We start from the raw sequence: 55711 nt of genomic DNA on the forward strand, positions 1-55711 counted from the left end.
TCGGCTTTCATCGACCGGCATGGTTTTGTCGAGGTCGAATTCCCGGTTCCGCAATCCGAAGGCCAATCGATCGACCCGTTCTTCAACATCAACATGCCTGACGATCTTGTTCAGGCCGAGCGTCTGTTGCAAAGCATGAAGCCATGAACATCTTCGGCATCACCGGCTGGAAGAACTCCGGCAAGACGACACTGACCGAGAAGCTGGTCACCGAACTTGTCCGGCGCGGCTGGAAAGTGTCGACGGTGAAACACGCCCATCATGATTTCGACATCGACAAGCCGGGCGCCGACAGCTTTCGACACCGGCAGGCCGGCGCCACCGAAGTCGCGATCGTGTCCGGCAATCGCTGGGCGTTGATGCACGAACTGCGCGGCGAGCAAGAGCCGACGCTGGAAGCGATTCTGTCACGGCTGGCACCTTGCGATCTGGTGCTGGTCGAAGGCTACAAGCGCGAATCGCATCGCAAGATCGAAACCCGGCGGCTGGAGGCGAAGGACCGCACGCCGCTTTCGGCGGGTGATCCGAACATCGTCGCCGTCGCCGCCGATTTTGCGGCCGAAGGCGAGCACCTGCCGGTGTTCGATCTCAACGATGCAAAGTCGATAGCCGACTTCATCGAGCGCGCCACCGGGCTCGTTGCTTGAGAGCTGACCCAGCGGCAGAATAGCCTTGCCCATTTTTGTGGTTTTGCAGTTGCTTTTTTCTTGGAAAGAGTGGGAGTATCGCTCCAGCGGGCGGTCAAAAGCACCGCCCCACAGAGCCGTTTGGAACGACGGCCGGGACCATAAAGAGAGGACTATCATGCGTATTGCACTGCGTATCGCGCTTGCCGCATCGGCTGCGCTGCTGACGCTCGGCGTAGCCCAGGCCCAGGAAAAGACCCTGAGGATTGGCACCGAGGGCGCCTACCCGCCCTTCAACAACCTCACCGCCGATGGCCAGCTCGTCGGCTTCGACATCGACATCGCCAAGGCGCTTTGTGATCAGATGAAGGTCAAGTGCACCTTCGTCGCCCAGGATTGGGACGGCATCATTCCAGCCCTCCAGGCCGGCAAGTTCGACGCCATCGTCGCTTCGATGTCGATCACGCCAGAGCGGATGCAAAAGGTCGACTTCTCGCACAAATACTACAACACACCGTCGGCCCTAGCCGCGCCGAAGGACACCACGCTGAAGGGCGTGACCAAGGAAGATCTCGCCGGCAAGACTGTCGGCGTCGCCACCACGACGACGCATTTCAATTATGCCTCGAAGACCTTCACCGACAGCACGGTCAAGGGTTATCCGAGCAGCCCGGAGGAACAAGCCGATCTCGCCAACGGCCGGCTTGACGCCATCGAGGATGACATTGTCGTGCTGAGCCAATGGCTGGCCACACCGGACGGTGCCTGCTGCAAGATTCTCGGCACCCCCTCGCCGCAGCCGGTCGAAATCTTCGGACCGGGCGCCGGCATTGCGGTGCGCAAGGGCGAGACGGATCTGGTCAATCAGCTCAACGCGGCCATCGACGCCATCCGCGCCAACGGAAAATACAAGGAAATCAACGACAAGTACTTCAAGTTCGACGTCTTCGGCAGCGGCACCTGATAGGCAGAGGTTAAGGCGGCAGGGGCATTCCCTGCCGCCTTTGCATTCGTTTTCAGGAATGTCGAGGAGATAAGTCTAGTCAATGCAAGGCCCGACCATATGGACGCTTCTCAGCTGGGGACCTGATGGCTGGTCGGACGACATCGCCTATGGGGCGATGGTCACCATCGCACTCGCGCTGGCAACGCTTCCCATCGGTCTGACGATTGGTTTTTTTATAGCGCTGGCCAAACAGTCCGAAGAACCATCGCTGCGTCTTGCCGCCAACATCTACACCACGGTCTTCCGCGGCCTGCCGGAACTGGTGACCCTCTTCCTATTCTTCTTCGGCATGCCAATTCTGCTGCAGCATCTGATCCGATATTTCCGGCCCGATGCGACCATCGACGTCAACAGCTTCGTCGCCGGCATGATCGTGCTGGCACTGATCTTCTCGTCCTATGCCAGCGAGGTTTTCCTGTCGGCCTTCCGCGCCATACCAAAGGGCCAGTATGAGGGTGGCTATTCCATTGGGCTTTCGAACTGGCAGACCATGCGCAAGGTAATCTTGCCGCAGCTGCTTCGTATCGCATTTCCCGGCCTGGAAAACTGCTGGCTCAGCCTGCTCAAAGACACGTCGCTCGTGTCGGTCGTCGGTCTCGCCGAGACGTTGCGCAATGCCGGTGTGGCCGCTCGCGTCACCAAGCATTCGTTCCTGTTTTACAGTTTGGCGGCCCTGGTCTTTCTCGGCCTGGCAATCGTGTCGTCCTTCGCCACCAGTGCGATCCTGCGCTCGCTCGGCAAGCGGGAGGCGCAACGATGAGCGCCTCAGCCACCATGGTCGAACGGCCACCGCCCCGGGCGCGGGGCTGGCCGCGTCCCCGCATTGCCGGCTATGCGCTCGTCTGCCTGTGGATAGCCTTCGGGCTGGGCATCGTTGCCTATCTGGTTCTTGCCTGGAATGCCGCCTTCTTTGCCAAATATGCGCCGGCCTATCTGAAAGGCCTCGGGGTCACCCTGTCGCTGGTCACTATTGCGATGGTGCTTGGTGCGATACTGTCGGTCCCCGTCGCTTACGGCCGCATGTCCAGGAACCGGATCCTGTCCGGCCTCGCCTATTGCTATGTCTACTTTTTCCGCGGCACGCCGCTGCTGGTCCAGACTTTTCTTGTCTATTACGGCGTTGGCTCTTTCCGGCCTGAACTCAGCGAGTTCGGTATTTACCTTCCGGTCATCAGCGATGGGCTGACCTTCGCCCGGTTCACGCTTTGGGATTTTTTCAAGGACGCGTTCAACTGCGGCGTTTTTGCCTTTGCGCTCAACACCGCCGCCTACCAGGCCGAAATCCTGCGTGGCGCCATCGAGAGTGTGCCCAGGGGCCAATGGGAAGGTGCTGCTTCCCTTGGCCTGCACAAAATGCAGACGCTGCGCAAGATCATCCTGCCGCAAGCCTTGATTGTCGCCTTGCGGCCCTATGGCAACGAACTCATCCTGATGATCAAGGCTTCGGCCATTGTCGCCATCATCACCGTCTACGACCTGATGGGCAATGCAAAGCTCGCCTTCGCCAACTCCTTCGACATTCAGGCCTATATCTGGGTCGCCGTCGTCTACCTTGTCATGGTCGAGATATTGCGCCATGGCATCGAATGGATCGAGCGCCGGATCACCATCCACCTGAAACGCTGACAAACTCTGGAATCGAATACAGGCCCAACTGGCTGGCGGCGCGAGCATCTTGACGAATCCGCCGCAGGGCCTAGACCCTCGGCAGCAAATTTCGTTTCGGTCTGAAGGGCAAGCTCATGGCATCTGTGGCATTTCTCGGTCTTGGCGTGATGGGCTATCCGATGGCCGGCCACCTCAGGAACAAGGGTGGCCACGACGTCACCGTCTACAACCGCACCAAGGCCAAGGCCGAACACTGGGTTGGCCAGCATGGCGGCGGCCTCGCGGTGACGCCGGCGCAAGCCGCCAAGGACAAGGATTTCGTCTTCTCTTGCGTTGGCAATGATGACGATTTGCGTTCGGTGACGACAGGTCCGGAAGGCGCCTTCAAATCGATGAAGAAAGGTTCGGTCTTCATCGACAACACCACGGCCTCGGCCGAGGTCGCGCGCGAACTGGCCGCGGAAGCGGAAGCGGGCGGGTTTTCGTTCCTCGATGCGCCGGTCTCCGGCGGCCAGGCCGGCGCCGAGAATGGCCTACTCACCGTAATGGTCGGCGGCGAGCAGGAAGCCTTCGACAAGGCGAGGCCTGTCATCGACGCCTATGCCCGCATGGTCGGCCTGATGGGTCCGGCCGGTGCTGGCCAGCTCACCAAGATGATCAACCAGATCACCATCGCCGGCCTCGTCCAGGGTCTGGCCGAAGGCATCCATTTCGGCAAGAAGGCCGGGCTCGACATCGAGAAGGTCATCGAGGTCATCTCCAAGGGCGCTGCCGGCTCCTGGCAGATGGAGAACCGGCACAAGACCATGAATGCCGGCAAATATGATTTCGGCTTCGCCGTCGATTGGATGCGCAAGGACCTTGGCATTTGCCTGGCCGAAGCCGACCGCAACGGCGCCAGGCTGCCGGTTACCGCACTTGTCGACCAGTTCTACAAGGATGTGCAGGCGATGGGCGGCAAGCGCTGGGACACGTCCTCACTGCTGGCGCGCCTCGAAAAATAGGGGTTCGCGATGGCCGAGCTTTCGCCCCAATCCAGTGCCGGCGAAATCGTCGCGCATCTGCGATCGGTCGGCTCGGAGGAAAATCGCCTTGGCATGCTGCGCTACGGCATCAAGATCGACCGTGCGCTTGGCATCCCGCATGGCGTGCAGCGGCAGATTGCCAAAAAGATCAAGCGCAACCACGAGCGCGCCTTTGAGCTGTGGGCGACTGACATCATGGAGGCGCAGTTCATCGCTTCCGTCACGGCCGACCCGAAGCGGTTTTCTGCCGCGGATGCAAGGCAATGGGCGTCGAGCTTCGACTCCTGGGATATCGTCGATGGCGTTTCTGATCTTTTCGTCGACACGGACGCCTGGAAAGAACTGATTGACGAGTTCGCGGCCGATGAAAGGGAATTCGTTCGACGCACGGCTTTTGCCATGATGGCCTGGTCTGTCGTCCACCGGAAGAATGAGCCGGAGGCAACCTTTCTCGCCTTCCTGCCGATCATCGAAGCGCATGCCACCGACGGCCGCAACTTCGTGAAGAAGGGCGTGAACTGGGCTCTTCGTTCGATCGGCAAACGATCGATGGATATGCACGGTGCTGTCCTTGCTGTCGCCGAAAGGCTCGCGCAATCGACGGACAAGACCGCGCGCTGGATCGGCAAGGATGCGGTGAAGGAACTATCGGATGCCAAGACGATCGAGCGCCTCGCCGCCAGGAAAGGCTGACGGAAGCAAAGTCCGCTTCACGGAAGTGACGCGCTCGACACGCGTCGATTTCGAAAACCTGTTCGAACAGCCGGGCGCACCGAAATATTGCTGGTGCATGGCCTGGCGTCCTCTGCCCAGCCGCGAGCATGTCCAGAACGTCGAGAAAAAGCAGGCCATGATGGCACTTGTCGACTCCGGCACACCGGTCGGGATCCTCGCCCATATTGACGGCAAGACCGTCGGTTGGTGCTCGGTCGCGCCACGCCAGACCTATCGCCGGCTTTCAAGCCAACAGGACGACAGCGAGACCGATATCTGGTCGATTGTTTGTTTTTATGTGCCAAGGGCTCTGCGTGGCGGCGGGCTGGCGTCCGCGCTGCTCGACGCGGCCATTGATCACGCCTTCGCCAAGGGGGCCAAGGCTATCGAGGCTTACCCGGTCGACCAGGCGTCGCCGAGCTACCGTTTCATGGGCTTTCGCGACATGTTTGCGGCATGTGGGTTCCATGAGACCGGCATGGCCGGTTCTCGCCGACATCTGATGCGGCTCGATCGTTGACGCTGGAGTGAGACGCGCTCGAATTGAAAGCGCATCCGCCCCATTCGTCTATCTCCGCGGCCACAAGTGACCGGTGGCTGGGGAATACTTCAGGCCTGTGCATTATAGGGCCGCTACCGTAGCATGGTTGTTATTGGCGTAAGTCGCGAAGGCCGAGTTCTTTCCACATCCATTCGAAGCTATAGGTGGCCATGGGATGGGTAGGATCTGGCTGTTTAGCCGTCTGGTTTTCGAGATATTTTAGCCAATCGGCGGCCTTTTGGCGGCCGGCCGGAGTCTTGGCGGCTTGACGCGGTGTTTTATTCCCCAACATTGCGACCGGTTGGTCGAGAGTATCCAGATAATGGCGATCCAAGAACTCGTGAATGGTCTCTTCGGCGATTTCCGGCGGAATGCTCGATGATGGCGTTTGTGTATGTTTTCCCGGCCGCTCGGCCATCATCTGTTCGACCGTGCGGATTTCGGTAAGGGGCGTCCGCACAAGATCGCCGAGGGCCTGGCGGATCAGGTCCGTCCCATTTTTCGCGCGCGCTGCGGAATTGGCGGACAGGTGCAGCAAGCGGTCCTTCAGTTCGGCATTGCCTATCACGCGCCAACCGCTGTCCATCAGCGTGTCGAGTGTGGTTGCCTCCGCCGTTTTTGGCTTGTCGCTGCCTTGCGGGACCTCCTCCATCCAGTTCCAGAATTTCGCGTTTTCCTGAACCATGCCTGGAATGCTGTTCAACCGGGCAGCGATATCTCGCTGCGCCACACCGGATGCCAAGGGAAAGCGGACATCGTGGAAAACGATATCGTCGCCATCGCTGTTTTGCAGCAATGGCCTTCCCATCGCCCTATCGAGGGTGTCAAACAACCATGACAGAGTGAACATGGATGCCACCGCCTGTAACTCTTCATCCTTCAAGGCAGGTAGCTTCCTTGCATTCCTTTTGCCGAACGTGCCCCGCAGCCCATCGAACAATGTCTCTGTAGCCTGCGGGGTGAACGGCAAAAGGCCGCCCGCAAGGACGTTCTTCCCCATGACAGGTACGATCCGTGCAGCGATCCTGTCCCACTGCTTCAACGTCTTCGTGGCAGTGCCCTCGCTAACCGTGATCGGCTCACCTCCGCGAATAAGATCGCGCGCCATGAGGGATTGTCCTGGCGCTACGTTGCTTACCTCATACAAGCTCATGATGGAGGTGCGCAGCGCCATCATATAGGCTTTGGATTGCGCGGTTTCCTTCCAACCCCGGCGCTTGACATAGTCATCGACGATGTTGCTGGCTTGGCCCTCGAAGTCCTGGGTCAGGAAATCCTCGAAGGCGCAGCCCCAGAGGGTCATTGCCCAATCGTGGCCGAGGGTTTCGGAAAGGTCGTCGAACTCCATGCCGCAGGCATCGAGAGCCGGGCCGAAATGATCGTCGAACACTTCCTCGAAACATCCTCGCCATTCGTCACGGCCAAGGAATTTCATCAGCCCTGTGAGATCATGGCCGGTTGGCATGGTGCTTCTCCAAGTTCTGGCGATGGCGACGACGGACGCGGTCGGTTCGCAGGCATCGTATTGCCGGTCTATTTTCTGCTCCGCTGTTGTGACCGGGCAAGACACTTTCGGCGATTTCCCAGCGTTTGTTCGTATCAAGATTCCCACAAGGATCGCGCCCATTCGACCTGTCGGCGCGAAGCCTGGGTAGTGCACCACCCAATCCGCCGCTCGAATTGCGTGCAAGAGCGAAGATGTGCATTCACGGCACGACATATTCTGACATCAAATGCTAGAATTACGACGAGTTTGACTCGATCCCGGCGACAGATTGGCCAAGAATGGAGCCCATGAGCAATAGCTTCAAATCAGGTGCGATCCTGGCTGCGGCATTTGGCATTTTCGTCGGCCATGCCTCTGCCGAGACCGCGCACATATTCTGGAAGGATCTGCGCCCGGCGACCCAGGCCGCCGCCGAAGGCGCCGGACTGCCGATGATCGCGGCAAAAATGCCCGACCACGGCGAGACGCTGTCCCTCAATCTGCAGGATAAAACGATTCAGTTAGCCGGCTATGCACTTCCGGTCGACCGCGACGGCGACCTTGTCTATCAGTTCCTGTTGGTGCCGTGGACGGGCGCCTGCAGCCACATGCCGACGCCGCCGCCCAACCAGATCGTGCTGGTCACGCCGACCCACCCTTACAAGCTTTCGGAAGCCTACCAGCCGGTCTTGGTTACCGGGGCGCTGAAGCCGGACATGGAAAAGAGCCAGCTCTTCATTCTCGACGGCATCAGCGTCATCCAGTCCGGTTACATCGTACGCAAGGCCGAGGTGGTGAGCGTCGACAGCGTGCCGGACACGATCACGCTGCCGGTGAACTCACCCTGGAGTTTCCTCAACAAGAAGAAGAAGAACTGAGCGGCCCCGTTAGAGTGGTTCATCGTTTCACGGAAACGCAGAACCGCTCTACCTCTTTGGTTTTGACGCAATTCCGGACGGAAAACCGCTACCCACTTTTCCTGGAATTGCTCTAGCTCAAGCGGCGTTGGCGCCCGATTCCTTGTCCAGCACCATGTAGTCGAGCGGAATCTCGGTCGTGTACTTGATCTGCTCCATGGCGAACGACGACGACACGTCACGAATCTCGATCTTGGCGATCAGCCGTTTGTAGAAGGCATCGTAGGCGGCGATGTCGGGCACGACGACGCGCAAGAGATAGTCGACATCGCCGCTCATGCGGTAGAATTCGACCACTTCCGGAAACTCCTGGATGACCTCGGAAAACCGCCGCAGCCATTCATGGCTGTGCGAATTGGTGCGGATCGAGACGAAGACGGTGACCCGCACATTGACCTTCTCATGGTCGAGAATGGCGACACGCCGCTTGATGACGCCCTCTTCCTCGAGCTTCTGGATGCGCCGCCAGCAAGGTGTCGTCGACAGTCCGACTTTCTTGGCAACGTCGGCGACCGCGAGTGTCGCGTCCTCCTGCAAAAGGCGGAGAATTTTTCTATCAAGGCGGTCCATTTTTTGCTCCTGATGCATGTCGCCGGGGTAACGACATGCGGAAAACAAGAATTCAAAGCGCGTCACGGCTTCCCTTCAGTCGCGGCGCGCTATGGGGAATAGATTGGCTATATTCCGCCTTATCAGGGCCTTTCACAAGAAAGAAATTCTGCCGATCGGGCGAAAAGCGAGTGTTTTCTTGCTGAAAGGTCAGTCGAGACGATAGCGAATTTCCGATCTCAGGAATGGCAGCAAATCCATTTCAAACCATGGATTCTTCTTCAGCCAGCCGGTGTTGCGCCACGACGGATGTGGCAGCGGCAGCACCTTTTGACTGCCGGGCGCGTCCCAGATGGCGCGCCAATCCATCACCGTTTCCGTCAGCGAGGGCCGGCGCGCCGTACCCATGTGCCAGGACTGCGCATAGATGCCGATCGTCAGCACCAGATCGATCCGTGGCATCAGGGCCATCAAAGGCGCGCGCCAGGCCGGCGCGCATTCGCGCCGTGGCGGCAGGTCGCCGCCCTTGGCATCCTGGCCGGGAAAGCAAAAGCCCATCGGCACGATGGCGAATTTTTCGATGTCGTAGAATTCGTCGCTTGTCACCCCGAGCCAGCTGCGCAAGCGGTCGCCGGAGGCGTCGGTGAACGGCATGCCTGACAGATGCACCTTGGTCCCCGGCGCCTGGCTGGCGATCAGGATGCGGGCGCTGGACGAGGGGCGCAGCACCGGCCGCGGTTCGTGCGGCAACGGCCGTCCGATCGGATTTTCGACGCAAATGCGGCAAGCCCGAACCGTCGCGGCAAAACTATCGAGTTCCGCGGTCATTCTCAGGCCGCTGCACTCGGCCGGCTCGAAACCGTTTGATACCAACGCAGCACATTTTCGCACTCTTCCGGCACTTTGATGCGCGCCGGTTTCATGAAGTCGATGGCGATCATCCCGGTGATGTCGGCGATCGAATAGGCGTCGCCGGCGGCGAAGTCCCGGTTCGCCAGCTCATCGTCGAGGAGTTTCAGGAATTCGACCGCCTTCGATTTGTTGGCTTCGCCCCATTCGGCGATCTGCGGGATTTCCCACTCCTTCATGGCCGGATGGATGTGACGAAAGGCCTGCGCGACGCAACTGAGCAGGTTGAATTCCATCCGTCTCTGCCACATCTCGACCTGCGCCTTGCCGAGCGCGCCACGCCCGAACAAGGACGGCTCGGGATGCAACTCCTCGAAATAGCGGCAGATGGCGACGGATTCGGTGATGATCGTGCCATCGTCGAGTTCCAGCACCGGCAGGCGCTGCAGGGGGTTGCGCGAACTCACCGCCTGTTGTCTGTGCTCCAGCGCGCCCATGTCGACGGACACCAAGGGTATAGCGATGCCTTTCTCGGCAAGGAAAACCCGGACCCGCCGTGGATTGGGCGCCCGGCCACCGTCGAAGAGCTTCATTCCATCCTCCCTTTTCGTTTCTCGACTCAGTTCCAAGATGCGCCTCACCAGAAGCGAAAGACCTCGCGCATGGCATCGCCGATCGATGCCAATGTGCCGTGCTTTCTCTCGACGACTTCGCCGTGATGGCTGTCGCGCCAGTCCTGCGGCTGGTCGAATGTACCCGCCCAGATGCCGGCCTTTCCCGCGCGGGCGATAGCTTCCTCGCTGTCGAAGTCGCCATAGGCAACCGCCCAGCCCGCTTCGACCTGGGCACGGTTGAGATCCTTGCCGCCGGCGGTGCAGTCACCAAGCAACCGGCCGTAGCGGTCTCGCTGCCAACCGGTGCAGGAAACCGGTTTACCGGCGATCAGCCGCACCAGCGACTGGCGTGCAAGTGTGCCACAGGGGTAGTCGGCGCCATTCCTGCGGCAGGTCTGCGAATATTCCGGAGCGTCGATGCCGCGCATGCGGATGCGCTCGGCGCCAAGCGTGATCGAATCGCCATCGTTGACGATCGCCGCACCTTCCGTCTTGCGCGTCTCCACCCGGTCGAGGCGGGCTGCGAGCAGGATCAGCAGTCCAAGAATGATGACGGCAAGCCCATAATCCGCCAGCCGGCGCCACAGGCTTCGGGGCGGCGCGGCGTATCGCCGGCGCGGCCTTGGGCCCCATGAACGGCTCATATGGCAAACGGTTGGTTAATCATTCGAACGTAGCTTAACACTTGGAAACCGCTGCTCGCATAAATTGAAGTTTTGATGCCCTTGCAACGCTCGAACACAGCGGACAAGTTCATTGTGGACCGCAGGAAACGTCATCGCAACAGTGATGTCGCGCGTGCGGTGCGCAAGACGCGCGACCGTCTTTCGCAGCAGGCCGGTAATCCCGATTTCGATCGCGAACTGCTAAAACTCCACGCCCGCGCGATGACCAGCGGCGCCATCGCCATCCCGCTGCTCGTCCTGGCGATCGCGGCAGCCGGCCGGCTTGCCGGCGTCGACAATGAGATCGGCCTCTGGGCACTGTTCACGCTCACCTGCTACACCATCGTCGCCTTCATGGCGCGGCGCATTGAGCGAACTGAAGCTTCCGCGCTCAACCCTTTGCAAACACGAAGAGAATTCCTGGTCGGCCATTTCCTGTGCGGTCTCGGCTGGGGCTGGTTCGTCTGGCTCGGTTGCGGCGCCTGTCAGGTCGACCAGTTCCAGACGGTCAAGGCTGCGGTGCTGCTGTTGGCCATGGCGGCGACCGCGGTGATGACCTCATCGTTGCGCGGCGCCTTGCTGGTTACCTTTGCCGTTCCGGTGGCGCTCTACGCCTATGCCGGGGCCAAGCTTTGGATGCCTGTCGAGGCGGTCATGGCCGGGCTGCTGGTCGTATCGCTGCCCTTCTTCGCCTATGTCGCCCGTCACCTCAACCGCGCGTCCCTGATGCTGTTGTCGTTCCGCTCGGAGAAGGATGCGCTGATCGCTGAGCTGGAGACGGCGAAATCGATGTCGGACGAGGCACGGCGGCGGGCCGAAGACGCCAATCTGGCGAAGTCGCGGTTCCTCGCTTCGATGAGCCACGAATTGCGCACGCCGCTCAACGCCATTCTCGGCTTCTCCGAGGTGATGTCGAACGAGGTGCTAGGCCCGATGAGCAATCCCACCTATCGCGACTACGCCCATGACGTGCATGAATCCGGCCAGCATCTGCTCGACCTGATCAACGAGATCCTCGACCTGTCGCGCATCGAGGCCGGCCGCTACCAGCTCAATGAAGAGCCGGTGATGCTGCTCGGCATCGTCGAGGATTGCTGCCACATGATGGAATTGAAGGCGCGCAACAAGGATATCCGCGTCGTCCAGGATTTCGAGCATGAGCTGCCGCGCCTGTTCGCCGACGAGCGGGCGGTGCGGCAGATCACGCTCAACCTTCTGTCGAATGCCATCAAATTCACCGCCACCGGCGGCGAAATCCGCGTCCGCGTCGGCTGGACGGCGGGCGGTGGCCAATACATTTCGATCAAGGACAATGGGCCGGGCATACCCGAAGACGAAATCCCGATTGTGCTCTCGGCCTTCGGCCAGGGCTCGATTGCCATCAAGAGTGCCGAGCAAGGCACCGGGCTTGGCCTGCCGATCGTGCAAGGGCTGCTGGCCATGCATGGTGGCGAGTTCGAACTTCACTCCAAACTGCGCGAAGGCACCGAGGCGATCGCCATCTTCCCGCTGAGCCGGGTGATGGAGGAATTGCCCGCGCTGCCGACCGCGGCGGTGGCGGCGCGACGGCGATAGATCCTCATCCTTGCTTCCTGATGTCTTACGCCGACACGCAAGACCCGACTGACGCTCGCCCGGCTTCCCCGTTTGACGGCTTCTTCGGTTTGCTCGGTAGTCCGGTCCAGAACTGCCAAGATAAAAGTGCACTATCCCGTAATCCAACTGCGTGGCCGGCTTAAAGTTTGATCCCGCAAATCACGCAGTAACATGTCGAGTACAGCGGCCAGGTGAGACTGTCGCGACGCGGAGGATGACGGTCCGAACCCGACACGCTCATATACATACGACACGGGAATTGGCCTGCATCCGACACTCCACCGCTGAACAGTAAAAGCGACAGGAGCAGTGCAGAGAACGCAGCGACGAGTACGAGAGGATCCTTCATCGGCATCTATTTACTTCGTTGCCGTGTTGCATTCAACGCAATGCCGCAGAATTGATTAACAGAGCTGACTCAAAAACAGCACCAACGGCCGTAGCGAGCAAGATTACGATGACGCTATTTCTTCGCGTTTGCTGGACTAGCCACGCACCGCCGCCGCCATGCCTGAACTGGTCAGCGCCGCCGCCTTGACCAGACCCGCGGCAAGAGCGGCCCCTGCCCCTTCGCCGTGGCCGATGCCGAAATCAAGCAGTGGGCGAAGACCGAGGCGCTCAGTGGCCCGGGCGTGCGCGGGCTCCGGCGACAGGCTGGCAAGAAGACAATGGTCGAGTGCCGTGGGGTTGGCGGCATGCAGCACCGCTGCGGCAGCCGTTGCGGCAAATCCGTCGAGCAGCACCGGTATCTTCTGCATCCGTGCGGCGAGGATGGCGCCGGCAATCGCCGCGAACTCACGGCCGCCGACCCGGCGCAATGCCTCTAGCGGGTCGCCGAGATGGCCGCCATGAAAGGCCAGCGCCGCATCGACCACGTCAGCCTTGCGGGCCTGCATCGCCCCATCGGCGCCGGATCCAGGCCCGACCCAGTCGGCACCCCTGCCCCCGAACAGTGCCGCAAACAGAGCGGCTGCGACGGTGGAGTTGCCGACACCGAGATCGCCGAGGCAAAGCAGATCGGTGCCGCCGGCGATCGCTTCCATGCCGAAGGCCATGGTGGCTGCGCAGCCGCGCTCGTCGAGCGCTGCATCCTCTGATATGTCGGCGGTCGGGATGTGCAGGGCAAGATCGAAAACCTTCAGCCCAAGATCGTTGGCGATGCAGATCTGGTTGATCGCGGCCCCGCCGGCGGCGCAAAGCTCGACCGCATTGGCGGTCGCCGCCACCGGCCGTGGCGAAATCCCCTGCCTGATGACACCGTGATTGCCGGCAAAGACCGCCATCAACGGCCTTGTCACGGCTGGTGGAGCCCGCCCGCTCCAGGCGGCCAGCCAGGCAGCGATGTCTTCGATGCGGCCAAGTGAATTGCCGGGCTTGTCGGCCTTGGCGAACAGCGTACGCACGCGCGTCTCGGCTGTCGTGTCGGCCGCCGGCAAATTGGCCAGGAGGTTGCGAAAATCATCGAAAGGCAGTGCGCTGGTCATGTCGTCGGCGATCATTCCCTGGAGTTGGGGAGCGGCATAGCCGCCTTGCAAGGTCGGCACAACCTCCCGGGTCGTCCTCCACCATTACCGCGAAGGCGGCAACGGAGGGCGCAATTGCGAGGGCTTGCATTGGCTTTGCGGTTGCACCATGTGGAGATGAAATAGGGAAACCCTCAAGAGAAAGTCGTGACGGCCATCGAATCCCCCTGCATCCTGGTTTGTTCGATCGACATGAAAACCGGCTTCTGCTTCGGTTGCGGTCGCACGCGCGAGGAAATCGGCGCCTGGATGGGAATGACGCCGGAAACGCGCCGCTCCATCATGGCTGAATTGCCTGCCCGGTTGGACACTGTCGAACGCCGGCCGCGCCGGGAAACGCGCCGCACCCGCATGGCGCGCGAACGCGACGTGCTGTCGTGAGGTGCGGATGAGCCGGCTGTTCTGGGTACTGATTGGCGTGATCGGGGTGGGAGTGGTCCTGCTCATGCTCAACGATTCCGCCGGCAGCACGCTCGGCGTCGAGAATTACGATTTCAGCCGGCTGATCTGGCTTGGCGCCTTCGGCGCCCTGATCGGCGCCGGCCTGCTTCGCTCGGGCCGGCCGCTGGGTGCCATGGCCCGCAACCTCGGCGCCTGGGCGGCCATCGTGCTGGTGCTGATCGCCGGCTACCAGTATCGTTACGAATTGCAGGATATCGCCAGCCGGGTGACCGCGGGCCTTGTTCCTGGCAGCCCGCTGGCGCTGGGCGTCGAGGACGGTCACGCCACGGTGACGCTCGACAAGGCGGACAATGGCCATTTCGAAGCCCGCATCCTGGTCAACGGCAACCCGGTGCGGGCCGTGGTCGACACCGGCGCGACCAGCACCGTGCTGACGTCCGAGGACGCGCAAGCCGCCGGCTTCAATCCAGCCGCGCTCAACTACACCATACCGGTTTCAACCGCCAACGGCATGGCGCGCGCCGCGGCCGTGAGGACCGATCAACTGGCGATCGGCGGCATCGTGCGCAAGGACATGTCGGTGATGGTCGCAGCACCCGGCATGCTCAGCCAGAGCCTGCTCGGCATGAATTTCATCGGCTCGCTGTCGGGCTTCGACGTGCGCGGCGACCGCATGATCCTCAGGGACTGAAGCTAGATCAGGCCGCTTCGGCGGCTGTTCCACCAAATTCGACGGCCGCGAAAGCCGTCTTCAGCACGTCCGGTCCGGCGCCAGGCCGGGTCGCCTCGGTGGACAGGATCTGGCGGTAGCGGCGCGCGCCAGGCAAGCCATGGAACAGCCCGACCATATGGCGGGTGACATGACCAAGCCTCCCGCCCTGCTCGATATGGCGTGCCGCGTACCCGGCCATGGCGTCGATCAGCGCGGTGAAATCGAACGCTTCCGACCTGGCGCCATGGAAGGCGGCGTCAACGCCGGCCAGAATGCCTGGTGTGTGGTAGGCGGCGCGGCCAAGCATGGCGCCGTCGACGTGATCGAGATGCGCGCGCGCCTCTTCGATCGATTGAATACCGCCATTGATACCGATGAATTCGTTCTGTTTTCTGGCCTTCAGCCGATAGACGCGGCCATAGTCGAGTGGCGGGATGTCGCGGTTTTCCTTGGGGCTCAGCCCTTCCAGCCATGCCTTGCGCGCATGCACCCACAGCGCGTCGGCACCGGCATCGAAAACACCGTCCGCCACCGCATCGAGCGCCGGCTCTGGATCCTGCTCGTCGACGCCGATGCGGCATTTGACGGTGACGGGAATTTTCACCGCCGCTTTCATCGCCGCGACGCAGCCGGCGACGAGATCAGGCACTTTCATCAGGCAGGCGCCAAAGGTGCCCGACTGGACGCGGTCGGACGGACAGCCGACATTGAGGTTGATCTCGTCATAGCCAAAGGCCTCGCCGATCCGCGCCGCCTCGGCCAACTTGCGAGGATCGGAGCCACCAAGCTGCAGGGCGACCGGATGCTCGGCCTGATCGAAGCCGAGCAGCCTTTCGCGTGCGCCATGAATGACCGCGTCGGCCACCACCATCTCGGTGTAGAGCAGCGCACGGCTCGTCAGCTGGCGATGGAAGAACAGGCAATGCCGGTCCGTCCAGTCCATCATGGGCGCCACGGCCACTCTATGATCTTGATTTTTCAGCATTTTTTCTTTAACATCAAATCGTTAGAACCTGCCGAGTGCACACGAATTTACGCCAGAATACGACCCTTTTCGCCACATTTCGATCTCTCAGTGCACATGGAGCGCACACGAAAAATGGCCACCTACACAAAGCTCTCCAGGTCCGTCGCAGAGGTCGCTATGTCAGCGTTCCTGCGCCGAGACGACGCACGGCACAGGGCGACCGAAACCGAGCGCCAAGTCGATCGGGGTGAGACGCCAACTAAGTCCCGTATAGCGCGCCTAAAAACTTTCGGCGAACTCATCGACCTTCATATCGACGACATGTGCGATGTAGGCAAGTCCCCTCGCCGCTCCAAGGCCGCAGCCCTCGATATGCTCCAAAGACATCTGGGGAAGTGCAGCATCGCGGCTCTCGATCGCGAACGGCTCATTCGTTTTGGTCGCGACCGGGCCGCCCAAGGTGCCGGACCGATGACTCTCGGCATCGACATCGGCTTTGTAAAACTTATCCTGTCTCATGCTGCCGCCGTTCACGGTCTACCTGTCAAGGTCGATTTGGCAGAGGTGTATTCGCGCTGAGGAAGACCTAACACTTGATCGAATGGCGGAGCCAAATCGGGATCATTGGTCCAGTGGCATCAATAGGTTACGGTGACGATAATGGTGTCGCTGTACACGCCAGGCGAGGGCGTAGTCTGGGGCGGCACGCGACCATAGACGGTAACGTTCTGTGCCGCTCCGCTGCCTGTGCCTGATACCGTGCTGCCCGGCGTCGAGGGATCGCCCCAAGGTTGGGTTCGGTTGGTGTCCTTGTATAATCCGTAGGTAACTGACTCGCCGCCCAGCGTCATGAGCCGGCCCGTTGGGCCTGTACCTGTGAGCCCATTGCTCAAAGCCACGGTATAGGCATTCCCCGGTGTGCATGTGATCGAAACCGTGCCGGTCGCGTCAACATTGGCGCTCAGGACGCCTTGGGGGCCAAAGTCGATATTCTGGGTCGCAACCAAACAATTCGCCGGAACAGTGGCCGTGACGTTGAAGCTCGGCCGCGCGATGGTGCCCACGCCGGTGTTGCAAGTACTTCCGCTGGAGTACTGATAGCGGAACTCGACATCGCTACCAGAAAATGCCGACAGGTAGCTGCCTGGCGGCGCTGTGGCCTGACTGCCGAGGACGGCACCATAGACTGTTGCACTTCCAGAGCCGGAACCTAGCACGCCCAGTGTCAGAGCAATTGCAGGAGCCCGAGCCGGGAATGCCCACGCATAGGAACCCCAGACGACGGATCGCGCCGCGTCCGAAAAAAGCTGGTAGTTGAGACTATTTGCACCGCTCAGCATCTGTCGGGCAGCGGCCGTCGCGCCGCCAGTCCCATTGCCGATATTGGGGCAGATCAGGATGCGCTGAAGCAATATGCCGGTGCAATTGTAGCTTACCGTCGCAGTTGAGTTCGCCTGGGCTCCGGACAGCGTGTCGACGTTCCCGAAACTCAACGCGGAAACTCCGAAGCTACAACTTTGGCCCCAGCCCAGCGTCGGCCAGAGCGACATCAACACCAGCGGGAGAAGTCGAAGCGTCTTCCAGGAAGGCATCATTGGCACACCACGTTTCCGATCTGAACCTGTTGGCCGGGAGCTGGATCATAGGCAAACTGGGCCGCGCACGTGCTCCCGTCGGCGCGTTCGATCACAATGGCATTTTGCCGTTCAAGGCCATGAATATAGGCCTCGCCGTCATAGCCAACGACAAAGGTCTCAAGACTGTTCTCCAGCCTGCCACTCACCCCAGCTTCAAGCGGGGCACCCCCTTTATCGATGAACGAAACCAGTGCTGCCTTGGGCTTGTTCGACACTCCGAACCGAATCACGACGCCGCTGCGGTCGGCTGGGACCACAATGTCTTTGGTAGACGGTACATCGGCATCGACGGGCAGGTTGCTCGGATCGATCGAGACGGTGTTCGGTTCGTAGGACTTTAGCCCTGGTATGAGGATGAGGCCTCGGCTGTTGGTCCTACCGATTGGCCGGTTCTGGTACTGCACCGCTACCCCGGGGACGCCAGCGTCAACGACCGCAAAGGCGTCATCGATGCGATTGGTGGCAAACACGCTGCCTCCGGCCAGAGCGATCGCGCCGTCCACCTCCGCCGTTGCTCGAAAGTCATTACCGTACTGCTGGACGCCGGCTTCGACGCGGGCGACCGGCGCACGGTAGCTGACGTCGGCCGAACGGTTCGGCGTGTTCCCCTCGGATGTTGATAGCCGCCAGCCGACGCTGCCGTCTTCCGGACGTTCTGACTTGCTTACATCGGCGACGACATTGGTGGCGGGGTCCACTTTGGCCACTTGCGCTTGTACTGGATTTTCGCGCGCCCACCCCAGGCGAAGCCATCGCGTCCGATACCGACTCCATACCGGATGGCGCGACCGTTTTCTTGGACGAGGTAAAGAAAGCGCTTTGGGGTATCGACGACGATCGTCCCCGGCTTCTCGCCGGTTGGATCTTTCACAGCCTGCCGATAATACTTGGGATCGATCAAATCGATCCGTGCCGCTGGCACGGGAAACTTTTCGCCGGGGATGGCGGCGTACATCATTGCAGGGTCCGGCATCGCTGGTCGTGTGTCGGCGACAAACGCGGCCGGCGGTGTCGTCGTGCATCCTGCCACAGCGGCAGCTGCCAGCCCGGTGGCGCCAAACAGAAACTGCCTGCGCCCCATCAAGAGTTGGGTTTTCATAGTTCAACCTTTCGAACAGCCTCGAGGGCGCTCGCAATGTTCATTGAAAGAGGGTTTGGCGCGGTACCAATATTCGTAGGGGCGCCTTTGAAAGTCAGATCGCGGGAAGAAGTCTCGGCGGCCTAAGCTGTGCTTCGGCAGGAATGGCCTTCATCGGGGCCGGCCTGAAGTAAGGCCGCGACGATGCGATCGCGACAGGCAATCCGATCTGTGGCGCGCCGGACAAGCTGAGTTGCGGAAAACATGGCACCGAGGCTGTTTTGACCGTGTTGAAACACGGCCTGAAAGACGACCGCTCAACCGTGTTGGAAGGGCTCCCGACTGTCACCTCAACACGTCCCAGCGGGGCGTCAAGGGAGGATGCCAAAGCCATGGCAGGCCAAATCCCAGCCGCCGTGGAAACGACGCAAAAAATCATCGCCAGAAATGTGGTCCGAACACGCATCGCGGACGTTATATACGATCAACCATATGATGAACCATGGGATTATCGCGCTGACGCAATCGTGATTGCTGACGCAATCGCGATCTCTGCTCACTGGCCCGTTCACCCGATCGAGCAGCAGCAGCAGGAAGATATCACTGCCAGCCCATCACTCTTTAGCTCGCGCCAATGCTCCTGGAAGCCTCGAAGAATGACTTACCGTCCGACACGGTTCAGCCAAGGACGAAGCCGGCCAAAAGGACCGCAAGAACAAGCGAGAGGGGTACCGCAAGAAGCCAGCGAGCCTCCAGAATGCTGTTGTGCTGATTATCCACGACGGGACCCTAGTACCAGCGTCCACGACCGTAAAAACCGCCACCGCCCAGCACAATAACAATAAGAACTATGACCAGAATTGTGGTGATATCCATATGCACCTCCTGAGCGCGCCGGCCGGGTTCGCCGTTCGCCGCTCTTGCCCCTGTGGGGCATCGATTGTTCCTGTCACTTGACATCCACCAACGTTCCGCACGGCATCCTTGTTCCAATGGACCTATCAGGCATGACCAGCCCAACGGAACCGCTGGCCTCGCACCCCTGCTGGAAAGGTTTCAGAAACCATGTCCGGGTTCACCAGGGAACCAACTGGCCTGACGATTTCTTTAGCTGCATGAAAAAACCTGACACGCTCGGTACGGAAGATCACGACCACACCGGTTCGGTCCGTACGCCGCCCGAATTGCCATCCCAACATCAAGATGCTGAAGGAGATTTCGGCGGTCGATTTGGCTATGGGCATCCCGCTCACAAGCCGGATCCTTTTGCCACATATACGTTTTCGGCCGGGGCTGTTCGTCCTCTGCCGGTCGACAACAAGAAAAGATGGCGCTAACCGCTGTGCAAAAGCCCTATGAAACAGCCTATTTTGCCAGAAAGCACGGGATCACACAGGCCCAGGCACGGCGGATCACCAAGGACTTCGGCCCTTTACGTGTCAGGTGCGACATTGCCGCCCAGAATCTGAACTTGGCCCTGACAGGCTCATCGCCCTTGCATGAGCGTCGGCCAGCATCTGTGTCTTCGACACCGAAGAAATAACTGATTTCTGGACGCACACGGCCAAAGCCGATGCATTGGTCTGGCACAATCAACGAATCCACTTCCTGAACCTCGCGGCTTTATTCCGCACGAATGCAGCAGCTGCCGCATCACACGTCCTTCGCGATGGTCCATTCGCGGCGATGATGAACTTGGCGTCTCTCAGCGTGAGACCGTACTTCTTTGAAAAGTAGATTGCTCCATAAGGCTCGTCTTGGGGTATGTCCCCGTTCGTGTGGGCCATTTGTGCCTCGCATGACGAATAGTCCGGTTCGACTTCGGCCTCTTCCGCGCGCCCGGTCTGGTACATCAACCTTCGACGACAGGTGTAGGTTCCGATCAGAGGTGGAACCTCCGACCGCAGCCAAGGTTTAGCACCTTGATGTTCGAAGGCTTTCGACTTGAGACAATCCAGCTGCCCGAGGCGACGCTTCGGGTCAGGCATGGCGGTACAGGACCACCGGTCCTGCTTCTGCACGGCCATCCTCGCACGCATGCCACCTGGCACCGTGTTGCGCCGCTTCTCGCCAAAAACCATACGGTGGTTTGTCCTGATCTCCGCGGTTTCGGGCAGTCATCGATCCCCGAGGACAGTCACGATCATGCGGGTTCATCCAAGCGCGCGAAAGCAAGGGACTGTATCGCGCTGATGCGCCATCTGGGCTTTGACCGCTTTGCCGTCGCCGGTCACGATCGCGGAAGCTATACCGCTTTCCGGATGGCAATGGATCATCCGACCGCAGCAACGCATCTCATCATTCTGGACGGCGTTCCCATCCTGGAAGCACTCGAGCGATGCGACGCCCGCTTCGCTACGGAGTGGTGGCACTGGTTCTTCTTTGCCCAGCCCAACAAGCCGGAACAGGCGATCACGGTCAACCCCGAAGCGTGGTATGGCGGCTCAGCCGATCAGATGGGCGCGGAGGCGTTTGCGGACTACAAAGCGGCAATTCTCGACGCTCGTGTCATCCATGGCATGATCGAGGACTATCGGGCCGGCCTCTCACTTGACCATCTGCACGACGCAGATGACCGGAGGGCCGGCCGACGGGTCCAATGTCCCACCATGGTTCTATGGTCGATGCAAGATGATCTGGAACGGCTTTATGGCGATGTTCTCGGCGTATGGGGTCCGTGGACAACAAGCTTGCAGGGGAAAGGCATCGCCTGTGGGCACCATATGGCTGAAGAGGCGCCAGAGGCGCTCGCGACGGAAATCCTGGCTTTCTTGCGTCCGATCTAGAGCCGACATTCGGGGCCGCCCGCCAGGTGCGATGATCAGCCGGCTAGACAAGAGAGTCTTATTCTCTCGATCAGGTAGAAAACAGGCCTTCGAGTTTGCTGGTCAGTTCATCAAAGCTGAACGGTTTGCGAAGGACGGCACGGTTGCTGAAGCCTTCGCGCATATCGCGGTCGGTGTTGCCAGTCGAATAGATGAACGGCACGCCGCGCTCGGCAAGCGCGTCGGCCACGGTGTTGCTGTCGTAGCCATCCAGATTCATGTCCAGCATGACGGCATCGAACGTCTGCGCTTCGATCAGGGCAATCGCCTTTTCGATCGTGGCGGCTGAGGTCACTGATTGGCATCCAAGATCGCTCAGCATGTCCTCGATCATCATCAGGACCAGAATTTCATCCTCGACAACGAGCACGCGCCGACCAGAAAGCAGTTTATCCATCGCGAATTCCTGGTACCGGAATGTTCATCGTGCAGATCAACCCGTCCGGGCGATAGTCAAGTTGCACGGTGCCTTCGAGCTCGTGGGTCAGGCCGCGCTCGATCACGCGCGAGCCGAACCCCTTTCGCAATGGCGGCGTAACCGGCGGTCCGCCCTTCTCTTGCCAGGTCAGGATCAGTCGGAGGCCCTCCGCCGTCGGCTCGATTGTCCAGTCGATCCGGATCGAGCCCTTGTCGTTGGAAAACGCACCGTATTTCACCGCATTGGTCGCGAGTTCGTTGAAGGCGATGCCAAGCGCCAGGGCCGCTCTTGTGGAAAGGCGGATGTTCTCGCCTGATATCAACAGGCGCTCTGCCCGCCCGTCGGTGACGCCGAACGGTTCGAGGGCATCGTGGAGCACATCGAGCAGCCCGGCGCTGTGCCAATTTTCACGGGTCAGCAAATTGTGCGACCGGGAGAGCGCAAACAGCCGAGACTCGACGGCTTCGCGGATCGCCCGTGGATCGGAATTCGCTCGCGATGCCTGCCAGACGATCGACTGTACCGTTGCCAGTGTGTTCTTCACGCGGTGGTTCAGTTCGTCGATGAGCATTTTGGATTGTGCCTGCTCCTCCTTGTGTTTGGTCAGATCGACCAAGGAGGCAAAATACTGGACGATGGCACCGCTCTTGTCCTGGACAGGATTGGCGAAAAGGCCTGCCCAAAATTCGCTGCCATCCTTGCGCCTGTAAAGGATTTCCGTACCCGCCTCTACATTGGCTTCGAACTCGATCTTGATGCGTTTCAGCGCCCTGGTGTCGGCGCCGTCGGCCATCAGGAAATTGAAGGGCTGACCGAGGACTTCTTCCCTGGCGTATCCGGTCAGGGCGAGGAGGGCGTCATTGGCAAAAATGATGGGGTTGCCGAGTTCTTTTGCATCGGTGAAAACCATGGCCATTCGGGTTGTCTCGGCGGCAACAACAAACGGGCCAAGGTCGTCATGAAAGCCCTCGACTTCGGCTTCGGCGTCCTGCTGCGCTTCGGACTTGGCGACTACGCTGGACATGTCGTTAACCGGTCGGTGTCCGCTATGCCGTTGACCGCCATTGCGCTTCTCCCGTGGTTAAGGGGCGAAAGCGGATCGACTCCTTCAATCGCCAGCGCCCACTGGCGACCCTTGCTTTGTACGCTTCCGACACTCTATTGGCGAGTCGTTCCACGCGCCCGTTGAATTGGCCGCCGCCACACAAATCCTCTGGGGCGATCGTCGCGCTCACGGCGCTGAACCAGAAAATTCCTTGAGCTGTCACGCGTACGAGAGAATATTCTACGATAGGTTTTCTTCCGGAAGATTGGGAGGCCAGCATGAACGATCCAGCCGGGAGAAAACCTGTCTACGATCCCCAGCAACTGGAACCCCTGCTGGTATCGCGGCAGCATGTCGGCGATGTCGATGGCATGACGGCTTTGTTCGAACCCGATGCGGTGATCGACTGTGGTGGCGGACGTTTGCTGCGCGGCAGGGAGGCTATTCGCGGTTACTATCTCGAAATCGCGGCGTCAGGGCGAAAATTTGCTGTGGGCGACCAGCGGCCAGCTCTCATTTGCGGCGACCTTGCTCTCACATCGACCCGACTTCCCGACGGCGACGTGACCAGCGAGGTTGCCCGGCGGCAAGGCGATGGCACCTGGCTGTGGGTGATCGACCGTTATTCCGTCACTTGAGGGCTGACCCTGACGAATTTCGACGCGCGTCATTTCACAGCGCATCGCAAACACAACCCGCGCCGCCGCGGCGCGGGTTCTTGCAAGGTCGTCAAGACAACAGCCGCCTACCGCCGTAGCGCGTAAACGCTTGCCATGCTTTCGCCGGCCACCGGCAACGCCATGTCGTCGTCGAGCAGGCGCGTGATGCGGGCAAAGCCTGTAAACGCTTTCCTTGCTTCCTCGGCCGACATCTGGCCCGACAGAGCGGCCGAGCAGCAATTCAGCGCGCACTGATAAACCGGACCGCGCCGTCCCGTCGGCCATTTCCGCAAGAACACCATGGCCTCGGCAACGCTATCGACTTCTTCAACAGGATGTCCCTGCCCGCGCGAAATTCGCACGGGCGAAAAGAAATGCAGATAATCCATCGTTTCCTCCCGGTCGACCGCGATGCGCCCGATCGAACCATATGAAACGCACCCTCACCCAGTTGGTTCCACGCAAAAAAAGAATCTTTAAGCAATTCGCAAGGTCGAATTCGGTCATCCATGCGTTGACGAACATGGTCGGCTATACCGCCGGGAAGTGGCAGGCCACTTTGCGACCGGGTCGATATTCCCTGACCTCTGGCCGCTCCGAACGGCATCGTTCCACTGCAATCGGACATCGAGGGTGGAAACGGCACCCGGATGGAGGTTTGAGCGGGCTCGGCACGTCCCCGGTCAGGATGATGCGCTTGCGTGTCCCGCTAGGTGTTGTCTCCACGACAGGAACCGCCGAGATCAGCGCCTGGCTATAGGGATGGGCTGGTGTTGCAAACACCTCTTCCGCCGGACCTTCTTCGACGATCGAGCCGAGATACATGACCGCGATACGGGTCGAGACCTGGCGCACCACCGACAGGTCGTGGGCGATGAAAATATAGGTGAGTTTCAGCTTCTCCTGGAGATCGGCGAGCAGGTTGACGATCTGCGCCTGCACCGACACGTCGAGCGCCGAGACGGGTTCATCCAACACGACGAGATCGGGGTTGAGGGCGATAGCCCGCGCGATGCCAACACGCTGGCGCTGTCCGCCGGAGAACTCGTGCGGATACCGCATCACATGGTCCGGCTGCAGCCCCACGAGCTCAAATAGTTCCGCGACGCGCCTGGTGATCTCTCTGGACGAAAGCCTGGTATGGATGCGCAACGGTTCTGCCACCAGGTCGCCGACGCGCCGGCGCGGATTGAGCGAGGCTGATGGGTCCTGGAAGACCATTTGCAGGCGGCGCCGGAGCGGCCTGAGTTCGGACAGCGACTTCGAGGTGATGTCGTCACCTTCGAAAAGGAGCTGACCGTCTGATATGTCGTAGAGTCTCACAAGGCAGCGCGCCAGCGTGGACTTGCCGCATCCGGATTCCCCGACCAGCCCGACAGTCTCGCCGCGCCGAACTGTCAGGGAAACATTGTCGACCGCGTGGACTGTTCGCTTGCCTTCGGCGGAAAAGCGGGTGCCAATCGAGAAACGCTTACCGAGCGAACGCGTTTCGAGGATTGGCCGGTCCGTATCGTTCATCTGTCCGCTCATGCCTGCGCCACCCGGAAGCATGCCGCGGCGTGAGTGCCGACGCCAAGATCAGGCTTGTCGGTCACGCAGGGCTCGTAATGAACCGGGCACCGCGGACCGAAGGCGCAGCCTTGCGGCAATCGCAGCAGCGACGGCGGTGCGCCGGGAATGGCCGGCAGGCGGCGCGGTTTTTCACCGGTCAGCGGCGGAATCGAACCCAGCAGCGCGCGCGTATAGGGGTGTCGCGGGTCGGAAAACAGCTCCATGCGGCTGCCGCGTTCCACAACGCGGCCTGCATACATGACCATGACCCGGTCTGCGAGTTCGGAGACCACCCCCATGTCATGCGTTATGAAGACCACCGCCGAATTGTATGTCGCGCGCAGCTTGCGTACGAGATCGAGAATGCCGGCCTGCACCGTGACGTCGAGCGCCGTGGTCGGCTCGTCGGCCACCAGCAGTGTCGGATTGCAGGACAAAGCCATTGCAATCACCGCCCGCTGGCGCATGCCGCCGGAAAGCTGGTGCGGGTAGCGCGACATCGCCTCGTGCGGATTGGGAAAATTCACTTCGGCCAGCAGTTCCTCCACGCGCTCCATTGCCTTGGACTTGCTGATGGTGCGATGCGCACGGATCTGTTCGGCGATCTGCCAGCCGATCGTGTAGACCGGCGTCAGCGCCGTCATTGGATCCTGGAAGATCATCGCGATCTCGTTGCCGCGCAGGCGCCTGAGCTCGCGCGCGGGCAGTCCCACCAGTTCGCGACCCTTGTAGCGGATCGAGCCTTCGATGGCTGCGTTGGGATCGGTGATCAGGCCCATGACCGCCAGCAGCGACACGGTCTTTCCAGAGCCGGATTCGCCGACGACGCCGAGGATCTCACCTTCTTCGAGATCGAAGGAAACGCCATCGATGGCCCGCACCAGGCCGTCATTGGTACGGAAGGATACCCTGAGGTCACGCACCGACAGTATCATGATGTCCTCAGGCGCGGATCGAGCAGGATGTAGACGAAGTCGACCACCGCGTTGGCGATGACCACGAACATGGAAGCGTACATGACTGTCGCCATGATCATCGGCAGATCAAGGTTCTGCAGCGCGTCATAGGTGAGCTTGCCAATGCCATGCAGCCCGAACACCACCTCCGTCAACAGGGCGGAGCCTCCCACCAGGGCGCCGAAATCCAGGCCGAACAAGGTGATGAAGGCGATGAGCGACGTGCGCAGGGCATGGCGCAGCAGGATGCGGGTCTCCGACAGCCCCTTGGCGCGCGCCGTGCGGATATAGTCTTCCTGCAGGGATTCGATGATTGCCGCTCGCAAGACGCGCCCGTAGATGCCGATGTAGAGAATGGCCAGCGTGATCCACGGAATGACCAAGGTCAGGAACCAGCCCTTTGGATCGTCGGAAAAATTCTTGTAGCCGAGCGGCGGCACCCAGGAGAACAGCCAGCTGTCGTGATAGCGGCTCTGGGTGATCAGGTTCATCACCTCGCCCAGCCAGTAGACCGGCATGGAAATGCCGAGCAACCCCAGCGCCATGAGAATCTTGTCCAGCCAGCTGTCGCGGGTCGCGGCGGCGACGATGCCGATGATGATGGACACAACCACCCACAGGATCGCCGCCCCGAACACCAGCGACAGCGTGACCGGGATCGAATCCAGCACCGCCGGCACCACCTTCCAGCCGCGATTGACGAAGGAGGTCAGATCGCCGGTGACGAAGATCTTCTCCATCATCTTTGCATACTGCACGTAAAGTGGCCGGTCGAAGCCGAAGTTGTGGCGCACCGCTTCCAGCACTTCGGGCGATGCGTTGCGGCCGGCGATGCGCGCCGCGGGATCGGCGCCCGGCGTCGCGAAAAAGATCAGGAAGACGATGACAGAGATGCCGAACATTACGAACAGCATCTGACCGAACCGGCGCAGGATTGCGTAGATCATCAGTCGCGCCCCAGCCGAACCTTGGAGCGCGGGTCAAGCGCGTCGCGCAGGCCGTCACCAAAGACATTGAGCGCCATGACGGAAATGGCGATCGCCAGGCCCGGCGCCAGCGCCACCAGCGGCCGTGTGTAGAGCAATGCCTGTCCGTCCTGGATGATGGTGCCCCAGCTCGCCGCGGGCGGTTGCACGCCGATCGACAGGAAGGAGAGTGCCGATTCCGTGAGCATGTTCAGCGCCATCATCAGCGGCACGAAGACGATCAGCGTCGTGGTGATGTTGGGCAGGATGTCGCGCCACAGGATGCGCCATCCCGGTACGCCCAGATTGATCGCGGCGAGCACGAATTCGCTGTGGCGCAGCGACAGAACCTGCCCGCGTATGGGACGCGCCACATAAGGCACGTAGACGATGCCGATGATGATGACCGGCAGCCACAGGCTGCCGGATTCGATCTCGATCGGCCCGATCGAGATGCCTTGCGCGATGGTGACGATGGAAAGCGAAATCGCCAGCAGATAGATCGGAAACGCCCACAGGACATCCAGCAAGCGCGACAGCACCGTGTCGGTGACGCCGCCGAAATAGCCGGCGACCAGTCCGGCCGCCGTACCCAGGATCAGCGTGAAGATCGTGGCTGCCCCGGAGATCAACAGCGAGCTGAGACCGCCATAGAGCATCCTGGCCATGACGTCGCGCCCCTGGCTGTCGGCGCCAAGGAAATAATTGCCGAGCCGCCAGGTCGGACCGAGCGGCGTGTAGCCAAGCCCAAGCCCCTCCGTGGACTGCTCCATCACGGGAACGTCGGCGCCGTCGATCTGTATGACGGCGTCGAGCGTCGAGGCGAATGGGTCCACACCAGCCCATTTCGCATAGAGAGGCGCACTCAGACAGGCGAGAACGATGAGGAGGAACACGGCCAGGGATGCCATGGCAGCCCTGTCCCTTGCCAGCTTCGCAAACGCGACGGCCCAGGGCCCTCGCGTCTTGCGCGGCATGGCGGTAGCTTGGTTCGACACGGGCGTGCCCCTCCGCAGTTCGTTACTGCACCCAGGACTGGGTGATCATCCAGTTGAACTGCCGGTTGAACCTGAAATTGCCGACGCGTTTGCTGACGAAGTCGAGCCGCTTCGGCGTGAAGAGGCCGACGGCCGGTGCCTTGTCCGTGACTTGCTTGTCGACTTCGGCCCACAATTTGTCGGCGGCTTTCTGATCGGTCACGCCGAGATCCAACGCCTTTTGCATCTTGGCGTCGATATCCTTGTCGCAGAAGCCGGCTATGTTGATCGAAGCGTCCGAACCTTCGCGGAAGGATGCGCAGCTGAACAGGATGTTCAGGAAGTCCGAAGCCGCGGGATAGTCCTTGTACCACTGGGTGACCGACATCTGCACTTTGTTGTTGGTGTTCTGGATGTAGGTGAACTGAATGTTGGACGAGATCGGCTTGACGTCGGCGACATAGCCGATGCTGGTCAGCACGCTCTGCAGATAGACGCCAATGGACCGTGAAACGGCGGTATCCTCGACGATGATGGTCACCTTCTGGCCCTTGGTGCCGGATTCCTCGACGAGCTGTTTTGCTTTGTCGAGATCGGGCGCCGACCATTTGGCTCCGGGGTTCTTGGTGAAGGGGCAATAGTCTTCATGGCCGGGGAAGTCCGGAGGCAAGACCTGGCAGACCGGCGAGGCCAGCACCTTGCCGCCGAACAGCTTGACCAGTGTGTTGCGGTCGATCGCGTAGGCAACAGCCTGGCGGGCCTTTTCGTTGTCGAACGGAGCGAGACGGTTGTTCAGCGGCGCATACCACCATGCCGAAAGCGGCGAAATGTGCAACTGGTCCATGGACTTGCTGCCAAGTTCGCCCAGGCGGTCGCTCGGCAGAGCGTCGAACATCCAGTCCGCTTCGCCGTTCTGGATCGCGGTGACGGCCGCTTCCTCGGACAGGCCGAAATCATATTGGACGACATCTGGATAGCCGTCCGGCTGCGCTTCCTCGCTCCACTGCTTGAAATTGGGATTGCGCGAAACCGTCATGCCCTTGTTGGGATCGAAGGTGGAGATCATGTACGGGCCGGTGCTGGGAATGGGCTTGGAACCCATGTCTTCCACGGGCGTGTCCGCCGGCAGGACCACGGCATGGGGCAAGGCAAGCTTGTACAGCAGCTCGGCATCCGGCTTGGTGATGTTGATGGTGATGGTGCCGGCCGCATCGTCGCCGACAATGCCGCCTTCCAGCGTGCAGCTCTTGGTGTCGGCCAGGCATTTGTCGGCGCCGACGATGCCGGCATAGAAGGTACCGGAAGTCGGCCCGGAAACCTTGAAGATGCGCTGGAAGGAGGCGACAACGTCCTTTACGCCAAGATCCTGGCCGCTGGAGAACTTGATGCCCTTGCGCAGCTTGAAGGTGAAGGTCTTGCCGTCATTGCTGACCTGCGGCAGCGCCTCGGCCAGATCGGGAACGATGGTGAAGCCGTCCATGCCTTCGGCTTTGCGGAACGCGACCAGGCCGTCATAGATCGGCTGGTAGAACTGCCAGCCCTGGTCGGTATAATTGATGTGCGGATCGAGTGTTCCCGCCGCTGAGCGGGCCAGCAAGCGAATGGTGCCGCCGCGGTGTCCCTTGAGATATTCGGCCTGCGCCGGAGCCAGCCACGTGCCCGCCAGCAATGCCGCGGCTGACGCCGCCAGAAGCAGTTTCTTCATGTCTTGATTCCCCTTTTCTCAGTTGTCGTTGTGGTCCAGGAAGTCTCCCACCACCCGCATGCACTCATCCTGCTCTTCGACATGCGGCATGTGGCTGGAATGCTCGAATATCTCCCAGCGCGATCCCTTGATGCCGTCCTTGTAGGGCTGCACGGTCGCGGGCGTGGCTTCGTCGTAACGTCCGGAAATGATCAGCGTGGGAACATCCACCGCCGGCAGACGGTCGACGATGCTCCAGGTCTTCAGCGTTCCGATGACATGGAACTCGTTCGGCCCATTCATCACATTGTAGACGGTTGGATTGCGTGCGACCTGGGCGAAACTCTCCGACACTTCGGGCGGGAAAGGCACGACGCGGCAGACATGGCGTTCGTAGAACGCCATCGTTGCCTGTTGATAGGCCGCATCGTCCGTCGTCCCGGCCTGTTCGTGCCGGGTCAGTGTCTCCCGCACGTCCCTGGGCAGGTCGCCGCGCAACCGGTTTGCCTCTTCCACCCACAGCTTCATGGAAGCCGGCGAGTTGGCGATGACCAGCGACTTCAAACCCCTCGGCCGCGTCACGGCATATTCGGCGCCCAGCATGCCACCCCAGCTCTGGCCGAGGATATGGAAGCCCGCGCGAATGCCGAGATGGTCGACCAGGTTTTCGAGCTCGTCGATGAAAAGCCGGGGCGTCCAGAAGTCGGCGCCTTTCTCGGGCAGCAATGTGGACTTGCCGCACCCCAACTGGTCGTAGTGGATGACGGCGCGATCTCTTCGGGCAAGAAGCTTGTAGGCATCGACATAGTTGTGCGCGACGCCCGGACCGCCATGCAGGATCACCACCGGGGCCTTGTCGGCATCGAGTTCGCCGCTGATGCGATACCAGGTTTCGTAGCTGCCGAATGCGGCCCGACCTTCCTTGCCGATGATCTCCGACGACATTCCAGTTCCCTGTGCGTTTGAAGGCATCTCGTTGTTGTCCGTAGGCGCCTAGTTCACCCCGCAGCTGGCCTGCACCCACTCTTCCAGCATCTGCACGCCAAATGCCGTGGCACCTTGCCTGCCCAGGGGCCGATCGGTGTCGGTGAGTTCCTTGCTCGCGATATCGAGATGCACCCAGGGCCGGTCTTGCGTGAAATGGCGCAGGAAGGCCGCTGCATAGGGAGCGTCGCCATCTTCCATGTCCTTGGCGTGGTGCCGGAGGTCGGCAAACGGTGATTGCAGCCCTTCATCGTAGGCCCGATCGAGCGGCAACCGCCAGAACCGCTCGCCGACCGATTCTCCGGCTGCGATCATCTGTGACGCGATGGCATCGTCGGTGCTGAACAGGCCGGCGAATATCGATCCCAGGCCGCGCGTCACCGAATAGGTCAGCGTAGCCAGATCGACGATCACCGACGGGTTGAAGCGCGTGGCCGCATAGTGGAGGCAGTCCGCCAGGAGCAGGCGTCCTTCCGCATCCGTATCGAACACTTCCACGGTCTGTCCCGAGGCTGTCGTGATGATGTCGCGCGGCTTGAGCGCGGTGCCGGACGGCATGTTCTCGGCGATGCCAAGCACGCCGACGGCGTGTACCGGGCTGCCTTGCCGGGCAAGCGCTATCAGCAGACCGACCACCGCCGCCGCCCCACCCATGTCGGCCTTCATGTCGAACATCTGCGCCCCGCCCTTGATGCAGAGGCCGCCGGAATCAAAACAGACGCCCTTGCCGACGAAAGCGAGCGGTTGCGCGGGGGCACCTTTGCCGCGATAGCGCAGGACAGCGACTCGTGGCGGCCGCGCCGAGCCCGACCCGACGGCCAGAAGCGCGTTCATGCCGAGCTCTTTCAGTTGCGCGGCATCGAGCATTTCAATGTCGATGCCGGCTTCACGCAACGGCTCCAGATGATCGTGGAAATTGTCGGGGTGGAGATGGTTCGGCGGCAGATTGACCAGGGTCCTCGCGTATTCGACGCCATCGGCAATGGCATTGGTCCGTGCCAGCGCCGAGGTCACGTCCGCGCGGTTTGCCCCAACCAGTTGCACGCGCAAGGTTCGATCCGCTCCCGCACCTTGCCGTTGGTTGCGCATGTCGAAACGATAGCGCCGCAGCCGCATGCCAAGCGCGACGCGCGCCAGGATGTCCGCAGCCGGCAGATCGACGCCGGCGATGGGGTCGAGGACAAGCGTGGCCGCGCATTCGCACTTGCTTTCCAGATGCGCGGCAAGCAAACCGCCGGCCCGCGCCAATGAGCGCGCGGTTACAGCTTCCGCTTTGCCCAATGCCAGCACGATCACGCGCCGGACCGATACCGCCTGGGGCGCGATGACATCGATGCAAGTGCCGGATTCGGCCAAGGCGGCCGGGTCGGAGCACGCACGGGACAGAATACCGCTCATTTCAGCGTCCAGTGCCGCTGCCCGAGGGCCAAATCCTTTTTGAGCAGTTTGCAAAATCACGACGACAGAGGTTTCCGCGGAAACCTCGTCCGCCGTTTCGAAGACCGGCACTGGCGATTGAGGCATAAGCTGGCGTTCTCTCCAATTGCGGCGATACCGGCCTGGGGGCGGCTAGCGGCATGCCCTTGCTTCGCAACGCGGCTCTTGCCGCGCGATCCGAAGTTCCGATGTCACGCGCCCAAAAGCCGCCCGTCATCGGTGGAAACGGGTCAAGCCGGTCTCAGCCGCTGGTGGAATGGTGCCGGAGTCCCCAAATAATCGTTTTCTTTTGACGACTTAGTTGCTCTTGCCTTTCGGTATCCCTGAACGGGGCGGGCGATCAACCGTCAATTTCGTCCATGTGGATTGACAAAAACTCAACTGACAATTCATGATCGGACAATGGCCTTACCTTCACTCAATGGCATGCGCGCTTTCGAGGCCGCCGCACGTCTCGGCAGTGTCAAGGATGCAGCGGAAGAGCTGCATCTGACGCCCTCGGCCGTCAGCCGCCACATTCGCGCGCTCGAAAGGAATCTCGGCCAGGATCTGTTCGAGCGCGGCTTTCGCCAGATAACGCCAACCACGAGAGGCTCTTACTATGCGCGCAGCCTCTCCGAAGCGTTCGAGGCCATCTGGCGCGCCACCGACGATGTCAACCTCTCCGACGGCCCGCGCCGCAGCAGCACCCAGCGTGTCAGGGTCCTGTGCGTGCCGACCGTTCTGAACCTCTGGCTAGCGGACCGGTTGCCGAATTTTCGGCGACTGCATCCGTCCGTGGATCTGGAGATCTCGACTTTGGGCAAGCGGGCCAACTTCGATTTGGCCATCGTGGACGAGTTCGTCTACAAAGCCGGCCCGGCTTTGACGATGATGATCCCGCTCCTGCTGACACCGGTCTGTGCTCCTTCGCTTCTGGAAGGTCCGGTGGCGTTGCGATCGCCGGCGGATCTGGTCAATCACCACCTGCTCCACGAATGCGAGACCATGAGATGGAAGCGTTGGCTGGAGCAAGAAGGCGTTTTGGGTACGACTCCGAAGTCGGGCACAATCCTCGATGATTGCACGCTGATCATGCGCGAGGCGATCAATGGCGCCGGCATCGCGCTTGCCGACACGATGATGGCACAAGATCTTCTGGAGCAAGGAAAACTTGTCGCCCCGTTTCAGGCCCGCCACACCTATCCGGCCGGCATCTATCTGCATCAGCGTCGCAGCATCGGCAACAAGCCAGGCACCGGCCTGTTTCAGGATTGGCTGCTCTCCGAAGTTGCTGACCACAAGCGGGTAATGGCCATCGCCTAGACGGAACACCGTCCAAAGGTGAGGTCGACGTCGAGGCGCTCTACCGCGAGGACGGCGAGTTCCGCTTCCAGGGTGGCTGGCACGTCAATGCCTTCATCGCCGCCGGCATCGGCGCCATCTTCTCGTCGATCCTGCCCAACTTCACCAACTGGCTGCCGTCCTGGTGGGGCGTCCACGGTTGGTTCTTCGGCGTGGCGATTGCCGGCATCATCTACTACGTGCTGCGCACCGCGGCACTCGGCGCCGGCGCCAAGACGGCCAAGGCCTGACGCCCTTTTCCCTTCCCCCCTTGTGGGAGAAGGTGGATTGGCGCGTAGCGCCAAGACGGTTGAGGGGTGCTGGACGGAACTCTGTCAGCGTCAAGCTGGAACACCCCTCATCCGACCGAGCTTCGCTCGGCCACCTTCTCCCACAGGGGGAGAAGGCAAGACGCTAACCGCCAACCATCTCTGCCAGTTTGCGTACAGTGTTCCAGTTGCGCGACGTGCCGATGCCAAGCCGTTTGTGGCTCGTTGCCGACAGAAGCCGTGAACTGGCGCGCGAGAAGTAAATCCAGATGTCGCCGCCGACAGCCTGCATCCTTTCATCAGCGCCGACATAAGAGTTGAGCGCCGAGACAGCTTCGTCGGGCACCGGCTGGCGCATCACGCGCACTGCGACCTGATCCGCCGTGGCAATCGATTCGTCCGGAAACGGATTGCCGGCCGCAAGCGTCAGCCAATTGCTTGCCGTGCGCACGATGATGTCGACATGCTTGCCGAAGGCCTTTTCGAACGCCGCTTCCAGTCGCTTCTCAAGCGCGGAGATGGAGGTCTCTTCCGTCTCAAAGACCAGATTACCGGTCGCCACCAAGGTGCGAACGTTCTTCAGCCCGAGGTCTTGCGCCATCGCCTTGAGGTCGGCCATGACGACCCGCCGCCCCTCACCCAGGATGACGCTGTAGAGAAGCGCGACATAGGTCCGCATTGCCCGGCCGCCAGAGGTCGCTACACCAGCCGGCTCTGCTCCACCGCCGCCTCGATGAAGCTGGCAAACAGTGGATGCGGGTCGAGCGGCCGGCTTTTCAGTTCCGGGTGATACTGCACGCCGATGAACCAGGGATGATCGGGATACTCGACCGTTTCCGGCAGCACGCCGTCGGGCGACATGCCGGCAAACACCAGGCCGCAATCCTCGAGCCGCTCCTTGTAGTCGATATTGACCTCGTAGCGGTGGCGATGGCGCTCGGAAATCTGTGTGTCGCCATAGATGTCGGCGATCTTGGAACCCTTGGCGAGCTCGGCCTGATAGGCGCCGAGCCGCATCGTGCCGCCGAGATCGCCGGTCACGCGGCGCTTCTCCAGCATGTTGCCCTTCAGCCATTCGGTCATCAGTCCGACGACCGGCTCCTTGGTCGGGCCAAACTCGGTCGAAGACGCGTGCTCGACGCCGGCCAGCGAACGCGCCGCCTCGATGCAGGCCATCTGCATGCCGAAGCAGATGCCGAAATACGGCACCTTGCGCTCGCGCGCGAACTTCGCCGCCAGGATCTTGCCCTCGGAGCCACGTTCGCCAAAGCCGCCGGGAACCAGGATGCCATGCACCTTTTCCAGCCAGGGCGTCGGATCTTCCTTTTCGAAGATCTCCGATTCGATCCAGTCGAGCTTGACCTTGACGTGGTTGGCCAGGCCGCCATGCGAGAGCGCCTCGATCAACGATTTGTAGGCGTCCTTGAGGCCGGTATATTTGCCGACAATGGCGATGGTGACCTCGCCTTCCGGATTGTGGATGCGGTTGGACACCGCCTGCCAGGGCTCCATGCGTGGCTTCGGCGCCGGATCGATGCCGAAGGCGGCGAGCACTTCCGAATCGAGCCCTTCCTTGTGGTAGGCCATCGGCACGTCGTAGATATGCGGCACGTCGAGCGCCTGGATGACCGCGCTTTCCCTGACATTGCAGAACAGCGACAGTTTTCTGCGCTCTTCCTTGGGGATGGCGCGGTCGGCGCGGACCAGCAGGATGTCGGGCGCGATGCCGATGCCGCGCAGTTCCTTGACCGAATGCTGGGTCGGCTTGGTTTTCAGCTCGCCCGCGGTCGGGATGTAGGGCATCAGCGTCAGATGGACGTAGACGGCATTGTTGCGCGGCAGATCATTGCCGAGCTGGCGAATCGCCTCCAGGAACGGCATCGCCTCGATGTCGCCGACGGTGCCGCCGATCTCGCAGAGCACGAAATCATAGTCGTCATTGCCGTTGAGGACGAAATTCTTGATCTCGTCGGTGACGTGCGGAATGACCTGAACGGTTGCGCCGAGATAGTCGCCGCGCCGCTCGCGCTCGATGATGTTCTTGTAGATGCGGCCGGTGGTGATGTTGTCCTGCTGGTTGGCGGAGCGGCCGGTGAAGCGCTCGTAGTGGCCAAGATCGAGATCGGTCTCGGCACCGTCATCGGTGACGAACACCTCGCCATGCTGGTACGGCGACATCGTGCCCGGATCGACATTGAGATAGGGATCGAGTTTTTTGATGCGTGCGCGATAGCCGCGCGCCTGCAAGAGAGCCCCAAGGGCCGCTGCGGCAATGCCTTTTCCAAGTGAGGAAACCACGCCGCCTGTGATGAATACATATCGCGCCATGGGAGTCATCGCTTAACGCGGCCGGATTGATTCCGCCAGAGAAAAAACCGCCGCGAAGGCTTTTTCCCATGAAGGCGCGATACCCCCCTGGGGGCAAGTCAAAACAAAAGGGCCGGCAAGGCCGGCCCTTTCGGCAGAATGATGGAAACGTCAGATGATGACGACCTTGGTGCCGACCCTGACGCGGCTGTAGAGGTCCATGACGTGCTCGTTGATCATGCGGAAGCAGCCATTGGAGGCGCTGGTTCCGATCGACTGCGGCGCGATGGTGCCGTGGATGCGCAGATGCGTGTCCTTCTTGCCGTCATAGAGATAGATGGCGCGGGCGCCGAGTGGGTTCTGGCCACCGCCGGGCATGCCATCCTTGTACTGGCCGTAATGCTTCGGCTCGCGCTTCTGCATGTCCAGCGTCGGGATCCAGCGCGGCCATTCCTGCTTGTCGCCGACCGCAACCGTGCCCTTGAACTGCAGGCCTTCGCGGCCGACCGCAATGGCATAGCGGCGAGCGGTGGAAGACGATTCGACGAGGTAAAGGCGGCGGGCACTGGTGTCGATGACGATCGTACCCGCTTCATAGCCGGTGAATTCCACGTCCTGCGGGACGAATTCCGGCTTCACCTTGAACTGTTTCTTGGCATCCTTCTTGGCGAGAGCCTGGTCCAGCGCACGGGTCTCGGGGAGATATGAGATCGACGAAGAAGAGGTGCCGCCGAAGAGGCCTGCGAACAGACCGCCGCTCGACTGTTTCTGGCCACCAATGACTTCACTGCGCAGCTCGCCGTTGTTGCCGGTCAAAGCGACATTCATCGCTTCGGCCGGGAGCGTCTCGGCCGACTGGATCGGTGCGATCGGTGCGATCGGTTCGATTGGCTCGACGATCTTGGCGGCCTTCTTTGCCGGCTTGGCTTCGGCCACTTCGGTTGCCTGTGCTTTCGAGCCCCTCTTGGCGAGGAACGCCTGCCGTTCCGCGTCGGCCTTGGCCTTCGCCGCTTCGCGCATCGCCAGCTTCCTGGCTTCGAGCGCCTTGGCCTTGGCATCCTCCTTGTCGGCAACGATCCTGGCCTCGATCTTCTTGATCTGGGCGAGGTCGTCCGGTGTCGGGTTTTTCTTCTTCTTGAGAAGCTTCAATTGCGTCGCATCACTCTTGACGGCGACGTTGATGGCTCCGGTTGTCTCAACCGAAGGATGTGCGGCCATATTGGCCGGCACGCCGGCGAAAGCCGGGGAACCCAGGCCGAGTGCGGCGCAAAGTCCCAGGAAGATGAAGCTGCGAAGCTGCATGGCGAAGATCCGATCGTTCTATGCTTGTTGCCCACGGCGTCGCCCAGCGCCCCCCAAGGGCGCCGGAAATGCCGCGCGCAATCTATAGTCGAATAAGCGCGGGCGCCTCAAGCGCGTGGCTGCGCCGCGCGCAGTCGAATCTTCGTGATTGTGCTGCATTTGCCGCGACTGTGTTCAAACGACAACAGATCGCGGCTCAGGCAGCGGACACTACTGGTTCGGGACTTGTGGGGCAGCCGGTGCGGTGGGGGTTGTGCCGTTGGTCGCCGGCGGCGTCGAACCGGCTGCAGGCGCCGTGGCCGGAGCAGTTGCCGGGGGCTTTGCCGCGGCGTCGTTGCCGGACGGCGGCGTCGGCGTGGTGCTGCCTGCCGGCGCCGGAGTGGTCGTACCGGGCAATTGGTTGAGCACTCCCTTGCCGGCGCCGCTCGATGTCGCGGGCACGCGGTCAAGGATGTCGATCGGCTTCTCGCCGTAGCGGGCGACGATCGACAGTGTCAGCGACGTGGCGAAGAAGGCGGCCGCCAGGATTGCCGTCGCACGCGTCAGCGCATTGGCCGCACCCCGCGCGGTCATGAAGCCGGATCCGCCGCCGATGCCAAGGCCGCCGCCTTCGGAGCGCTGCAGCAGCACCACGCCGACAAGGGCGAGCACGACCATGAGATGGATGACGATCAGTACGGTTTCCATAGTTTATCCTGGCAAGGCCTTGCCCGGTCGCGGACACGACCGGTGAATTGGAGGCGGCTCAATACAATGCTTTGATGGCATTTCCAAGCCCGTGGCTGGAATATGGGAAGCAACGCTTCCTTTGCAACGATTTCCGGCGCCATCTACCCCTAAGAGATGCCGACTACCGCCTAAGAGATATTGCGATAGGCCTCGGCGATGGCAAGGAAGTCCGCCGCTTTCAGGCTGGCGCCGCCGACCAGCGCGCCGTCGACATTTTTGACGCCGAGCAGTTCGACCGCATTGGAGGGTTTGACCGAGCCGCCATAGAGAATACGCACCTTGGCCGCAACGCCGCCGAGCTTTTCCGACAGCCTTTCGCGGATATGTGCATGAGCATCCGCCACGTCGGCGGCGGTCGGCGTCAGGCCGGTGCCGATCGCCCATACCGGCTCATAGGCGATGACGGTGTTGGACGGGGTGGCGCTTGGCGGCACCGAGCCGGCGACCTGCCGCGACAGCACTTCCAGCGTTGCGCCCGCTTCACGCTGCAGCTGCGTCTCGCCAATGCAGATGATGGCCACCAGGCCGGCGCGCCAGGCGGCAGAGGCCTTGGCCTGGACCGTCGCGTCATCGTCACCGCGTTGCTCGCGACACTCGGAATGGCCGACGATGACATGGCTCGCGCCGGCATCCTTCAGCATTTCAGCCGAGATGCAGCCGGTGTAGGCGCCGCTTTCCTTGGTGTGGCAATCCTCGCCGCCGGCGTGGACCGGCGTGCGCGACAGGATCTCGGCGGCGTGGGCAAGTAGTGTTGCCGGAACGCAGACCAGCGCTTCCGTCTCCGCATCGAGCCCACTCATGAAACCGTTGCCGATCATCCTGAGCTCGTTGAGCGACGCGCTGGTGCCGTTCATTTTCCAGTTGCCGGCGACGAGTGGGCGAATTCCTGGCGTCATGGGTCTGCTTCTCCGGGCGATATCAGGCTCTGGCCCTCACTACCAAAATCAGGCCACAAAGCAATCGACAGTGAACCGGAAGGGCGCTATTGCGCTTGTTTCAGACTCGGCGCATGCGAAAATGCGCATAAATCGGAAGTAACGATGCTTAGTATATTGAGAAACGCGGCGGGTACCTGGGTCGCGAAGGGTCTACTGGTGCTGCTGGTGCTCAGCTTTTTGGTCTGGGGCATCTCCGGGCGGCTGATGGGCGGCTTCGCCGGTCATGACTCCGTCATCACGGCCGGCGGCACCAAGGTGTCGATCAACGAGTATCGCCTGGCTTATGATCGCCAACTCGCCGTCATGTCGCAGCAGTTCGGCCAGCGTCTCAGCCACGAGCAGGCAAAGGCGCTCGGCATCGACAACCAGGTGCTGGCGCAGCTCGTCTCGGGAGCCGTTCTCGACGAACAGGCCCGCAAGCTGGGCCTCGGCCTCTCCAAGGACCGGCTGGCCGAGTTGACGCGCGAAGATCCGGCCTTCAAGGGCCCCGGCGGCCAGTTCGACCGCAGAACCTTCGAATATATGTTGCGGCAGGTCGGCATGCGGCCTGAGGACTATCTCAAGAACCGCGCTCAGGTGGCGGTACGCCAGCAGATCGTCGAGGCGGTCTCGGACGGCCTCAAGGCGCCGGACACTTTCTTCAAGGCGGTGGCGCTTTATCGCGGCGAAGACCGCACCATCGACTATTTGACGTTGCCCAAGGCGCTTGTCGAGCCGATCCAGGCGCCATCCGACAGCGTGCTCTCGGCCTATTTCGACGCAAACAAGAAGACGTACGCGGCACCCGAATACCGCAAATTCTCCTATGTCCGCCTCGAACCGGTCGACATCATGGATACGACCGCGGTCACCGACCAACAGGTCAGCGACGACTACAACAAGAACAAGGCGCGCTATACGACGCCTGAACTGCGCACCATCGAGCAGCTGGTGTTCAAGACGCCTGACGCTGCCAAGGCCGCGCTCGATTCGCTGAAGGCCGGCGCCACCTTCGACAAGCTGGTCACGGCGGAAGGCAGGACCCAGGCCGACACTTTGCTCGGCACGCTGGCCAAGGACAAGATTGCCGACAAGGCGGTCGCCGACGCGGCCTTCAAACTCAATGCCAATGAAGTCAGCCAGGTTGTGCAGGGCGCCTTCGGTCCGGTGCTGTTGCGCGTCACCGAGATCAAGCCCGAGGTGGTGAAGCCGCTGGCCGAAGTGTCCGACCAGATTCGCAAGGACCTGGCGCTGGGCGAGGCAAGCCGCATCCTTCTCGACGTGCGTGACAGTTACGAAGACACCCGTGCCGCCGGCGGTTCGCTGGCCGACGCCGCCACCAAGCTGAAGCTGAAGGTCGTCACCATCGACGCCATCGATCGCAGCGGCCAGAGGCCCGACGCAACCATCGTCAAGGACCTGCCGCAATCGCCGGAACTGATCAAGGCTGTCTTCGACGCTGAACCCAAGACGGAAAACGATGCCTTGACCACGGCGGACAACGGTTTCGTTTTCTATGAAGTGGCTTCCATCACACCGGCTCGCGACCGGACGCTGGACGAGGTTCGCCAGAAAGTCGTTGCCGACTGGACGGCGGCGGAGACGACCAAGCGGCTCGCCGCCAAGGCTGACGAGCTCGAAAAGCGGCTCAAGGCCGGCGCCACGCTCGACGTCATCGCCAGCGACCTGAAGCTGGAAAAACAGACCAAGCGCGGCGTCAAGCGCGATGCCGACGATGTCGATTTCGGCAAGCAGGGTGCGGCAGCGATGTTCGGCGTCGGCGAAGGCGGCACCGGCCTGATCCCCTCGCCCACCAGCGACGGGCAGATCCTGTACAAGGTCGCCGAAGTGTTCGAGCCTGCGGGGGCCGATGCCCGCTCGGTGCCGGACGACGCACAGAAATCCTTCACCTCCGGCATGTCGGACGATCTGCTCGACCAGCTGGTGGCGCAGCTGCAGACGCAATACGACGTTCGCATCGACCAGGCCGCCGTCGCCCAAGCCTCGACAAGATGAGCGCGCTGAAAACCCATATCGCCAAGGTCGCGACCGGCACCGCGCTTTCCTTCGAGGAAGCGCGCGAGGCCTTCGACATCATCATGTCGGGCGACGCAACGCCCGGCCAGATCGGCGGCTTCCTGATGGCGCTGCGCGTGCGCGGCGAGACGGTGAGCGAGATTTCCGGCGCCGTCGCCACCATGCGCGCCAAGATGCTGCGCGTCGATGCGCCCGCCGGCGCCATCGATATCGTCGGCACCGGCGGTGACAATTCCCACAGCGTCAACATTTCGACGGCATCGGCATTCGTCATTGCCGGCAGCGGTGTGCCGGTCGCCAAGCACGGCAATCGCGGCCTGTCGTCTCTGACGGGAGCCGCCGACGTGCTGGTCGCGCTCGGCGTCAAGATCGACATCTCGCCCGAGTTCATCGGCCGTTGCATTCACGAGACGGGCGTCGGCTTCATGTTCGCGCCCGCGCACCATCCGGCGATGAAGCATGTCGGCCCGACCCGCGTCGAACTCGGCACCCGCACGATCTTCAATCTGCTTGGCCCCCTTTCCAATCCGGCTGGTGTCAAGCGGCAGATGGTGGGTGTGTTCCTGCCGGAATGGATCCTGCCGGTGGCCGAGACGCTGAAAGCACTGGGCGCCGAGCATGCCTGGGTCGCCCATGGCGACGGCTATGACGAAATCACCACCACCGGCGAGACGCAGGTCGCCGAACTGATCGGCGGCGAGATCCGCAGCTTCACGCTGACCCCGGAAGCGGTCGGACTGGCACGCCATACCAAGGATGAATTGCGTGGCGGCGACGCGGCTTACAATGCCAAGGCATTACGCGATATGCTGGGCGGCGCCGCCGGCGCTTACCGCGACACCGTGCTGATGAATGCCGGCGCCGGACTGGTCGTGGCGGGCAAGGCGACGACGCTTGGCGACGGCATCGCGCTCGCCGCGCAAGCCATCGACAGCGGCCGGGCGTTGCAAGTGCTTGACCGGTTGATCGAGATTTCGAACGGATAGAGCGTGTCTGACATTCTTCGCAAGATCGAGGCCTACAAGCGCGACGAGATCGCTGCGGCTAAGGCACGTGTGCCGCTGACCGAGATCAAGGCGCGAGCGAAGGACGCGGATGCGCCGCGCGGCTTTCTTGCGGCGCTCGAGGCGAAGCGCAAATCCGGTGCCTTCGCGCTGATCGCCGAGATCAAGAAGGCAAGCCCCTCCAAGGGCCTGATCCGCGCCGATTTCGACCCACCGGCATTGGCGCGAGCCTATGCGAAAGGCGGTGCCGCCTGTCTTTCAGTGCTGACCGACGCGCCGTCCTTCCAGGGCGCGCCCGAATTTCTGACCAGGGCGAGAGCTGCCGTCGCCCTGCCCGCTTTGCGCAAGGATTTTCTATTCGATCCCTACCAGGTGTTCGAGGCCCGCGCCTGGGGCGCGGACGCCATCCTGATCATCATGGCGAGCGTCGACGACGCGCTGGCCAGCGACCTCGAATCGACGGCGTTCGAACTCGGCATGGATGCGCTGGTCGAAGTGCATGACGAGGCCGAAACGCAGCGCGCACTAAAGCTGTCGTCGCGGCTGATCGGCATCAACAATCGCAATCTGAGAACATTCGAGACCAGCCTCGCTACCTCGGAGCGGCTGGCGTCGATGGTGCCGGCCGACCGCCTGCTGGTCAGCGAGAGCGGTATTTTCACGCATGACGATTGCCTCAGGCTGCAAAAGAACGACATCGGCACCTTCCTTGTCGGCGAGAGCCTGATGCGGCAGCAGGACGTCACCATGGCGACCAGCCTGCTGCTGACGGGCAAGGCGCCGGCCGAGGCCATCTGACGATGACGGCCGCCCTCACCCATCTCGGCGCGGAGGGCGAGGCCAACATGGTCGACGTCGGCGACAAGGCGGAGACGACGCGCACGGCGATCGCCGAGGGTTTTGTCGCGATGCAGCCCGACACGCTGACGATGATCCTCGAAGGCAACGCCAAGAAGGGCGACGTGCTCGGCACCGCGCGCATCGCCGGCATCATGGCGGCAAAGAAAGCGCATGAATTGATCCCGCTCTGCCATCCGCTGCTTCTGACCAAGGTTTCCGTCGACATCGAGCCGGACCATGCCTTGCCAGGCCTGAAGGTCACAGCACTTGCGCGCGTCACCGGCAAGACGGGCGTCGAGATGGAGGCGCTGACCGCCGCTTCGGTGGCCTGCCTGACCATCTACGACATGGCCAAGGCGGTTGACCGCGCGATGGTCATCTCCGGCATCCGGCTGGTCGAAAAGACCGGCGGCAAGTCGGGCGACTACAAGGTAGACGCCTGATGGCGCTGGTTCCCGTCGCCGAGGCGCTCGAACGCCTGCTGGAAGGCGCGGTATCACTGGCAGGCGAAAGCGTTCCGCTCTTTGAGGCAATGGATCGCGTGCTGGCCGATCCCGTCATTGCGCTGCGCACGCAACCACCTTTCAATGCCTCGGCCATGGACGGCTATGCGGCGCGCGCCGTCGATGTGGCGTCGGCGCCGTCAAGACTTTCGGTGATCGGCATGGCGCCGGCCGGGCGTGGCTTTGGCGGCACGGTCGGCAAGGCGCAGGCCGTGCGCATCTTTACCGGCGCGCCGCTGCCCGAAGGCGCCGACACCATCGTCATCCAGGAGAATGTCCGCGACCTCGGTGGCGGCGACATCGAAGTGACCGAGCCGACGGCGGAGTGGCGCAACATTCGCCGTGTCGGGCTGGACTTCTCGAAAGGCGATGTCCTGCTGGAAAAGGGCCGCGTGCTCGACCCGGCGGCGCTGTCGCTGGCGGCATCGGCCAACCACCCCACGGTCAACGTGGTGAAACGGCCGCTGGTCGCCATCATCGCCACCGGCGACGAATTGTTGCCGCCGGGCAGCGAACTCGGGCCGGACCAGATCATCTCGTCCAATGCCTATGGTGTCGCGGCGGCGGCGCAGTCGGTCGGCGCCCGCGCGCTCGATCTCGGCATTGCCGCCGACCGCAAGGAGGCCATCGCCGCCTTGGTTCAAAAGGCGGTCGCGGCTGGTGCGGATGTCATCGTGACGCTGGGTGGCGCCTCGGTCGGCGACCACGATCTGATCCATGACGTGCTGACAGGCGAAGGCATGACGCTTGGCTTCTGGAAGATCGCCATGCGCCCCGGCAAGCCGCTGATGTTCGGACGCCTCGGCGATATCAGATGCATCGGTCTGCCCGGCAATCCGGTGGCAAGCCTGGTCTGCTCGCAGTTGTTCCTGAAACCGCTGCTGGCGCGGCTTGGTGGGCGCAACCATCGTCAGGATATTCGTCCGGCGCGATTGGGCGCCGCAATGCCGGCCAATGATCTGCGCCAGGATTATGTGCGGGCGGTGGTCAGGGAAGATGACGGCGCGCTGGTGGCGACGCCGTTCGGCATCCAGGATTCCTCGATGCTCAGAATGCTGGCCGACGCCAACGGGCTGATTGTGCGCGCACCGTTTGCCCCCGCGGCGGCCGCCGGTGAAGCTTGCAGCGTGCTGATGTTGCGTTGACGTTTCGCCAAACAAGCTATTGATAATAGGGCGGAAATAATCTCCGCCCTATTCTGAGATCAAGGCCCGTGTCAGCGGATGCGCTGGATCGGTGAGGCCGTCGACAATGCTGAAATGATGCCGGTCGGGCTCGACCACGGTGCTGGTCGCAGCACCTAGGCCGGTCCAGATGTTGGCAAGCAGCGCGTTCTGGCGCAGGAACTCGGCACGCTCACTGCCACCGGCCCAGCAGGTGATGCGGGCACCATCCATGGGACGCAGCAGCGCCGGGCTCTCGGCCTGCGCCTCCTGCTCGTCGATCGCCAGTGTCGCGTTCATCTCGGTGTGCATGATCGGTCGCAGATCGTGGAGGCCGGAAATCGACACGACGTGGCGTATGCGCCGCGCCACATCGGCCGCCAGAGGCGTGGTTGCCGTGACCATCCGGCTGGCGAGGTGTCCGCCGGCCGAATGTCCGGTCAGCATCAACGGCCCGTCGACCATCCCTGCCGCCTTGCCGATCGCTGCCCCTATTTCCCCAACGATGCCGGCGATGCGGGCTTCGGGACAGAGCGTGTAGGACGGTATCGCCACGGCAAAGCCGCTGCTGACCGCGCCATTGGCGAGGTGCGACCAGAAACTCTTGTCGAACGCCTTCCAATAGCCGCCATGGATGAACACCACGAGCCCCTTGGGCGTGACGCTGGGAAGGAAGAGATCGAGCCGATTGCGCCGTCCGTCGCCATAGGCAATGTCGAGCCGTGCCCGGCCCTCAGCCGAAAGCGCTTCGCGAAAGGCTTGTGCTGGCTCCACCCACGCGGCCGGCCATCGGTCGCTGCCGGCGATGTTCGCACCGTTGGCATAGGCGCTGTCCCAATTGGCAATCTGACGTTCGAACATCGGCGCCCTCCCCAAAACCGGCATCGTTTCCGCGCTAGCAATGGCCATCGCCACGCCATGCGTCAATGCTCCAGGGCAAAAACATTTTAGGCTTGAAACAAATTTCGACTGGTGCGATCCTGCCTGACGAACAGCCGACAATGGGAGGTCTGCTGTGCTGCCCGAAACCTGCAAATGTCCGCCCTTTGGGGTGGCGTCGACGAGCACGGTGCGACCGGCGGCACGAAGCCTCCTCGAGAAGCAGGACCTTCAGATCCACCCATCCGGCCAGAAGCCTCGCGCGCTGGCCAGGCAGCAGACAGGATAGCGGCGACATGCTTGGGCCTTCAGCGCATATCGACACGTTCACGCGCGATCACCTGCCGCCGCCGGAGCAATGGCCAGACTTCCTGCTCGACGGCTTCGACTATCCCGAACACCTCAACGCCGGCGTCGAACTGACCGACAGGCTGGTCGAGAAGGGCTTGGGTGACCACACCGCGCTGATCGGCAATGGCCGCCGCCGCACCTACAAGGAACTATCCGACTGGACGAACCGGCTGGCCCATGCGCTGGTCGAGAACTATGGCGTCAAGCCCGGCAACCGGGTGCTGATCCGCTCCGCCAACAATCCCGCCATGGTGGCCTGCTGGCTGGCCGCCACCAAGGTCGGCGCCGTGGTCGTCAACACCATGCCGATGCTGCGCGCCGGCGAGCTCAGCAAGATCGTCGACAAGGCGGAAATCACAACCGCGCTTTGTGACACAAGGCTGATGGATGAGATGACCGCCTGCGCCAAGGATAGCCCGTTCCTCAAGCAGGTCATCGGCTTCGACGGCACCGCCAACCATGATGCCGAACTCGATCGCGCCGCCCTCGACAAGTCGGTTGTTTTCACCGCCGTCAACACCGGCCGCGACGACGTCGCGCTGCTCGGCTTCACCTCGGGAACGACAGGCGTGCCGAAGGCGACGATGCATTTCCACCGCGACCTCTTGATCATCGCCGATGCCTATGCCCGTGAAATTCTCCAGGTAACGCCGGACGACATTTTCGTCGGCTCGCCGCCGCTCGCCTTTACCTTCGGCCTTGGCGGGCTCGCCATCTTCCCGCTGCGCTTCGGTGCGGCGGCGACGCTGCTGGAACAGGCGACGCCGCCCAACATGATCCACATCATCGAGACCTACAAAGCGACGATCTCGTTCACCGCGCCGACCGCCTACCGCGCGATGCTCAAGGCCATGGATGAAGGTGCGGACCTGTCATCGCTGCGCGTCGCCGTTTCGGCCGGCGAGACCTTGCCCGCTCCGGTCTTCGAAGAGTGGACGCGAAAGACCGGCAAGCCGATCCTCGACGGCATCGGCGCCACCGAAATGCTGCACATCTTCATCTCCAACCGCTTCGACGACATGAAGCCGGCGTCGACCGGCAAGCCGGTGGGCGGCTATGAGGCGCGCATCGTCGACGACGAGATGCGCGAGGTGCCGCGAGGCGCGACCGGCAGGCTGGCGGTGCGCGGGCCGACCGGCTGCCGCTACATGGCCGACGACAGGCAGAAGGACTACGTTCGCGACGGCTGGAACCTCACCGGCGACACCTTCACGCAGGACAAGGACGGCTTCTTTCATTTCGCCGCCCGCTCCGACGACATGATCGTCAGCGCCGGCTACAACATTGCCGGGCGGGAAGTCGAGGCAGCGCTGCTGGCGCATCCTGATGTCGCCGAATGCGCGGTCATCGGCGCGGAGGATGCCGAACGCGGCCAGATCGTCGAGGCGCATGTCGTGCTGGTGCAAGGCGTCGCGGCAGACGCATTGACCACCAAGCGCCTGCAGGACCACGTCAAGGCAACCATCGCGCCCTACAAATACCCGCGATCGGTAAAATTCATCGCTGCTCTGCCCAAGACCCAGACCGGCAAGATCCAGCGTTTCCGGCTGCGTACGGAGAAAATCAATTGAGCGAGCCATACGATCCGGCGTCCGAAGGCGCACAGATGTCGTTCAACGAACGCATGTCCTACAGCGACTATCTGCATCTGGAGAAGGTGCTGGAGGCGCAGACGCCGCTGTCGACGGCGCATGACGAGATGCTGTTCATCATCCAGCATCAGACCTCCGAGCTTTGGATGAAGCTTGCCCTGCACGAGATTGGTGCTGCGATCCGCTCGATCCGCGCCGACCGCCTCGAGCCGAGTTTCAAGATGCTGTCGCGGGTTGCCCGCATTTTCGAGCAGTTGAACAATGCGTGGGACGTGCTGCGGACCATGACGCCCAGCGAATACACTGAGTTCCGCGATGCGCTCGGCCAATCCTCGGGTTTCCAGTCCTGGCAGTATCGCGCCATCGAGTTCATGGCCGGCAATCGCAACCTCGCCATGCTCGGCCCGCACAAGCACCGGCCGGAGCTCAGCCAGAAGCTTGAGGCGATCCTGGCCGAGCCGTCGCTCTACGACGAAGCCCTGCTGCTGCTCGCCCGCAACGGATTCGACATCGGCGCCGACGCCAGGCGCACCGACTGGCGGGAAACCCGCACTGAGAACGAAGAGGTCCTGGTCGCCTGGCAGACCGTCTACCGCGATCCGCAGCGCTACTGGATGTTCTACGAACTGGCCGAGAAGCTGGTCGACTTCGAGGACTATTTCCGCCGCTGGCGCTTCAACCACGTCACCACGGTCGAACGCATCATAGGCATGAAGCGCGGCACCGGTGGCACGTCAGGTGCCTCCTATCTGAAGAAGATGCTCGAGGTCGTCCTGTTTCCAGAACTTTGGACCGTTCGCACCCGGCTCTGACATCATTGAAATGAAACCAGGCACGCCGACAGCATGCGCTTGTGGCGGAAACCTTTCGCAAACAACCGAGGACCGACTGATCATGAGTGGAATTCCTGATCTCGCTGCGATCGAAGCGATGGATGCGACGGATCCGCTGCGTGCCATGCGCGATCGCTTCATCCTGCCGGAGGGGGTGATCTATCTCGATGGCAATTCACTGGGGGCGGCATCGCACGCCGTCTTCGGCGAGCTGCAGCAGGCGGCGACCAAGGAATGGGCCCAGGATCTCATTCGAGCCTGGAATACGGCTGGATGGTTTGAGATGCCGATCGAGCTCGGCGACCAGCTCGGACGCCTGATCGGAGCCGCGGCCGGCCAGACCGTTGTCTGCGACACGACGTCGATCAACATCTACAAGGTGCTGCATGCGGCGCTGGATATGCGGCCCGGCCGGTCGACAATCGTCGCCGAGGGTGACAGTTTTCCCACCGATCTGTACATCGCCGAAGGCGTGGCCTCGACCCGTGATGGCGCCTTGCTGCGCCTCGCTGGCGTCGACGCACCAACCATCGAAGAGCTGATCGACGAAAGCGTCGCGGTGGTGCTGGTCAATCACGTCAACTACAAGTCGGGCGAATTGCGCGACATGGCGGCGCTGACACGCAGGGCCCATGCAGCCGGAGCGCTCATCATCTGGGATTTATGCCACACCGCGGGCGCCCTGCCGGTCGAACTCGACCATGCAAATGCCGATTTCGCCATCGGCTGCACCTACAAATACCTCAACGGCGGTCCGGGTGCGCCGGCCTTCATCTATGCCGCGCAGCGCCACCATGGCGATATCAGCCAACCGCTCAGCGGCTGGTGGGGGCATGCGCGACCCTTCGCCTTCGAGCGGGGTTATGTTGCCGGCACTGGCATCCGCCGCTTTCTGTGCGGCACGCAGCCGGTCCTCTCCATGCGGGCGCTCAAAGGCGCGCTTGCCATCTGGGACGACGTCGACATGGCCGTATTGCGCAAAAAGAGCATCGGGCTCACCGAACTCTTCATCCAGCTCGTCGAAGCGAAGTGCGGCGCCTACGGTCTCACGCTGGAGAGCACCCGCGACGCGACCAAGCGCGGCAGCCAGGTCTCGTTCCTTCACGGTCACGGCTATCAGGTCATGCGGGCGCTGATCGAGCGCGGGGTGATCGGTGATTTCCGCGCACCGTCGACCATCCGCTTCGGCTTCACGCCGCTCTATGTCGGCTACAAGGACGTGTGGCTGGCGGTTGAGGTGCTGGAAGACATTCTGCGCACCGGGGCATGGAAGGACCAGCGTTTCGCCGTCAAGGAGGCCGTTACCTGACGCTGTCATCTCGACGCTCTGTTGTCGCCGGCCTCACGCCTTCGTTGGATGATGAGGAACGATTTTCCAATCCACGAATGAGTCCCTCCGGGCGACCGCGCTGCTGGCCACCGGATTAACCAGAAGTTGGCATTTTGGCTTCGTTTCGTTCACGGCAAGCCAACAGCCAGTATAGTGAAAATCCCCGTTATCGAGATCCATCGGCGGCTGATGCCAGGCCTTGCCGCAGGGTGGGCCACAGGCCATTAACCAAAACAATTTCAATGCAGGTTGGTGCGTCGCGGAGGCAGGCGGTCGTCGATCGCGGCGGGCTGCCGGCGCCAAATAATTTCAGCCGCCTTAACAAATTCATTAAACTTTAAACGGTTGCGGAACACAACTGGAACAGATAGTGTTTGTTCTGGGTTTGTTTTCTGATTCTGGTTTCAGGTACCCTGGGGGCTGACATGCTGACGCGCAAGCAACATGAACTGCTGATGTTCATTCATGAACGGCTCAAGGAAAGCGGCATCCCGCCTTCCTTCGACGAAATGAAGGAAGCCCTCGACCTCGCCTCCAAATCCGGCATTCATCGGTTGATCACGGCGCTGGAGGAGCGCGGCTTCATTCGCCGGCTACCCAACCGGGCACGTGCGCTGGAAGTGCTGCGTCTGCCGGACTCGATCGCGCCTGGCCTCAACGCGGCAAGAAAATTCTCGCCAAGCGTCATCCAGGGCAGTCTGGGTCAGGGCGGCCTTGGCCGGCAGGTCAAACCGGCATCTCGGCAGCCTTCGGCCGGCAATGACGACGACGTGGTTTCCGCTGTCTCGATCCCGGTCATGGGCCGGATCGCCGCCGGTGTGCCGATCGACGCCATCCAGCATCAGACGCATTCGATCTCGGTGCCGCCGGACATGATCATGGGCGGCGAGCACTATGCCCTGGAGGTCAAGGGCGACTCGATGATCGAGGCCGGCATCTTCGACGGCGACACCGTCATCATCCGCAACGCCGACACCGCCAGCCCGGGCGAGATCATCGTGGCGCTGGTGGATGACGAGGAAGCGACGCTGAAGCGGTTCCGACGCAAGGGCGCCTCGATTGCGCTCGAAGCCGCCAATCCGGCCTACGAAACGCGCATTTTCGGGCCGGACAGGGTCAAGGTGCAAGGCAAGCTCGTCGGGCTGATCAGGCGCTACTGAGCAGGGCTGGCATCAGGCTTTTCGAGTTTGCGATAGGGCGGCAGGCCCCTCGCCTCGCGTGAGAATTTGCGCTGCGCGTGCCAGGGCCGATACGGCCTGTCTACCGCGAAGCTGACTGTTGCCGGCATGATCGCCGATTGTCGATCGAAGAAAACGGCCGCACTGCCTTTGCGGGCGAGTTGCCGCTTGGTGATGACGAGAACCAGCGGATTATGACAGGGGTCATAGGCCGTCGCGTCATTGATGACGATCAGGTCGGCAAAACCGCAGGCTTTCCAGGCGTCCTTGCGATCTTCGGCATGCGCGATGATTGCGCCGGACGGGTGCCTGGCGAGACAAACGCCTGATGTGCAATAGAAAGGCGCCCCCGGCGGCAGGCCAGCGGAATCCGCGATGTCGAACTGCCCGTCGCCTTTGTTGAACACTTCCGGCACGACAATGGTTTCGGATGTCAGTGCGCGCTTCCAGTTGTCGACGGTGAATTCGTTTGGACGCGCCCTGTTGATGGCAAGTTCGCCGCCGCCGATCGGCAGCGCCACCAGCCGGGCGTCCTCTGAAATCAACACGTCGGGTGTGCGCGTCTCCGTGACGGTCAACAGGCCGGCAAGTGCGAATGGAAGGGCTGCGAGCCGCAGCCATGTCGTTGCCATCGTCGCAGTGACCAGGGCAATCGCCACCAGCAGGACGGACTGCCGCGAAATCAACCCGATTGCGTCGACCGGCGATCGCTCGGAAATCCATGCGGACATGGCGATCATCGCCGTCAGGCCTTTGCCCATCACGTAAAGAAAGGGACCATCGGCGCCGAATGGCATCGCCAGCGCACTGAGGACGGCGAAAGGCATTACAACCAGCGAGACGATCGGCATGATGGCGAGATTGGCCAACAGGCTGAGCGGCGAAACCCGCTGAAAATGCCAGATGGCAAACAGCGCCGTGGCGCTGCCGGCGATGATAGAGGTCATGGCAAGGCCACCCATCGCCAGCAGGAATTTTCGCGCGAGGAAGCCAGGCAGCGATCGCCGTGGCGGCGGCGGTCTCGTTTTCCCCGCGCGATGATCCGACCAGCCGGCATAGGCTCCGACCAGCGCCGCGGTTGCCGCGAACGACATTTGAAAACTCGGGCCGACCACCTCATGCGGCGACACCGCAATGACGGCAATCGCCGAAATCGCCAGATTGCGCATGGTCAGCGCCGCCCGATCGAACAGCACGGCAATCAGCATCACCGCCAGCATGATGAAGCTGCGCTCGGCGGCAACGACGATGCCCGAGATGACGAGATAGGCGGCGATCGAGAACAATGCCGCGGCGGCGGCATATTTCTTGACCGGCCGACGGGCGGAAAAGTCCGGAAACAGGGCGAAGGCGCCGCGCAGCAGACCCATGATCGTGCCGGCGACCAGCGCCATGTGCAGTCCGGAAATGGAGATGACGTGGTAAATGCCGGTACGCCGCATCGCTTCGTTGATGTCGTCGGGAATGCCGGCGCGCACGCCAACGATCAGCGCCGCGGCGATCTCGCCTTCGGCACCACCCACACTGCCCCTGATATGGTCGGCGATGGCTTCACGGGCATTTTCTATCGCCGAGGAAAGGCGGGCCGACAACGGCATGTCGTTGTCACCGGTGACGACAAGCTTTGGATTGCCGAGAAAGAATCCGCTGCCGCCGATGCCGGCGAAGTAGCTGTCGAAGGAGAAGTCGTAGCTGTCCGGCCGCACCGGGCCTGTCGGCGGCAACAGCTTGGCATAGCCTGATATCAGGGAGCCGGCGGTGATGTCGGCCGGGATCTTGCGTGCCGAAAGCCGCACCCGCTCCGGCGCATAGCGCAATTTCGGCCGCGCGGTCGACGTCACGTCGATGGTCAGCCGGATGCGGCCGCTCTCCATCCGGTCGATCGAGACGACGCGGCCGGTCACTTGCGTCGAGATTTCCGAACCGAGCATCTGCGTTCCCGCTCGCCATGTCTCGACCTTGGCGACGAGCAAGCCGAGCCCGCACAACAGTGCCGCCATGAAGCACAGATGGGTTTTCGGCCAGGAACGCGAGACAAGCACACAGAGTGCCGTCAGCGCGACGACCGCCACAGGCTTTGGAAAGTCAGGCTCCGCGGCAAGCGAAAAATAGCCGATCGCTCCGACCGCCAGGCAGACCGGCACCAGCAGAAAAGCCATGCCTCGGTCGAGTTCGAGGCCCGCTGCCGTGGCCACGCTGTGGCGCAGGCGAGGCAGTGATATCCGGCCGATTTGCCGGCGCACACGCGCGATCCTGCCCGCTTCGGTGGGCGGCTTTGGCGCCGGGATATCCGCCTGTAAAGGCCGGTTGCCGGGGGCAGGCACAAGGGGCGATGGTGGCGGCAGCGGGACTGGCAGCGGCGGCGCAAACAGGGACCGCTCGCTGACGCCAACAGCGGCGTCCTCGTCCTGATCCGAGCCCCGGCCCCGTCCAGCCATCGGGTCTGCCCCTTGCGCCCTCGACACCCTATGCTACATGAACGCGCAAAGCGCGAAAGTCCGCGCAACCGCACCCCGCTTCAGATGGTTTCCGAGAGTTCCATGTCCGACAAGGTCGTCACCCGTTTTGCCCCCTCGCCCACCGGCTACCTCCACATAGGCGGCGCGCGCACGGCGCTGTTCAACTGGCTGTACGCCAAGCACACCGGCGGCACGATGCTGCTGCGCATCGAGGATACCGATCGCGAGCGCTCCAACGATGCCGCGACCGCGGCCATTCTCGACGGGCTTTCCTGGCTCGGCCTTTCCTGGGACGGCGAGCCGGTGTCGCAGTTCGAGCGTGCGCCGCGCCATCGCGAGGTGGCCGAGGAGCTCGTGCGCATGGGCAAGGCTTACTATTGCTATGCGACGTCAGCCGAGCTGGAGGCGATGCGTGAGGCAGCACGGGCCAAGGGCCTGCCGCCCCGCTATGATGGCCGCTGGCGTGACCGCGATCCGTCGGAGGCGCCTGCCGGCGCCAAGGGTGCTATCCGCATCAAGGCGCCAACCGAGGGCGAGACGGTGGTGCATGACCGTGTCCAGGGCGAGGTGCGCTTTCCCAACAAGGATCTCGACGACTTCATCATCCTGCGTTCTGACGGCAACCCGACCTACATGCATGCCGTCGTCGTCGACGACCACGACATGGGCGTCACCCATATCATCCGTGGCGACGACCACTTGACCAATGCCGCCCGCCAGACCGTGATCTATGACGCCATGGGCTGGGACGTGCCGTCGATGTCGCATATCCCGCTGATCCATGGTGCCGATGGCGCCAAGCTGTCGAAGCGGCACGGCGCGCTCGGCATCGAGGCCTATCGCGCCATGGGCTATCTGCCGGAGGCGCTACTCAACTACCTGGCGCGGCTCGGCTGGAGCCATGGCGACGACGAGATCATGTCGATCAAGGATATGATTTCCTGGTTCGACATCGGCGACGTCAACAAGGGCGCGGCCCGCTTTGACTTCGCCAAGCTGGAGGCGCTGAACGGCGTCCATATGCGTCGCATGAGCGATGCCGAGCTGTTCGACATCTTCATCGCCACTCTGCCCTATCTCGAGGATGGTCCGGCGATGGCCGCGCGCCTCGACGACAAGAACAAGGCGCAGTTGCTGTCCGCACTGCCGGGCCTGAAGGAGCGCGCCAAGACGCTGGTCGAGCTCGTCGATGGCGCCGCCTTCCTGTTTGCCACGCGGCCGCTGCCGATCGACGACAAGGCGGCACTTTTGCTCAACGAAGACGCACGCAAGATCCTACGCGGCGCTCACGAAGCTTTGAACGGGCTTTCAGGCGACTGGACGGCCGCCTCAGCGGAGGCCGCGATCCGCGACTATGCGCAGGCCGGCGGCCACAAGCTTGGCACTGTCGCCCAGCCTTTGCGCGCCGCCCTGACCGGCAAGAGCACCTCGCCGGGCGTGTTCGACGTGCTTGCCGTGCTCGGGCGCGAGGAGAGCCTGGCGCGCATAGCGGATCAAATCGATTAGGAGCAAACTGGCCCAAGAAGATTGGCATTGAAAGGCGCGTTTCGCAGTGCAACATTAGGCCTTGGCCCAATCTGGCACGCACCTCCTGAAATGCGGTGGCGAATACGCGCATTGCGGTGATTTCGACGTGTCGCTCTGCAGAATTTGCCTTTGCCGGCATGAGGAAACAAGAAGGAGTTTGCAATGACCGAAGCTGCGACAAAATTGGAATTTGGCGGCAAGACCCAAGAGGCCACGGCAAAGCTTGAATTCGCTGGCAAGACTCACGAGTTCAAGGTGCGAAGCGGATCGGTCGGGCCCGATGTCATCGACATCGCCACGCTCTACAGCACCACCGGCGCCTTCACCTACGATCCCGGTTTCACCTCGACCGCGAGCTGCGAATCCGAAATTACCTTCATCGACGGCGACGCCGGCATTCTCTTGCACCGCGGCTACCCGATCGACCAGTTGGCCGAGCATGGCGACTTCCTCGAGGTCTGCTATCTCCTGCTCTACGGCGAATTGCCGACCAAGGCGCAGAAGGACGATTTCGATTACCGCGTGACGCGCCACACCATGGTGCACGAGCAGATGTCGCGCTTCTTCACCGGCTTCCGCCGCGACGCGCACCCGATGGCGGTGATGTGCGGCGTGGTCGGCGCGCTGTCGGCCTTCTATCACGACTCCACCGACATCTCCGATCCGTACCAGCGCATGGTGGCGTCGATGCGGCTGATCGCCAAGATGCCGACGATCGCGGCCATGGCCTACAAATACCACATCGGCCAGCCCTTCATTTACCCGAAGAACGAGCTGAACTTCGCCGCCAACTTCCTGCACATGTGCTTTGCCGTGCCGTGCGAGGAGTACAAGATCAACCCGGTGCTGGCACGCGCGATGGAGCGCATCTTCATCCTGCATGCCGATCACGAGCAGAACGCCTCGACCTCGACCGTTCGTCTCGCCGGCTCTTCGGGCGCCAACCCGTTCGCCTGCATCGCCGCCGGCATCGCTTGCCTGTGGGGGCCGGCGCACGGCGGCGCCAATGAAGCGGCGCTGAACATGCTGGGCGAGATCGGCCATGTCGATCACATCCCGGAATTCATCGCCCGCGCCAAGGACAAGAACGACCCGTTCCGGCTGATGGGCTTTGGCCACCGCGTCTACAAGAACTACGATCCGCGCGCCAAG

The 55711-nt window shown here is 62.0% G+C and carries 55 protein-coding genes and 1 pseudogene (2 of these 56 cut by a window edge); 29 read left to right on the top strand and 27 right to left on the bottom strand.

Going from position 1 to position 55711, the window contains the following annotated elements; genetic code table 11:
* The 8 genes from mobA to BPNPMPFG_RS04755 all read left to right on the top strand — a co-directional run.
* Positions 1–147 carry the end of a molybdenum cofactor guanylyltransferase MobA gene (gene mobA, locus BPNPMPFG_RS04720; protein WP_258593470.1) on the top strand. It extends 486 nt beyond the left edge of the window, so the window shows 147 of its 633 coding nt (coding positions 487–633); the start codon falls outside the window, past its left edge; its stop codon occupies positions 145–147.
* The gene (gene mobB / locus BPNPMPFG_RS04725) at positions 144–647 is read left to right on the top strand and encodes a molybdopterin-guanine dinucleotide biosynthesis protein B (protein WP_258593471.1); all 504 of its coding nucleotides are present in this window, start codon (positions 144–146) and stop codon (positions 645–647) included. The genes mobA and mobB overlap by 4 nt, the downstream gene beginning before the upstream one ends.
* A gap of 157 nt (positions 648–804) precedes the next feature.
* Complete coding sequence (locus BPNPMPFG_RS04730) at positions 805–1590, top strand: ABC transporter substrate-binding protein (RefSeq protein ID WP_258593473.1); 786 nt, start codon at positions 805–807, stop codon at positions 1588–1590.
* Positions 1591–1672: 82 nt separating this feature from the next.
* A complete protein-coding gene (locus tag BPNPMPFG_RS04735) occupies positions 1673–2392 on the top strand; it encodes an ABC transporter permease (RefSeq protein WP_258593474.1) in 720 nt (239 codons plus the stop codon).
* Positions 2389–3258: an ABC transporter permease gene (locus BPNPMPFG_RS04740; RefSeq protein WP_258593475.1), complete on the top strand. Its 870-nt coding sequence runs from the start codon at positions 2389–2391 to the stop codon at positions 3256–3258. The genes BPNPMPFG_RS04735 and BPNPMPFG_RS04740 overlap by 4 nt, the downstream gene beginning before the upstream one ends.
* Before the next feature lie 116 nt (positions 3259–3374).
* Positions 3375–4244 carry an NAD(P)-dependent oxidoreductase gene (locus BPNPMPFG_RS04745; RefSeq protein WP_258593476.1) on the top strand — a complete coding sequence of 290 codons (870 nt, stop codon included), beginning with the start codon at positions 3375–3377 and terminating at the stop codon, positions 4242–4244.
* Between the two features lie 9 nt (positions 4245–4253).
* Entirely contained in the window at positions 4254–4958 is a 705-nt protein-coding gene (locus BPNPMPFG_RS04750; protein ID WP_258593477.1) for a DNA alkylation repair protein, read from the top strand.
* On the top strand, positions 4918–5499 hold the full coding sequence (locus tag BPNPMPFG_RS04755) for a GNAT family N-acetyltransferase (RefSeq protein ID WP_258593479.1): 582 nt from the start codon (positions 4918–4920) through the stop codon (positions 5497–5499). Before BPNPMPFG_RS04750 ends, BPNPMPFG_RS04755 begins: the two co-directional genes overlap by 41 nt.
* A 130-nt stretch (positions 5500–5629) precedes the next feature.
* Here BPNPMPFG_RS04755 and BPNPMPFG_RS04760 read toward each other — a convergent pair whose 3' ends face one another.
* The gene (locus BPNPMPFG_RS04760) at positions 5630–6985 is read right to left on the bottom strand and encodes a DUF7986 domain-containing protein (protein ID WP_258593480.1); all 1356 of its coding nucleotides are present in this window, start codon (positions 6983–6985) and stop codon (positions 5630–5632) included.
* 329 nt (positions 6986–7314) lie between these two features.
* Between BPNPMPFG_RS04760 and BPNPMPFG_RS04765 the strand changes: the two genes are divergently transcribed.
* Complete coding sequence (locus BPNPMPFG_RS04765) at positions 7315–7884, top strand: DUF3299 domain-containing protein (protein ID WP_258593481.1); 570 nt, start codon at positions 7315–7317, stop codon at positions 7882–7884.
* A 117-nt stretch (positions 7885–8001) separates the two neighbouring features.
* On the opposite strand, the gene BPNPMPFG_RS04770 is transcribed toward BPNPMPFG_RS04765, so the two are convergent.
* The 4 genes from BPNPMPFG_RS04770 to BPNPMPFG_RS04785 all read right to left on the bottom strand — a co-directional run bounded on the left by BPNPMPFG_RS04770 (position 8002) and on the right by BPNPMPFG_RS04785 (position 10579).
* Positions 8002–8493, bottom strand: coding sequence for an Lrp/AsnC family transcriptional regulator (locus BPNPMPFG_RS04770; protein ID WP_006205209.1), 492 nt, complete (start codon positions 8491–8493; stop codon positions 8002–8004).
* Between the two features lie 189 nt (positions 8494–8682).
* Complete coding sequence (locus BPNPMPFG_RS04775; protein WP_413776833.1) at positions 8683–9300, bottom strand: uracil-DNA glycosylase family protein; 618 nt, start codon at positions 9298–9300, stop codon at positions 8683–8685.
* A gap of 2 nt (positions 9301–9302) precedes the next feature.
* Entirely contained in the window at positions 9303–9914 is a 612-nt protein-coding gene (locus BPNPMPFG_RS04780) for a glutathione S-transferase (protein WP_258593489.1), read from the bottom strand.
* Positions 9915–9958: 44 nt separating this feature from the next.
* Complete coding sequence (locus tag BPNPMPFG_RS04785) at positions 9959–10579, bottom strand: thermonuclease family protein (protein WP_258593491.1); 621 nt, start codon at positions 10577–10579, stop codon at positions 9959–9961.
* A 75-nt stretch (positions 10580–10654) separates the two neighbouring features.
* On the opposite strand from BPNPMPFG_RS04785, the gene BPNPMPFG_RS04790 reads away from it, so the two are divergent.
* Positions 10655–12175 (top strand): sensor histidine kinase, encoded by a 1521-nt coding sequence (locus tag BPNPMPFG_RS04790; RefSeq protein WP_258593496.1) that lies wholly within the window; start codon positions 10655–10657, stop codon positions 12173–12175.
* A 506-nt stretch (positions 12176–12681) separates the two neighbouring features.
* Here the strand turns inward: BPNPMPFG_RS04790 and BPNPMPFG_RS04795 are convergent.
* On the bottom strand, positions 12682–13680 hold the full coding sequence (locus tag BPNPMPFG_RS04795; protein WP_258597063.1) for a nicotinate-nucleotide--dimethylbenzimidazole phosphoribosyltransferase: 999 nt from the start codon (positions 13678–13680) through the stop codon (positions 12682–12684).
* Between the two features lie 186 nt (positions 13681–13866).
* On the opposite strand from BPNPMPFG_RS04795, the gene BPNPMPFG_RS04800 reads away from it, so the two are divergent.
* Both BPNPMPFG_RS04800 and BPNPMPFG_RS04805 read left to right on the top strand, forming a co-directional pair.
* Entirely contained in the window at positions 13867–14100 is a 234-nt protein-coding gene (locus tag BPNPMPFG_RS04800; RefSeq protein ID WP_258593498.1) for a DUF1289 domain-containing protein, read from the top strand.
* A 7-nt stretch (positions 14101–14107) separates the two neighbouring features.
* Positions 14108–14812 (top strand): TIGR02281 family clan AA aspartic protease, encoded by a 705-nt coding sequence (locus BPNPMPFG_RS04805; protein WP_258593500.1) that lies wholly within the window; start codon positions 14108–14110, stop codon positions 14810–14812.
* Positions 14813–14819: 7 nt separating this feature from the next.
* Here BPNPMPFG_RS04805 and dusA read toward each other — a convergent pair whose 3' ends face one another.
* On the bottom strand, positions 14820–15818 hold the full coding sequence (gene dusA / locus BPNPMPFG_RS04810) for a tRNA dihydrouridine(20/20a) synthase DusA (RefSeq protein WP_258593502.1): 999 nt from the start codon (positions 15816–15818) through the stop codon (positions 14820–14822).
* Positions 15819–15932: 114 nt separating this feature from the next.
* Between dusA and BPNPMPFG_RS04815 the strand changes: the two genes are divergently transcribed.
* Positions 15933–16379, top strand: a complete 447-nt coding sequence (locus BPNPMPFG_RS04815) for a hypothetical protein (protein WP_258593504.1) — start codon at positions 15933–15935, stop codon at positions 16377–16379.
* 59 nt (positions 16380–16438) lie between these two features.
* Here the strand turns inward: BPNPMPFG_RS04815 and BPNPMPFG_RS04820 are convergent, their stop codons facing one another.
* The 3 genes from BPNPMPFG_RS04820 to BPNPMPFG_RS04830 are packed head-to-tail and all read right to left on the bottom strand — an operon-like array spanning position 16439 to position 18518.
* A complete protein-coding gene (locus tag BPNPMPFG_RS04820; protein WP_413776898.1) occupies positions 16439–17392 on the bottom strand; it encodes a Csu type fimbrial protein in 954 nt (317 codons plus the stop codon).
* Positions 17392–18144 (bottom strand): fimbria/pilus outer membrane usher protein, encoded by a 753-nt coding sequence (locus BPNPMPFG_RS04825; RefSeq protein WP_319945974.1) that lies wholly within the window; start codon positions 18142–18144, stop codon positions 17392–17394. The genes BPNPMPFG_RS04820 and BPNPMPFG_RS04825 overlap by 1 nt, the downstream gene beginning before the upstream one ends.
* On the bottom strand, positions 18102–18518 hold the full coding sequence (locus BPNPMPFG_RS04830; protein ID WP_258593508.1) for a L,D-transpeptidase: 417 nt from the start codon (positions 18516–18518) through the stop codon (positions 18102–18104). Before BPNPMPFG_RS04830 ends, BPNPMPFG_RS04825 begins: the two co-directional genes overlap by 43 nt.
* 1004 nt (positions 18519–19522) lie before the next feature.
* On the opposite strand from BPNPMPFG_RS04830, the gene BPNPMPFG_RS04835 reads away from it, so the two are divergent.
* Both BPNPMPFG_RS04835 and BPNPMPFG_RS04840 read left to right on the top strand, forming a co-directional pair.
* On the top strand, positions 19523–19852 hold the full coding sequence (locus BPNPMPFG_RS04835; RefSeq protein WP_258593510.1) for a hypothetical protein: 330 nt from the start codon (positions 19523–19525) through the stop codon (positions 19850–19852).
* Between the two features lie 588 nt (positions 19853–20440).
* Positions 20441–21301 (top strand): alpha/beta fold hydrolase, encoded by an 861-nt coding sequence (locus BPNPMPFG_RS04840; RefSeq protein ID WP_258597064.1) that lies wholly within the window; start codon positions 20441–20443, stop codon positions 21299–21301.
* A gap of 70 nt (positions 21302–21371) precedes the next feature.
* Here BPNPMPFG_RS04840 and BPNPMPFG_RS04845 read toward each other — a convergent pair whose 3' ends face one another.
* Together BPNPMPFG_RS04845 and BPNPMPFG_RS04850 are read right to left on the bottom strand one after the other, a co-directional pair.
* Entirely contained in the window at positions 21372–21677 is a 306-nt protein-coding gene (locus BPNPMPFG_RS04845) for a response regulator (protein WP_258593512.1), read from the bottom strand.
* 52 nt (positions 21678–21729) lie between these two features.
* Positions 21730–22782: an HWE histidine kinase domain-containing protein gene (locus BPNPMPFG_RS04850; protein ID WP_258593513.1), complete on the bottom strand. Its 1053-nt coding sequence runs from the start codon at positions 22780–22782 to the stop codon at positions 21730–21732.
* 299 nt (positions 22783–23081) lie between these two features.
* Between BPNPMPFG_RS04850 and BPNPMPFG_RS04855 the strand changes: the two genes are divergently transcribed.
* Complete coding sequence (locus BPNPMPFG_RS04855; RefSeq protein WP_258593516.1) at positions 23082–23441, top strand: YybH family protein; 360 nt, start codon at positions 23082–23084, stop codon at positions 23439–23441.
* A gap of 107 nt (positions 23442–23548) precedes the next feature.
* On the opposite strand, the gene BPNPMPFG_RS04860 is transcribed toward BPNPMPFG_RS04855, so the two are convergent.
* From BPNPMPFG_RS04860 to BPNPMPFG_RS04895, 8 genes are all read right to left on the bottom strand, one after another.
* The gene (locus BPNPMPFG_RS04860) at positions 23549–23851 is read right to left on the bottom strand and encodes a DUF982 domain-containing protein (RefSeq protein WP_258593518.1); all 303 of its coding nucleotides are present in this window, start codon (positions 23849–23851) and stop codon (positions 23549–23551) included.
* Positions 23852–23993: 142 nt separating this feature from the next.
* A complete protein-coding gene (locus BPNPMPFG_RS04865; protein ID WP_258593520.1) occupies positions 23994–24980 on the bottom strand; it encodes an ABC transporter ATP-binding protein in 987 nt (328 codons plus the stop codon).
* Between the two features lie 8 nt (positions 24981–24988).
* Complete coding sequence (locus BPNPMPFG_RS04870) at positions 24989–25948, bottom strand: ABC transporter ATP-binding protein (protein ID WP_258593522.1); 960 nt, start codon at positions 25946–25948, stop codon at positions 24989–24991.
* A complete protein-coding gene (locus BPNPMPFG_RS04875; protein WP_258593524.1) occupies positions 25945–26916 on the bottom strand; it encodes an ABC transporter permease in 972 nt (323 codons plus the stop codon). The genes BPNPMPFG_RS04870 and BPNPMPFG_RS04875 overlap by 4 nt, the downstream gene beginning before the upstream one ends.
* Positions 26916–27932, bottom strand: coding sequence for an ABC transporter permease (locus BPNPMPFG_RS04880; RefSeq protein WP_319945975.1), 1017 nt, complete (start codon positions 27930–27932; stop codon positions 26916–26918). The genes BPNPMPFG_RS04875 and BPNPMPFG_RS04880 overlap by 1 nt, the downstream gene beginning before the upstream one ends.
* A 22-nt stretch (positions 27933–27954) precedes the next feature.
* Complete coding sequence (locus BPNPMPFG_RS04885) at positions 27955–29616, bottom strand: ABC transporter substrate-binding protein (protein WP_258593528.1); 1662 nt, start codon at positions 29614–29616, stop codon at positions 27955–27957.
* 18 nt (positions 29617–29634) lie between these two features.
* The gene (locus tag BPNPMPFG_RS04890) at positions 29635–30540 is read right to left on the bottom strand and encodes a proline iminopeptidase-family hydrolase (protein WP_258593536.1); all 906 of its coding nucleotides are present in this window, start codon (positions 30538–30540) and stop codon (positions 29635–29637) included.
* 48 nt (positions 30541–30588) lie between these two features.
* A complete protein-coding gene (locus BPNPMPFG_RS04895) occupies positions 30589–32103 on the bottom strand; it encodes a leucyl aminopeptidase (RefSeq protein ID WP_258593538.1) in 1515 nt (504 codons plus the stop codon).
* A gap of 315 nt (positions 32104–32418) precedes the next feature.
* Between BPNPMPFG_RS04895 and BPNPMPFG_RS04900 the strand changes: the two genes are divergently transcribed.
* Together BPNPMPFG_RS04900 and BPNPMPFG_RS04905 are read left to right on the top strand one after the other, a co-directional pair.
* On the top strand, positions 32419–33321 hold the full coding sequence (locus tag BPNPMPFG_RS04900; protein ID WP_258593540.1) for a LysR family transcriptional regulator: 903 nt from the start codon (positions 32419–32421) through the stop codon (positions 33319–33321).
* Between the two features lie 14 nt (positions 33322–33335).
* A pseudogene (locus BPNPMPFG_RS04905) lies at positions 33336–33590 on the top strand (nitrate reductase); the annotation flags it as partial.
* 163 nt (positions 33591–33753) lie between these two features.
* Here the strand turns inward: BPNPMPFG_RS04905 and BPNPMPFG_RS04910 are convergent.
* The 5 genes from BPNPMPFG_RS04910 to tpiA all read right to left on the bottom strand — a co-directional run bounded on the left by BPNPMPFG_RS04910 (position 33754) and on the right by tpiA (position 38842).
* The gene (locus BPNPMPFG_RS04910) at positions 33754–34287 is read right to left on the bottom strand and encodes a DUF1697 domain-containing protein (RefSeq protein WP_258593542.1); all 534 of its coding nucleotides are present in this window, start codon (positions 34285–34287) and stop codon (positions 33754–33756) included.
* 20 nt (positions 34288–34307) lie between these two features.
* Positions 34308–35945, bottom strand: a complete 1638-nt coding sequence (pyrG, locus tag BPNPMPFG_RS04915) for a CTP synthase (protein ID WP_319945976.1) — start codon at positions 35943–35945, stop codon at positions 34308–34310.
* A gap of 141 nt (positions 35946–36086) precedes the next feature.
* Positions 36087–37217: a L,D-transpeptidase gene (locus tag BPNPMPFG_RS04920; RefSeq protein ID WP_258593546.1), complete on the bottom strand. Its 1131-nt coding sequence runs from the start codon at positions 37215–37217 to the stop codon at positions 36087–36089.
* Between the two features lie 210 nt (positions 37218–37427).
* Entirely contained in the window at positions 37428–37904 is a 477-nt protein-coding gene (gene secG / locus BPNPMPFG_RS04925) for a preprotein translocase subunit SecG (protein ID WP_258593548.1), read from the bottom strand.
* A 170-nt stretch (positions 37905–38074) separates the two neighbouring features.
* Positions 38075–38842 carry a triose-phosphate isomerase gene (gene tpiA / locus BPNPMPFG_RS04930; RefSeq protein ID WP_258593550.1) on the bottom strand — a complete coding sequence of 256 codons (768 nt, stop codon included), beginning with the start codon at positions 38840–38842 and terminating at the stop codon, positions 38075–38077.
* A 144-nt stretch (positions 38843–38986) separates the two neighbouring features.
* On the opposite strand from tpiA, the gene BPNPMPFG_RS04935 reads away from it, so the two are divergent.
* Genes BPNPMPFG_RS04935 through BPNPMPFG_RS04955 form a run of 5 tightly spaced genes read left to right on the top strand, consistent with a single transcriptional unit; the run spans position 38987 to position 44392 of the window.
* The gene (locus BPNPMPFG_RS04935) at positions 38987–40879 is read left to right on the top strand and encodes a SurA N-terminal domain-containing protein (protein WP_258593552.1); all 1893 of its coding nucleotides are present in this window, start codon (positions 38987–38989) and stop codon (positions 40877–40879) included.
* Positions 40876–41886, top strand: a complete 1011-nt coding sequence (gene trpD / locus BPNPMPFG_RS04940) for an anthranilate phosphoribosyltransferase (protein ID WP_258593554.1) — start codon at positions 40876–40878, stop codon at positions 41884–41886. The genes BPNPMPFG_RS04935 and trpD overlap by 4 nt, the downstream gene beginning before the upstream one ends.
* 3 nt (positions 41887–41889) lie before the next feature.
* The gene (gene trpC, locus BPNPMPFG_RS04945; protein WP_258593556.1) at positions 41890–42702 is read left to right on the top strand and encodes an indole-3-glycerol phosphate synthase TrpC; all 813 of its coding nucleotides are present in this window, start codon (positions 41890–41892) and stop codon (positions 42700–42702) included.
* Between the two features lie 2 nt (positions 42703–42704).
* Complete coding sequence (moaC, locus tag BPNPMPFG_RS04950; protein ID WP_258593558.1) at positions 42705–43187, top strand: cyclic pyranopterin monophosphate synthase MoaC; 483 nt, start codon at positions 42705–42707, stop codon at positions 43185–43187.
* Positions 43187–44392 carry a molybdopterin molybdotransferase MoeA gene (locus BPNPMPFG_RS04955; RefSeq protein ID WP_258593560.1) on the top strand — a complete coding sequence of 402 codons (1206 nt, stop codon included), beginning with the start codon at positions 43187–43189 and terminating at the stop codon, positions 44390–44392. The genes moaC and BPNPMPFG_RS04955 overlap by 1 nt, the downstream gene beginning before the upstream one ends.
* 48 nt (positions 44393–44440) lie before the next feature.
* Here BPNPMPFG_RS04955 and BPNPMPFG_RS04960 read toward each other — a convergent pair whose 3' ends face one another.
* Positions 44441–45271, bottom strand: coding sequence for a hormone-sensitive lipase (locus BPNPMPFG_RS04960; RefSeq protein ID WP_258593562.1), 831 nt, complete (start codon positions 45269–45271; stop codon positions 44441–44443).
* 314 nt (positions 45272–45585) lie between these two features.
* Between BPNPMPFG_RS04960 and BPNPMPFG_RS04965 the strand changes: the two genes are divergently transcribed.
* The 4 genes from BPNPMPFG_RS04965 to lexA all read left to right on the top strand — a co-directional run bounded on the left by BPNPMPFG_RS04965 (position 45586) and on the right by lexA (position 50555).
* Positions 45586–47211: a benzoate-CoA ligase family protein gene (locus BPNPMPFG_RS04965; RefSeq protein ID WP_258593564.1), complete on the top strand. Its 1626-nt coding sequence runs from the start codon at positions 45586–45588 to the stop codon at positions 47209–47211.
* Complete coding sequence (gene kynA / locus BPNPMPFG_RS04970; RefSeq protein ID WP_258593566.1) at positions 47208–48044, top strand: tryptophan 2,3-dioxygenase; 837 nt, start codon at positions 47208–47210, stop codon at positions 48042–48044. Before BPNPMPFG_RS04965 ends, kynA begins: the two co-directional genes overlap by 4 nt.
* An 82-nt stretch (positions 48045–48126) precedes the next feature.
* Positions 48127–49374 (top strand): kynureninase, encoded by a 1248-nt coding sequence (gene kynU / locus BPNPMPFG_RS04975; protein ID WP_258593567.1) that lies wholly within the window; start codon positions 48127–48129, stop codon positions 49372–49374.
* A gap of 446 nt (positions 49375–49820) precedes the next feature.
* Positions 49821–50555 carry a transcriptional repressor LexA gene (gene lexA, locus BPNPMPFG_RS04980; protein ID WP_258593570.1) on the top strand — a complete coding sequence of 245 codons (735 nt, stop codon included), beginning with the start codon at positions 49821–49823 and terminating at the stop codon, positions 50553–50555.
* Here lexA and BPNPMPFG_RS04985 read toward each other — a convergent pair.
* Positions 50549–53011, bottom strand: a complete 2463-nt coding sequence (locus BPNPMPFG_RS04985; RefSeq protein ID WP_258593571.1) for a ComEC/Rec2 family competence protein — start codon at positions 53009–53011, stop codon at positions 50549–50551. The genes lexA and BPNPMPFG_RS04985 overlap by 7 nt on opposite strands.
* Positions 53012–53113: 102 nt before the next feature.
* Here BPNPMPFG_RS04985 and gltX point away from each other — a divergent pair, with 102 nt between their 5' ends.
* Both gltX and gltA read left to right on the top strand, forming a co-directional pair.
* On the top strand, positions 53114–54538 hold the full coding sequence (gene gltX / locus BPNPMPFG_RS04990) for a glutamate--tRNA ligase (protein WP_258593573.1): 1425 nt from the start codon (positions 53114–53116) through the stop codon (positions 54536–54538).
* A gap of 183 nt (positions 54539–54721) precedes the next feature.
* Positions 54722–55711, top strand: partial view of a citrate synthase gene (gene gltA / locus BPNPMPFG_RS04995; RefSeq protein WP_258593575.1) — the 5' portion only. It continues 339 nt past the right edge of the window; the window shows 990 of its 1329 coding nt (coding positions 1–990); its start codon is at positions 54722–54724; its stop codon lies beyond the right edge, outside the window.

It is taken from the genome of Mesorhizobium sp. AR07 (assembly GCF_024746815.1).
Classification (GTDB): domain Bacteria; phylum Pseudomonadota; class Alphaproteobacteria; order Rhizobiales; family Rhizobiaceae; genus Mesorhizobium.

Coding starts and splice junctions, on each gene's coding strand:
- mobB (WP_258593471.1), top strand. CDS start 144: ATGAACATCTTCGGCATCACCGGCTGGAAGAACTCCGGCAAGACGACA.
- BPNPMPFG_RS04730 (WP_258593473.1), top strand. CDS start 805: ATGCGTATTGCACTGCGTATCGCGCTTGCCGCATCGGCTGCGCTGCTG.
- BPNPMPFG_RS04735 (WP_258593474.1), top strand. CDS start 1,673: ATGCAAGGCCCGACCATATGGACGCTTCTCAGCTGGGGACCTGATGGC.
- BPNPMPFG_RS04740 (WP_258593475.1), top strand. CDS start 2,389: ATGAGCGCCTCAGCCACCATGGTCGAACGGCCACCGCCCCGGGCGCGG.
- BPNPMPFG_RS04745 (WP_258593476.1), top strand. CDS start 3,375: ATGGCATCTGTGGCATTTCTCGGTCTTGGCGTGATGGGCTATCCGATG.
- BPNPMPFG_RS04750 (WP_258593477.1), top strand. CDS start 4,254: ATGGCCGAGCTTTCGCCCCAATCCAGTGCCGGCGAAATCGTCGCGCAT.
- BPNPMPFG_RS04755 (WP_258593479.1), top strand. CDS start 4,918: ATGCCAAGACGATCGAGCGCCTCGCCGCCAGGAAAGGCTGACGGAAGC.
- BPNPMPFG_RS04760 (WP_258593480.1), bottom strand. CDS start 6,985: ATGCCAACCGGCCATGATCTCACAGGGCTGATGAAATTCCTTGGCCGT.
- BPNPMPFG_RS04765 (WP_258593481.1), top strand. CDS start 7,315: ATGAGCAATAGCTTCAAATCAGGTGCGATCCTGGCTGCGGCATTTGGC.
- BPNPMPFG_RS04770 (WP_006205209.1), bottom strand. CDS start 8,493: ATGGACCGCCTTGATAGAAAAATTCTCCGCCTTTTGCAGGAGGACGCG.
- BPNPMPFG_RS04775 (WP_413776833.1), bottom strand. CDS start 9,300: ATGACCGCGGAACTCGATAGTTTTGCCGCGACGGTTCGGGCTTGCCGC.
- BPNPMPFG_RS04780 (WP_258593489.1), bottom strand. CDS start 9,914: ATGAAGCTCTTCGACGGTGGCCGGGCGCCCAATCCACGGCGGGTCCGG.
- BPNPMPFG_RS04785 (WP_258593491.1), bottom strand. CDS start 10,579: ATGAGCCGTTCATGGGGCCCAAGGCCGCGCCGGCGATACGCCGCGCCG.
- BPNPMPFG_RS04790 (WP_258593496.1), top strand. CDS start 10,655: ATGCCCTTGCAACGCTCGAACACAGCGGACAAGTTCATTGTGGACCGC.
- BPNPMPFG_RS04795 (WP_258597063.1), bottom strand. CDS start 13,680: ATGACCAGCGCACTGCCTTTCGATGATTTTCGCAACCTCCTGGCCAAT.
- BPNPMPFG_RS04805 (WP_258593500.1), top strand. CDS start 14,108: ATGAGCCGGCTGTTCTGGGTACTGATTGGCGTGATCGGGGTGGGAGTG.
- dusA (WP_258593502.1), bottom strand. CDS start 15,818: ATGCTGAAAAATCAAGATCATAGAGTGGCCGTGGCGCCCATGATGGAC.
- BPNPMPFG_RS04815 (WP_258593504.1), top strand. CDS start 15,933: ATGGCCACCTACACAAAGCTCTCCAGGTCCGTCGCAGAGGTCGCTATG.
- BPNPMPFG_RS04820 (WP_413776898.1), bottom strand. CDS start 17,392: ATGCCTTCCTGGAAGACGCTTCGACTTCTCCCGCTGGTGTTGATGTCG.
- BPNPMPFG_RS04830 (WP_258593508.1), bottom strand. CDS start 18,518: ATGGGGCGCAGGCAGTTTCTGTTTGGCGCCACCGGGCTGGCAGCTGCC.
- BPNPMPFG_RS04835 (WP_258593510.1), top strand. CDS start 19,523: ATGACCAGCCCAACGGAACCGCTGGCCTCGCACCCCTGCTGGAAAGGT.
- BPNPMPFG_RS04840 (WP_258597064.1), top strand. CDS start 20,441: ATGTTCGAAGGCTTTCGACTTGAGACAATCCAGCTGCCCGAGGCGACG.
- BPNPMPFG_RS04845 (WP_258593512.1), bottom strand. CDS start 21,677: ATGATGATCGAGGACATGCTGAGCGATCTTGGATGCCAATCAGTGACC.
- BPNPMPFG_RS04850 (WP_258593513.1), bottom strand. CDS start 22,782: ATGTCCAGCGTAGTCGCCAAGTCCGAAGCGCAGCAGGACGCCGAAGCC.
- BPNPMPFG_RS04855 (WP_258593516.1), top strand. CDS start 23,082: ATGAACGATCCAGCCGGGAGAAAACCTGTCTACGATCCCCAGCAACTG.
- BPNPMPFG_RS04860 (WP_258593518.1), bottom strand. CDS start 23,851: ATGGATTATCTGCATTTCTTTTCGCCCGTGCGAATTTCGCGCGGGCAG.
- BPNPMPFG_RS04865 (WP_258593520.1), bottom strand. CDS start 24,980: ATGAACGATACGGACCGGCCAATCCTCGAAACGCGTTCGCTCGGTAAG.
- BPNPMPFG_RS04870 (WP_258593522.1), bottom strand. CDS start 25,948: ATGATACTGTCGGTGCGTGACCTCAGGGTATCCTTCCGTACCAATGAC.
- BPNPMPFG_RS04875 (WP_258593524.1), bottom strand. CDS start 26,916: ATGATCTACGCAATCCTGCGCCGGTTCGGTCAGATGCTGTTCGTAATG.
- BPNPMPFG_RS04885 (WP_258593528.1), bottom strand. CDS start 29,616: ATGAAGAAACTGCTTCTGGCGGCGTCAGCCGCGGCATTGCTGGCGGGC.
- BPNPMPFG_RS04890 (WP_258593536.1), bottom strand. CDS start 30,540: ATGTCGTCGGAGATCATCGGCAAGGAAGGTCGGGCCGCATTCGGCAGC.
- BPNPMPFG_RS04895 (WP_258593538.1), bottom strand. CDS start 32,103: ATGCCTCAATCGCCAGTGCCGGTCTTCGAAACGGCGGACGAGGTTTCC.
- BPNPMPFG_RS04900 (WP_258593540.1), top strand. CDS start 32,419: ATGGCCTTACCTTCACTCAATGGCATGCGCGCTTTCGAGGCCGCCGCA.
- BPNPMPFG_RS04910 (WP_258593542.1), bottom strand. CDS start 34,287: ATGCGGACCTATGTCGCGCTTCTCTACAGCGTCATCCTGGGTGAGGGG.
- pyrG (WP_319945976.1), bottom strand. CDS start 35,945: ATGACTCCCATGGCGCGATATGTATTCATCACAGGCGGCGTGGTTTCC.
- BPNPMPFG_RS04920 (WP_258593546.1), bottom strand. CDS start 37,217: ATGCAGCTTCGCAGCTTCATCTTCCTGGGACTTTGCGCCGCACTCGGC.
- secG (WP_258593548.1), bottom strand. CDS start 37,904: ATGGAAACCGTACTGATCGTCATCCATCTCATGGTCGTGCTCGCCCTT.
- tpiA (WP_258593550.1), bottom strand. CDS start 38,842: ATGACGCCAGGAATTCGCCCACTCGTCGCCGGCAACTGGAAAATGAAC.
- BPNPMPFG_RS04935 (WP_258593552.1), top strand. CDS start 38,987: ATGCTTAGTATATTGAGAAACGCGGCGGGTACCTGGGTCGCGAAGGGT.
- trpD (WP_258593554.1), top strand. CDS start 40,876: ATGAGCGCGCTGAAAACCCATATCGCCAAGGTCGCGACCGGCACCGCG.
- moaC (WP_258593558.1), top strand. CDS start 42,705: ATGACGGCCGCCCTCACCCATCTCGGCGCGGAGGGCGAGGCCAACATG.
- BPNPMPFG_RS04955 (WP_258593560.1), top strand. CDS start 43,187: ATGGCGCTGGTTCCCGTCGCCGAGGCGCTCGAACGCCTGCTGGAAGGC.
- BPNPMPFG_RS04960 (WP_258593562.1), bottom strand. CDS start 45,271: ATGTTCGAACGTCAGATTGCCAATTGGGACAGCGCCTATGCCAACGGT.
- BPNPMPFG_RS04965 (WP_258593564.1), top strand. CDS start 45,586: ATGCTTGGGCCTTCAGCGCATATCGACACGTTCACGCGCGATCACCTG.
- kynU (WP_258593567.1), top strand. CDS start 48,127: ATGAGTGGAATTCCTGATCTCGCTGCGATCGAAGCGATGGATGCGACG.
- lexA (WP_258593570.1), top strand. CDS start 49,821: ATGCTGACGCGCAAGCAACATGAACTGCTGATGTTCATTCATGAACGG.
- BPNPMPFG_RS04985 (WP_258593571.1), bottom strand. CDS start 53,011: ATGGCTGGACGGGGCCGGGGCTCGGATCAGGACGAGGACGCCGCTGTT.
- gltX (WP_258593573.1), top strand. CDS start 53,114: ATGTCCGACAAGGTCGTCACCCGTTTTGCCCCCTCGCCCACCGGCTAC.